This is a genomic window from Trinickia sp. LjRoot230 (assembly GCF_964253315.1).
Lineage (GTDB): Bacteria > Pseudomonadota > Gammaproteobacteria > Burkholderiales > Burkholderiaceae > Trinickia.
This window is the reverse complement of the sequence record NZ_CAXUQX020000002.1, coordinates 1-57,121: the sequence shown is the minus strand read 5'-3', so window position 1 is coordinate 57,121 and position 57,121 is coordinate 1. Positions and strand designations below refer to the sequence as shown.

Genomic DNA, 57,121 nt, shown 5'->3' with positions numbered 1-57,121 from the left:
TCGGCCAGGAAACGACTTAGGACTACTGAGTTATCCGTGCTATTCGCAGCCGACCTTGTGATTTTCCTGTCGGCGAAATTCGGCGGCACCGCGATGAACTCCGATACGCAATGCGATTCCACGGAGCCGTAGCAGCGCTCGATTCCGTCCGAGTCGAGGAACGTGCCGACCTGCCATTGGGTCACCGCGTCGAGATCGACTTCGACGATACGAGCCGCTTGGTTAGCCGTCATATTCGGGTCGTACAACGTCGCCACATATTCATGCTGTGGCTTGTTTTTTGGCGCAGCGTCGACAGCAAGTTCCACCGCCATCGGATGCCCACTCGTCAGCAGCAAAAACTGCTTATGATCGCCTGGCTGCATTGCCTCGAACTGGCTGCGCATGAACGCACCCCATTGCGAATGCCCCGTAAGGTAACGTTCGCTGCCATGAAGCCGCAACGCGGAGTAATCGCGTTCTGTCTTGAGGCCGGTTACCTCTTCAAGCTTGCCGGCGCTTGATAGCCGTTGCGCCCAAACTTTGGAGAATGGCTGCAGCGCGTTGGCAGCGCGATGTCGTTGAAGCGCTTGCAACCAACCCATGGCAAGGTTGGTACAGACGCGTTGCGCGCCGCGTCCGCGATCGAATACAGCGGAGTCGTTCAAATTGCGACGATCGATCGCACCATAAAGCGTCGATTCAAGATGCAGATGTCCGATCGCCGCGCCTTCGCTGACGACTTCCCGGGTACGAGGATCGCGATACCTGACGTGCATCATTCGCTCGCGGACACCCGCCGCATCGCGACAATAGGCTCGAGCCTCGACGGGGATGTCGATTGTCCGAAGGTTTGCACCGCGTACATGCACCTCTTTGAGCATCGGGTTGGCAAGACGCAATTCACTTCCCGCAAATTCACCGATCTCAATTCGCTCGAGCGCGCGCAATGACGAGATCCACGATGGAAGCAATTTCAATCCCGTGGGCAAACGCAACGTCGTAACGCAACTTGGCGGCTTATCGCGCAGCAGGCGCCTCAGGTCCTGAATGTCGCCAGCGCGCAAATGACTGAGATCCAGTTCACCCCCGTCTCGAAGCAGCGCCTGGCTACGGCCGCCAACGCGCATCGCGCCAAGCAAGCGCGAGAGTCCGGCGCGCGGGGCGCTGGCAATGCTGGTTTTGTTGGCGGCATGCCGAGCCTGATGCGGGGTTTGGGACGGGATATCGGCGAGCGCGGCCCCACCCGCTGCGCGCTCACTGTAACGCGATGACGCGGGTGCCGAGCCAGCCGAGGCGCCGCGCCTCGGCCACTGAAACCCAACTCCAGCTCGGGGTTCGAACAGTCCAGCAGTGGCATTGCGAGTGAAAAATGACATAGCGCGGCCCATCGTCGAATCTAAGTGCCATCAGAAATATCATTGAATTCCACTCGGACCCGAACCAAGCGCGAACCACGCGCCGTTGAAACGAAAGTTCGTGGCCGAAGATCTCGCAGCGACAGCATCGGGTGCGGTCTGCAGAAATCTGTCTGGGGCGCGAGCGGGACTACGATTTCCGCGCTTGGCGCATCGGGCTATTCCGAATTGATCTCTCGATATCAAAAATTAATTTGAGATGTCTTGTCGCATTTAGAACGGCTTCACGTTCGCGTGAAAAGCGTTTATGTTCGATCCCTCGCTGCGGCACTCATTCGCTTGACGATGCTTGTTGTCATAGTCGTCAACGCAACGTCGTCTCGCCGCCAAAAACAAGGGATAAACGCATGTCTACCTACTTCGACGGCATCGCCGCCTCGAGATGCATTCCGGGACAGCAGTCGTACTTTACGCTCGGAAGTAAGTGCGTAAGTGGCATGCTTGCCGAGATAGTCCTACCACGAAGGAAAAAAACGTGACCGAAACATTGACCACCCAGATGAGGGCCGTCTGCATCGGCAGATTCGTAATGACAGTCCCTAAGGACATGACGTTCGATGGACGCGTGACGCTCTACTACGATTTGGATGCCGGCTTCAAAACCGTCGATGTAAACATCAAATCGCTCGACGCCACGCCCAAGGCCATGCGAACGCAAACGGACGCAGAGGCCGAAGCAATCGACAAGGGCGATAAAAACTCGGAGACCCAGAAGTCGATGCTGCTGGATCACCGTGTGATTAGTGAGCATATGATCTACCTTCGCAAGCAAGCTGCAATTCTAATGGCGGGGGGAAGCGAGCACGAACTCCATCTTCTAAAGGGAAAGACGCAACTCCTATTAAAGGCAAGATCGTACGAAAACATCCCCGAAGCAGGACGCTATTTGCCCAACGGAAAGGTAGAAACCCCCGAGCAAGTGGCCGAACGTCTCTTCCAACTGGCCAAGCGCATTCACTCCTACGACGATCCCGAAACAGCCGGCCCGGGCTTTTGCCTTGGACCGGTGGTAATCGACAGCGACAATGATGAGGAAATCGCCTCGATGAGTTTCACGACCGACAAATATCCGGGCCTGGTCGTCAGCATCTATAGCAAAGCATTGATGCCAGACGATCCCTCGGAGTATTTGCTCAAACGAATAGCAGCCGCCGAGGCTCACCCCGACATACACGCGTTGCGCCGCGGCACGACCACATTGGGTGGCATGCAAGCGCAGGAGTGGCTTGTCAAAACGTCTGATGGGCACGGCAATGAAGCCCTCGCCTTCGTGGTGGAGTCGGTGCATCGCGAGCCCGCGCTAGAACGCCCCTTGATGTCGATCGAACTCGATACAGGTGGCCAACTTACCAATGGCCCCAACTCGGGGCAATACGTTGGTTCGTCCTTAACGCCGCACGAGGCCGTCGCCGTGTGGGACACCATCGTCTCTTCCGTTCGCATTCGACCGAACGCAATCAGACCTAAAACCAACACCGGTGCATAGCCACGTGCAGATGAACTCACGCGTCTGGCTAACCTATAAGCGCTAAACAACATTCATCATGCCCAGCGCCGCTTCCTGCAAATACGGCAGAACACGCTGCAGCGCCGCTTCGGTCGTCTCCTTGCCAATCGGCATGTTTGTGCTGAGAGCGGCAACTACCTCGCCCTGCCGATTCTTGAGCGGCAATGCAATGCCGCGCACGCCGATTTGCAGCTGTTGTTCGACCACGGCGAACCCATCTACCCGCGCTTGTCGAATCGTTTCGCGCAGACGCGTCTTGTCCGTCAACGTATAGGGCGTCAACGGCGCAAGCTCGACCTTGCCGAGCCATTCACGCACGTCATCCTGGTTCGGCTGATGCGCAAGCAGAACGACCCCGGGCGACGCAAGCGGCGCAGGCACGCGCGCACCCAGCACGAACCCGGTCGTCATGACGCGCGATGCGCCGTTTCGTGCGATGAACACGAGTTCCCATTCATCGAGCACGCTGACATACACCGACTCCTTGAGCACCGCACTCAATTGCTGCAAGTAAGGCTGCACGAGACGCGGCAACCGCGCGGAATCAAAGTACGACCAGCCCACGCGCAGTACCCGCGGCGTCAGGCCGTATAGCTTGCCATCCGTATAAACGTAGCCGAGATGCTCGAGCGTAAGCAAATAGCGGCGCGCCGCCGTGCGCGACAAGCCCGTGCGCACGCCGGCATCGGTCGCCGTCATACGCGCATGTTTGTCATCGAATGCCTCGAGAATCGCGAGCCCTTTTTCGAGCCCGGCGATCCAATCGCGCTTATCGAGCAAAGACGTTCGCTTCGTTGTCAAAGTCGGCCTCAGCGTATGCAGATGCTTCGCTCACCGTTTGCCCATGCGCCATGCAACGACGAATGAGATCAGACAGCCCGCCACGAGATATCCGGCCACCGGATGCCACGAGCCCCCGGCGAACGCAACGAGCGCAGCAGCGATGAAAGGCGTGAAGCCGCCGCCCACGACGCTCGCAACCTGGTAGCCAACGCCCGCGCCGCTATAGCGATACGACGCGCCGAAGAACTCGGTGAACATCGGCTGCTGTACGCTCACGACCATGTCATGCGACAGGTTCGCGAGCAGCACGGCGAACACGACAATCGGCAATGTGGCCCGTGCTTCGAGTGCCATGAAGAACGGCACGGCCGCGAGCGCACCGATCAATGCCCCCGTCAAATAGACGCGCTGCCGACCGAAACGATCCGCCAGCCAGGCAAAGCAGGGAATCGTGACGCAACTGATTGCACCGATCGCGAGACCGATATGCAAAAAGAGCTCGCGCGACAAACCGAGGTTAGCCGTCGAATAGCTGAGCGCGAACGTCGTCACGATATACATCGTGAAGAGCTCGGCAAGCCTCAATGCGATGATCAGCGCGAACGCACCGGGGTGAGTGCGCAATGCTTCGATCACAGGCAAACGCACTTTGCCGTGCCCACGCTCCACGACTTTGACGAACTCCTCCGACTCTTGCATGCTCGAACGAATCCAAAGCGCAATGCCCACCAGCACGATGCTGAAAAGAAACGGCAATCGCCAGCCCCACGACTTGAATGCCGCGTTGTCGATCGATTGACTAATGATGGAAACAATGCCCGTAGACAAGACCAGTCCGACGCCATAGCCCACCTGCACGCCGCTGCTGTAAAACGCCTTTTTCCCGCTGGGTGCGCTTTCAACGGCCATCAGTGCCGCCCCGCCCCATTCGCCGCCGACGGCGAAGCCTTGGATTGCCCGTAGCGTCACGAGCATCACGGGCGCCCACCAGCCGATACTCGCGAACGTCGGCAGCAAGCCGATCATTGCAGTCGACACGCCCATCAACATTACCGTCAACACGAGCATGCGCTTGCGGCCAAGGCGGTCGCCGAAGTGACCGAATACGACACCGCCCAGCGGCCGAAACAAAAAACCCACGCCAAACGTCGCAAACGCGGCGAGCACGCCCATCGCGGGACCGACACTTGGAAAGAACGCCGAATTGAATACAAGGGCCGCGACAATGCCGTAAAGCAAGAAGTCATACCAATCGACGACGGCGCCGACGAAGCTGCCGAGCGCCGCTTTGCGGGCTCGGCTGGCGGCCGGCGAGGACGCGGCGTTATCTACCGCGGGAGCTACTGGAATCATGAGGAATGTCTCCGAATATATTCGAATGCGCCGCCGCATGACGGTTGCTTGGAGCATAAGCGCGACGTCAGCGCGCGCACAATGAATTTGTGCGCCACCGCGTGCGCTAATCGCACTTTTTCGCGCGATAATCGCACGCTTCTCGGGTTAGCACCAACCAGCTCGTTCCCGAAACACGCGACATTTGCGCCACAATGGACCTCGCAATTTTTGCGGCGTATCGCATCCAGTCTCACAAGACGATGTACCGAGTGGTTAAAATTACGCGAGATATCACTGCAGGCAGCAGCTTTGCATGGGGCCCAAGTAAGTGCTAAAGCACTAACCTGGGCCGACAGGAGACTTCGATGAGCCCCGACCTTTCTGATCCGTCCTCATCCGCACATACGGCCAGCCCCGCCCTACCCAACCCGCTCGGCATTGCGGGGCTCGAATTCGTGGAATTCGCGGCACCGGCGCCCGAAGCGCTTGCGCAACGGTTCGCGCAACTCGGGTTCGCTGCCGCGGCGCGACATGTCAGCAAGGACGTCACGCTTTATCGCCAGGGCGAGATGAACTTCCTCATCAACGCGGAGCCCGATTCATTCGCTGCGCGCTATGCGCAGGAGTACGGCGCGGGAATCTGTGCGATCGGTGTTCGGGTCGATAACGCCCAACGTGCGTTCGAGCGCGCCACCGAACGTGGCGCCTGGGCATTTGACGGCGAGCGCGTGGGTCAATCGGAACTCGTTATTCCGGCGATCCAAGGCATCGGCAATTCTCATATCTATTTTGTGGATCGCTGGCGTGGGCGCGGTGGCGCAACCGGCGACGAAACCATCTTCGACATCGATTTTCGCCCGCTCGATACGGCTGTATCGGTCGGTCAGCCCCATGCCGGCACCCATCAAGAAGCAGGGTTGCGCGAAGTCGACCACTTCACGCAGATGGTAGGTGCGGGGCGCATTGCCGAATGGCTCGACTTTTATCGCGACATGCTCGATTTCCGCGAGATTCGCGAGTTGCACGCCGACTGGCATCTGTCAGCCGACTCCCGCGTGATGCAATCGCCCTGCGGCGGCATTACGATTCCGCTTTACGAGGAAGGCACGCAGCGCACGCGGCTCTTGCACGACTATCTGCCCGATCACCCGGGAGAAGGCGTGCAACATATCGCGCTTGCCACCGATAACATCCTCGAATGTATCGATCACCTTGCGGCGCGCGGTGTCGAGTTGCTGCAGCCGCCGCCGCGCTACTACGACGAACTCGACGCTCGCTTGACCGGTCACGGTCTCGACATCGATGCGCTGCGCCGCCGCAACATACTCGTTGATGGCGAAATCGATGCGAACGGCGCGCCGCGCCTGTTTCTGCAAACATTCATCAAACGGGCGCCTGACGAGATTTTCTTCGAGATCGTCGAGCGGCGCGGCCATCATGGCTTCGGGGAAGGCAATCTGCAGGCGCTGGAACGGGCGCGTGCGCCGCGCTAGCGGCACAAGGCCCTGACGGATGCATGCTAGAATCCGCCGCTCCAGCCGCGCATTTGCAAAATGAAACAGGCACCCAAGGTACCGAAGGCACGGAAAGCACCGCCGGCAGCCGTACCCGACGGCAACGATCTTCCGCCCGAAGCCCGGCGCAAGTACGACCCCGAACAAACCAAGCGCAACATTCTCGAAGTGGCGACCCAGGAATTTTCCGCGATGGGTCTCTCCGGTGCACGCGTCGACGCAATTGCGGAGCGCACCAATACAACCAAGCGGATGCTCTATTACTACTTCGAGAGCAAAGACGGCTTATATGAGGCCGTGCTCGAAAAGGTATACGGCGACATCCGCACGCTCGAACAAGCGCTGAACATCGAAGAGTTGAAGCCCGCGGACGGCATGCGCCGGTTGGTCGAATTTACATTCGACTATCACGACAAGCACCGCGACTTCGTGCGGCTCATTGCCATCGAGAACATCCACAGCGCGAAGTACATCACGCAGTTAAAGGCGTTCAAGAGCCGCAATGCAAGCATCATCAACACGATCGAAGATTTGCTCGCGCGCGGTGTCGCCGCCGGCGAATTCCGCGCCGACATCGACGCCATCGATTTACATTTGTTGATCAGTTCGTTTTGCTTTCATCGCGTATCCAACCGATACACATTTGGCACAGCGTTCGGCCGCGACCCGTCTCATCCGCGGTTACGCACACGACATCGCGACATGATCGTCGATGCCGTGCTGCGTTTCGTGCGCAAACCCTAGGTTCGGCTCTAGGCTTCGAGCGCGATCCGCTTGATGTCTCCGACAACGAAGACATAAGAAAGCGCACCGATTAGCGCAATGATCCCGATGAAGACGAGCGCACCGACGAACGAACCCGTGGCCGCCACGATGAATCCGATCACGAGCGGCGTAATGATGCCGGCGAGATTGGCCGCGAAGTTGAAGATGCCGCCCGTCAAGCCGAGCAACCCCTCGGGTGCGATATCCGACACGAGTGTCCAGCCGAGCGCCGCCATGCCTTGCGCGAAGAACGCTACCGACATGATTGCAATCACCACCGCATCGCTCTTGACATAGTTCGCGAGGACGATCGTCGAAGCGAGCAGCAAGCCGGTGATGATCGGCAGTTTGCGCGCGACGTTGGCCGATTTGCCGCGTCGCAACAGCGAATCGGAAAGCCAGCCGCCAAACAGCACGCCCACCGACGCGGCAATAAAAGGTAGGACTGCGAAGAATCCGATCTTGAGCCAGCCCATGTGGCGTTCGGTCGCAAGGTACGTTGGGAACCACGTCAAGAAGAACACGAGCGTCGAGTTGCCGGCGAACTGCCCCAGACAGATGCCCGCCAATTGACGATGCTTGAGTAGTTCTGCAATCGTGCCCCACGAGAATGGCCGTGTGCTGCCCGAATGTGTGCCGCTATGACCGGTCAAGCCGCCGCCCGCCTCGATATATTCGATTTCGGCCGCATTTGCCCCAGGATGCTCACGCGGCTCGCGATAGAACATCCACCAGATCACGCCAAAGACAATGCCCGCACCGCCCACCACGAGGAACAGCGTTCGCCACCCGTAGGCCCCCATCAGCGCGAACAGCAGCGGGCTGAAGAACGCGAGCCCGATGTATTCGCCGACTGTATAAGTGCCTGTCGCTAACGCGCGCTCGCGCTGCGGGAACCACGTTGCGACGACACGCGAGTTGGTCGGAAAACACGGTGACTCGGACACGCCCAAGCCAAGCCGGCAGGTCAGCAGCGCACCCACGCCATGCACGAGGCCTTGCGCCAGCGTACAAAGCGACCACAACGTCATCGCGAGGTAATAGGTCAGCTTGCTGCCAAAGCGATCGAGAAACATGCCGCCCGGAATTTGTGCGGCAACGTAGGTCCACGAAAACGCCGAAAACATGATGCCCATCAATGCTGCACCGATGCCGAGTTCCTTGGTCAGTTGCGGCGCGGCAATGCCGAGCACGGTGCGGTCGAGATAGTTGATCATCGTGCCCACTGCCAGCAACGCGAGGATCTGGTAGCGCGCCGATGAACGGCGCATCGCGCCCGAGGCGGCATTGTCGGTGGCCTGCTGCTCGGCCACCAGCCCGGAAGGAAGGTTCGGTCGCATCATCTGTCTCCTGTCAGTATTTGTCGTAAGCGTGTGCGATCGCCGGACCGCCGGACCGCCCGGCCGTAGATCGCGCTACCGCGTCTCGGTTGTCAGCAACGTCTGAAAATGCTTGAACATGCGCTCGGGATCGGGCGTGACGCCGGTGAAAATCTCGAACGCCTTCGCCGCCTGATAAACGGCCATGCCGCCACCCGTCAGCGTGCGGCAGCCGAGCTGTTCAGCGGCCCGCAGCAACTCGGTTTTGATCGGAAAATAAACGACATCGGCCACCCATAGCCGCGGGTGCAGAAACTCAGCAGATAACGGCAGACCCGGATGCTTCGTCATGCCGGTCGGGGTCGCATGGATCAGCCCGTCGGCCAACGCCAATGCGTCGCCGAGCGCGCCAGGTGTGCCGTCGCCGGCACGCACCTGCGTCTCGGGAAAGCGCGCCTGCAAATCGTCGGCAAGCGCACTGGCCCGCTCGAAATCGACATCGACGAGCGTCAACTCGCGCACTCCCATTGTCAGCGCGGCGTGTGCGACTGCAGCCCCTGCGCCACCGGCGCCCAGTTGAACGACGCGCTCGCGTGGCGCATCGGGCAAGCCGCGCTCGAAGGCGCGGCGAAACCCGGACCAGTCGGTGTTGTGTCCGATGCGCTGCCCATTCTTGAATAGCACCGTATTGACTGCGCCCAGTGCGCGGGCGTCGTCCGACAAATCGTCGAGCAGTTCGATCACCGCTTGCTTGCAGGGGTAAGTCACGTTCAAGCCGTCGAATCCCATCGATTCGGCCGCTGACAATAATTCGGGCAACGCCGCGGCGTTGCGGCGGAGCACCTCGAGATCGATGCGCCGGTACACATACATTAGCCCGAGGCGGCGCGCTTCCTCTTCATGCATTGCAGGCGATAGCGAACCGCCAATTCCCGTTCCGATCAGCCCGACCAGAAACGAACGCTCAACTTTCTCTGCCACATTGACTCCCGATTGCGATCGCGCGCCGCCTTCAAGATAGACGCACGGCGCCAATTCAGACGCAAGTGTCGCGCTTTTCCGTGTGATTGTCGGTTGGGGTTTGTGCTAATTTGTACCATCTAGTTAGTTTGTAGAATCACCACAAAATGCCGATACGGAACGTTATTTCCTGCCTTATCGTCAATTTTCTATGAATCAACTCGTACATTTTCCTGCTTTTGCGCCCCCGGAGTCTTTGCATGAAACGTTCCATTGCCACTGTTTCCGTCAGCGGAACGCTCATCGAAAAACTGCATGCGATCCGGCAAGCCGGCTTCGACGGCGTCGAAATCTTCGAAAACGATCTGCTCTATTTCGACGGCACGCCCGCCGATGTTCGCAAAGCCGCGGCCGACCTCGGCCTGGAAATTGTGCTGTTCCAGCCGTTTCGCGATTTCGAAGGGGTGAGCAAAGAGCGGTTCGCCCGCAACCTCGAGCGCGCGCGCCGCAAGTTCGACTTGATGCACGAGCTGGGTGCATCGCGTTTGCTTGTCTGCAGCAACGTTTCGCCCGATGCGCTTGGCGACGAACAACTGATCATCGATCAATTGGGCGCGCTGGCAACCGCCGCGCAGCAGGCGCACATCGTGGCGGGATATGAAGCGCTGGCCTGGGGGCGTCACGTCAAACGGTATAGCGAGGCGTGGCGTATCGTCGATGCGGTCGATCATCCGTTCCTGGGGCTCGTCCTCGATACGTTCCATACGATGTCGCTGAACGACTCAGTCGACGAAATCGCCGCCATTGCCGGCGATCGCATCGCTTTCGTCCAAATCGCAGATGCACCGAAGCTCGCGATGGATGTGCTCGAATGGAGCCGCCACTATCGATGCTTCCCCGGTCAGGGCGATTTCGATGTCGTGCGCTTTACGGCACGCGTTGTCGAATCCGGTTATGCGGGGCCGCTTTCGCTGGAAATATTCAACGACGGCTTTCGCGCCGCACCGCCTGTCAGCACCGCAAAAGATGGCTACCGCTCGCTGCTTTATCTCGAGGAGCGCGTGCGCGAGCAGCTTATTGAGGAGTCCTCACCAATCGCCGAACGCGCCGCGTTGTTCGCGCCGCCTGCGATGCCCGCACACGTGGGCTTTCAATTCATCGAATTCGCCGTCGACGACGCGGCCGGCACGCAGCTCGCAAGCTGGCTCGGCAAGCTCGGTTTCGCTCGCACCGGGCGGCATCGCTCAAAGGATGTCGCGCTATTTCAGCAGGGAGCGGCGGCCATCGTTCTGAATGCCGAGCGCGACTCGTTCGCCGGAGCGTTTCATCAAATGCATGGGCTATCGCTCTGTGCGTCGGCATTTCTCGTCGACGATGCCGCGGCCGCATTCGAACACGCAGCGAGCTTCGGCTATCCGCCGTTTTCGGGGAGAGTAGGCCCGAGCGAGCGCATCGTGCCAAGCGTGCTCGCGCCCGATGGCAGCCTGCAATACTTCGTCGACGAAAAACCCGGCGCGCCCACGCTCTTTGAATCCGACTTCGTGCTTGCGCCAACCACGCATGTCGATCACGGGCATATCGAGGGAATCGATCATGTGTCGTTGTCGCTGCCCGCGGATTCGCTTGACACGTGGGTGCTCTTTTTCAAGACTGCATTTGGCTTTCAAGCCGAATCGGCGTGGCTGGTACCCGACCCGTATGGCCTCGTGCGGAGCAAAGCCGTTCGCAGCCGCGACGGTTCGGTTCGCATCGCGCTGAACGCGTCGGTGGACCGCCATACGGCTGCCGCACGGGCACTCGAAACGTATCGCGGGTCTGGGCTCGATCACGTCGCATTCAGGACGCCTGACATTTTCAAAGCGATCATCGCATTTCATGCGAACGACGTGCCGACGTTGAGCATTCCCGGCAATTATTACGATGACCTGTCAGCCCGATATGCGCTAGACGAGGCAGTCGTAGCGGCGTTGCGCGAGCACCACGTGCTTTATGATCGCGACGGACATGGTGGCGAATTTCTCCATGCGTACACGGAGCCTATCAACGGGCGTTTTTCGATCGAAATCGTCGAACGACGCGGCGGCTATGACGGCTACGGGGCGGCCAATGCGGCCGTACGGTTGGCCGCCCAGGCGCGGCATCGCCGTCCGATGTCGTCGGCGCCCTTCCAATGAAAGCTCGGTTGTAACGCATTGTTTCAACAACTACCAGGCAATCTTAAGAGTCGCTTAAGCAACGTTGCGGACCATTTGGCAAGCAGAATTTTCGTATAAAGGCCCGCCCATGCAAGACGCAAAGCAAGACGCCATGTCGACGAGCACCCACCGCACGCCCCGCGCGATACTGCGGCGCATCCTCAGCCATCACGAGATCGCGACATTGCTGCTGCTTTTGCATGCGCCAATTGACGTGGGCGCCAAGCCCGAAATCCCGATGCTCGCCGAAGCCGGCCTGGTTGAACCGGTCGACTCGGTGGACGGCCATACACGTTTTCAATTGAGTGCTGACGGCAACGCCATCTTACGGGGTCTCGGCATTTCCTGAGATCCGCCCCTCCCCCTCGCTTGCCTTCCGATTCGATGGCAAACGCGCTCACGAAGATTGAGCGCATTGAGCATCGAAAGCATTCCTCCGCCTCCCTACACTTCGACGCATCGGTCCCGCCCCTCGCTGCAATGCAGTAACGGAAAAAGCGGGCTGCAGCTATAACTAAGAAGCGCGCAACGCGCCATCAATTACAAACGACCCTCAGAGACACGCCATGAGTGCATCGGAACGCTTTCTCGCCGCGCGCGATTTTCTGCTGCGCCATCGAACCGATTACGAGCGCGCTTACCAGGAATTCGTCTGGCCAGCGCTCGACGAATTCAATTGGGCGCTCGACTATTTCGATCCAATGGCCGCGGGCAACGACGAGCCGGCGCTGTGGATAGTCGATAGCGCCGGGGCAGATCAAAGGTTCTCGTTTGCGCAGATGTCGGAGCGATCGGCCCGAATTGCCAACTTCCTGCGCGCGTCAGGTGTCGCGCGCGGCGACCGCATCATGCTCATGCTGTCCAACCGCGTGGAACTGTGGGACGCGATGCTGGCCGCCATCAAGCTCGGCGCAGTCCTGTTGCCGGCCGCCACACAGCTTGCGGCGGCAGACGTCCGCGAACGCGTGCTGACGTCGAGGCCGACATTTGCGATCGTCGAAGCGGCCGAGCATGCGAAGTTCGACGAACTCGCCAACGATGCGCAAGCCTCACAGCTTGCCCTCGTCAAGATCGCCGTTACGCAGCGCCCGGGCGACGCCGCGCCCGACGGCTGGCTTGATTTTTCCGCAGGCTACGCGGCGCAACCGCAGTTCGCCCCCGACGGCGTCACGCACGCGAACGACCCACTGCTGCTCTACTTCACATCGGGTACGACGTCAAAGCCGAAACTCGTCGAGCACACGCATCAGAGCTACCCTGTCGGCAGCCTTTCGACGATGTACTGGATCGGCCTGCTGCCCGGCGATGTGCATTGGAACATCAGTTCGGCGGGTTGGGCCAAACATGCGTGGAGTTGCTTTTTCGCGCCATGGAACGCGCGCGCTTGCGTATTCGTCCTTCAATACGCGCGCTTCGATCCGAAGCTGGCGCTGGAAACCATCGTTCGCCATCGCGTGACGACAATGTGCGCGCCGCCGACCGTTTGGCGCATGCTCGTGCAAGAACCGCTTGCTTTGTACGATGTCAAGCTGCGCGAAATCGTCGGCGCCGGCGAGCCGCTCAACCCGGAGATCATCGAGCGAGTCAAAACAGCCTGGGGCGTGACGATACGCGATGGCTACGGTCAAACCGAGACCACCTGCACGGTGGCGAATTCGCCTGGGCAGGTGGTCGTTCCCGGTTCGATGGGCCGGCCGATGCCCGGCTACCGCGTCACCCTTCTCGACCCCGACGGCACCGCGGCTAACGAGGGCGAGCTTGCGCTGGTGCTTGACGGTCCCCTCTCGCCCGCACTTTCGGGCAAAGCGCCGCTCGGGCTGATGGCCGGCTACGCGAACAATGCCGAGGCGACGCACCATGTGGTGCGCGCGGGATGCTACCGCACGTCCGACATCGCGCTGCGTCGCACCGACGGCTACTACGTCTACATCGGACGTGCCGACGACGTCTTCAAATGTTCCGACTATCGCTTAAGCCCATTCGAACTCGAGAGCGTATTGATCGAACATGAAGCCATCGCCGAGGCGGCCGTTGTGCCCAGCCCCGACCCGCTGCGTCTTTCGGTGCCGAAAGCCTATGTGATGCTGCGTCACGGTTTCACCTACGGGCCGGACCTGGCGGAAAGCGTATTCCGGTTTTCGCGCCAACAACTCTCGCCTTACAAACGTATTCGTCGCCTGGAACTGTTCGAATTGCCGAAGACCATCTCCGGCAAGATTCGGCGTGTGGAATTGCGCCGCAGAGAAATGGAACGCGGCGATGCACTCGTGCGCTTGCCCGGCGAATTCTGGGAAGAGGATTTCCCAGATGATAAGCACTCCTGAATTTAAGTACTCCTGAATATCTCGATTGAAACCGAAACACTCTTTCTTGGGAGGCACACGATGAGCGCACAAGGTCAGACCGTCAAGCTGCTGATCAACGGCGAGTTTGTCGAGTCCGCTTCGGCGCAGTGGCAAGATATCGTCAATCCGGCCACGCAGGAAGTACTTGCGCGCGTGCCGTTCGCGACACCGGGCGAAGTCGATGCCGCCATTCACGCAGCGCACGCGGCGTTCGAGCACTGGAAGACAACGCCGATCAGCACGCGCGTTCGCATCATGCTCAAGTACCAGGCGCTCATCCGCGAACACATGTCGAGCATCGCGGCAACGCTGAGCGCCGAGCAAGGCAAAACGCTGCCCGATGCCGAAGGCGATATCTTCCGTGGTCTGGAAGTCGTCGAACATGCTGCCTCGATCGGCACGCTCCAGCTCGGCGAGTTCGCGGAGAATGTCGCCACGGGCGTCGACACTTATACGTTGCGGCAGCCGATCGGCGTCTGCGCGGGCATCACGCCTTTCAATTTTCCCGCGATGATTCCGCTGTGGATGTTCCCGATGGCCATCGTCTGCGGCAACACATTCGTTCTCAAGCCATCGGAACAGGACCCGCTGTCGACCATGGCGCTCGTCGAACTGGCCATCGAAGCTGGCGTGCCCCGCGGGGTCCTCAATGTCGTGCACGGCGGTAAAGACGTCGTCGACACGCTTTGCACGCACGAGCTCGTCAAAGCCGTCTCGTTCGTCGGCTCGACTGCTGTCGGCACGCATGTCTATACGCTTGCCAGCCAGCACGGCAAGCGCGTGCAATCGATGATGGGAGCGAAAAACCACGCGGTGGTTCTGCCCGACGCAAGCCGCGAGCAAACGCTCAACGCGCTCGTCGGCGCGGGGTTCGGTGCGGCCGGTCAGCGCTGTATGGCGACCTCGGCGGTCGTGTTCGTCGGCGGCGCGTCCCGGTGGCTGCCCGATCTGGTCGCGCGCGCGAAGGCGCTCAAGGTCAATGCTGGCATCGAGCCGAACACCGATATCGGCCCTGTCATTTCGAAAGCGGCAAGGCAGCGCATCGTTTCGCTGATAGACACGGGGGTAACCGAGGGCGCAACACTCGAACTCGACGGTCGCCGTATCGAAGTGCCGGGCTACCCGCAAGGCAACTTTATCGGCCCGACGATCTTTTCCGACGTGACGACGGACATGACCGTCTATCGCACCGAGATTTTCGGCCCCGTGCTCGTGACGCTGAACGTTGCCACGCTTGATGAAGCGATTGCACTCGTCAATCGCAATCCGTTCGGCAATGGCGTGGGTCTGTTCACGTCAAGTGGCGCAGCGGCACGTAAATTCCAGAGCGAAATCGACGTTGGCCAAGTGGGCATCAACATTCCGATCCCTGTGCCGGTGCCGTTTTTCAGCTTCACGGGCTCACGCGGCTCGAAGCTCGGCGATCTCGGCCCGTATGGCAAACAGGTAGTGCAGTTCTATACGCAAACGAAAACGATAACCGCACGCTGGTTCGACGACGCGACGACCCACGATGGCGTGAACACCACGATCAGCATGCGCTGAACACGTGCAGCGCTACGTACGGAGGCAACATCAATGAAAATCGCTTTTATCGGCCTGGGTAACATGGGCGCGCCGATGGCGCTCAATTTGCTCAAAAACGGCCATACCCTCAACGTGTTCGATTTGAGCGCACAAGCGGTGAACACGCTCGTCGATGCGGGAGCGCTTGCCGCGCCATCGCCGAAAGCAGCGGCCAGCGATGTCGAATGCGTGATCACGATGCTGCCCGCCGCAGCGCATGTTCGCAGCGTGTTGAGCGATACCGACGGCGTGCTGGCCGGCATCGCTGACGGGGTCCCGATCGTCGACTCGAGCACGATCGACCCGGCGAGTGCGCAAGCCTTTGCCGAACTCGCCCGTGCAAACGGCAACGCGTTTGCAGATGCGCCGGTGTCGGGCGGTACGGCCGGCGCGACGGCAGGCACACTCACGTTCATGGTGGGCGCGAGCGTGCCGCTTTACGAAAGCCTGCGGCCGATTCTCGCGGCGATGGGTAAAAACATCGTTCATTGCGGTCCCACCGGCATGGGCCAAGTCGCGAAGATCTGTAATAACTTGCTGCTCGGCATCACGATGACCGGCGTCGCGGAAGCGATGTCGCTTGGCGTGGCGCTCGGCATCGATCCGAAGACCCTGGCCGGCATCATCAACACATCGACGGGGCGCTGTTGGAGCGCCGATACATATAACCCCTACCCTGGCGTCGTACCTGGTGCGCCTGCCTCGCGCGGCTATTCGGGTGGTTTCGGCACCGATCTGATGCTGAAAGACCTGGGCCTGGCAACCAGCGCGGCTCACGGGGTGCGGCAGCCGGTGTTCCTCGGCGCACTGGCCCAGGAGCTATATCAAGCCATGAGCACGAGCGGCCATGGACGCCTCGATTTCTCGGCCATCATCAAGCTCTATGAGCGCGAACTGGAGCCACAACACAAGGGCGATCAATGAATCTACGCGCAACAACAGATTCGCTGAGCGAGCGCGCCACCGGCACACCCCTTAACGTGGCCAACGAGCCGCATGCCGATGGATGCATAGTCGTTCGTGTCGTCAATAGCGTTGCGATTGTGACGCTCGATCGCCCGCATGCGTTGAACGCGTTGTCGCACCGAATGGTGCGTGAGCTGGCCGCCGTGGTCGAACGCTGTCGCGAAGACGACGCAGTCGTTGCTCTCGTGCTGCGCGGCAGCGGCGATAAGGGCTTCTGTGCGGGCGGCGACGTGCGCGCACTCTATCGCGCGGCGCAGGCCGGGCTCGCGGACGGGCCACACGGATGGCGTCAGTTTTTCATCGATGAATATCGGCTCGACTTCGCGCTACATGCGTTTCCGAAGCCGATTGTTGCCCTGGCCGATGGCATTGCAATGGGCGGAGGCATGGGGCTAGCACAAGCGGCTACGCTGCGCGTAAGCACTGAACGCAGCAAGATAGCCATGCCCGAAACGCGTATCGGCTTCCTGCCCGACGTCGGTGCAACGCGATTTTTGAGCGTCATGCCCGGGGCGCTCGAACTCTATGTCGGCTTGACCGGTGCAGTATTGAGCGGCGCTGATGCGGTGCGCTGCGGGCTCGCCGACGTATGCGTGCCGCACACCTGGCTCGCCGGCTTCGAGCAACGGCTGGCACAGTTGCCGCCGGAATGCGTCGAAGCCCAACTACGCGAGGTATTCGTGCCGCAGACCAACGTCAACGCACAGGCGTCGCTCGATAGGTACCTGCCGGAAATCGCGCAGCACTTCGATACACGGTTGTCGATCGAAGACATCGCACAATCGCTCGAATCCGCACTTCGGCCAAACACCGCGCACGATGTCCACGGTACGCAGGCTTGGCTTCGGGCAACGCTCGATGCACTTCGCGCGCATTCACCGACGATGCTGCATGTCACCCACGCGGCGTTGCTGCGCGGGCGGACGATGACACTCGGCGACGCCTTTCGAGCCGAACTCGACATCGTTTCGCATGCCATCGATGAGGGGGATTTTCGCGAGGGCGTACGCGCGCATTTGATCGATAAGGACGGCCGCCCGCAGTGGCGCCCCGCCACACTCGCCGATGTCAGTCCCGAGCGTGTGCGCCACTTCCTCGCTTCGCCTTGGACCAAGCAAACGCATCCGCTAGCCGATCTCGGCGCATTGGCACCGCGCCATGCGAGTGGTGAATGCGAAGGCGAAGGCGTGCTGAAATAACACGCACGTCGGCTCAACCTGCCGAAATCAATCCCATTGCCATGGCCTTGACGACCGCCTGAACCTTGTTCGTCGCATTGAGCTTCAGCAATACGTTATTGACGTGGAAATTGACCGTGCGCTCGGAGATATTGAGGATCTGTCCGATCTCGTTCGCGGTCTTGCCCTCGCCTGTCCAGCACAGCACCTCGCACTCGCGCGGCGTGAGCTCGACATCCGCCTCGGGTGCAAGCTTCGAGACCAGAAACTCGCTCATCAATGCGTGCGAAAGATTGGCGAGCCAACTCGCTTGCAGCGTGAGCGTATCGATCTCGGGGCTAGACAGCGCATCGGAGGGCCGCGCCATCGTCAGCAAACCATAGACGCCATGTGCCGCCCAACTCGAATGCGCGACGCCCACCTTCATGCCGAAATCGTGCGCATCGGTCCACAGACGTGAAGCACTTGTTGTGGCCTCGGGCCATACGATGAGGCCCGTGCTTGTCATGCCTTCGCGTACCGTTGGATCGACCTCGATGAAGCGGCTTTCTTGATAGTGCTCCATCCATCCAGCCGGATAGGTGTCGAAGATGGCAACGCCCGGATTCGACACCGGCAACGGAACGCGAATCCCATAGCAGCAGTAATCGAACCCCAGTTGCCTCGCAAAACCGGCAATTTTCTCGAAGAGCTGACGCTCGTCCTTCGCGCCCCTCAATTGCTCGTAGCTATCGTGCCAGCTCAACGACTCCATCTGCACTCCGCGCGTCACAGTACACAAACACAAGGCTGTCATAGTTAGCAGGTCTCACGACCGAAACGGGCTGCTACAGTCCCCGCATGAGACACACTTCAGCACTGCTCGACAGCCCTTCTCGAGACGGCTACGTTCGCCTTCCCGAACAGGCACTCGCCGACCTGCAGCTCGTTCACGTCGACTCAGGCCTCGATGACGCCCTGATCGAAGAATTACGCGCCGAGGACATTGACGCCGCTACCGCCGGTTACACCGAATGGCAACGCCCGCCTGCTCCGGGAAGCGCGCACGTCTCGGTCGGCTGGGATTGGTATCTCGATCGCACAACCGGCGCATTAATCATTGCCTGGGGCGATGTTCGCAGCAACGTCATGTGCATCGATCAACACGGCCTCGACGTCGGCATGGCGCGCACCGCGCAATTATTCATCCGCAGGCTCGCCCGACTCAATTGGCCAAACGCCGTAGCGCACGCTCCCCTTGTACAACTGCACGGGCCGGATGTGCCGGGACACGCACTCCAATAACGAGATAAAACGAAAGCAGGGGCAGACATTCGAACATCTGCTCCGCAGTTATCCAATCATTCCTCTACAAGGCTCATTTATAAGCAAGTTAGCGATTATTTTCAATCTCAATATGACATCCTCCCGGATTGCGTAGGGGCATTCGTCCGCCTCTTGCGCGGAATCCGTACTGCCCGAAAACCCTGTCAACGTTGACAGTTACCGCTCCCGAGGGTGCGCGCTGTAATGCCTCCGTAGAAAAACCATACGAGAGGATTCCATGCGGACATCTGTACACGGCGACGGGCGCCTCCCCGAAGATCTCGATGTCGCGTTAGCACATTATCGGCACCGGGTTTTCGTCGAGCAGCTCGGCTGGAAACTGCCGTGTGCCGACAGCCAATTCGAACGCGATCAATACGATCGGCACGATACGGTGTATGTCATTGCGCGCGACGAATCCAATGCGATTTGCGGATGCGCGAGGCTCCTGCCTACGACGCGCCCCTATCTGTTGGGTGAACTGTTCCCATTTCTTCTGGCGGCGGATATGCCGGCGCCGCAATCCGAGGACGTCTGGGAGCTTTCGCGTTTCGCCGCAAGCGCGGGCAATCCGGCGGGCGAGGCGCCCGTTGACGAAGGCAACGCCTGGGCAGTACGGCCGATGCTTGCGTCGGTCGTCGAGTGTGCCGCGAAATTAGGGGCCCGACAATTGATTGGCGTCACCTTCCTGAGTATGGAGCGCCTGTTTCGGCGCATCGGCGTTCATGCCCACCGGGCCGGGCCCGCGCAGCGCATCGATGGCCGTATGGTCGTTGCATGTTGGATCGATATCGACGCGCAAACCCTTCATGCACTGGGGCTCGACCCGGCCCTCGCCGAGGCACTGACCTGAGTGCCCAAACCGATCAGCCTGTTTAGCCAAGGCGCCGCAAGGCGTCCCGCGAAGGAGAAATCATCTTGCACGCCTTCTTGGCCAACCGTCCCTACGGGGCCGGCGACAATCTCGTGAGCCGGTTTCGGATCGCAATCCAGTACGCGAACAGCGAGCAACGGATGCTCCTTTCGCGGCTCGACCGTCAAGGGTTCGTGGTCCGCTTGACCGATGACGCCAGCCTGCCGCCGTTGGGCCTGCCGCGGTCCGGACAGATTCTATGTGGCGACGAACTGTTGTGCGAGTGCCGCCTCGTTGCGCGGTCAATCGCGCGCGTCGGCGGCGGAGCACTGGAGTTGGTCATGCAGCCCTCGCGGGAGGACGATGACACCTCGGTCTGGCAAGCGCTTCGCGACTACACTCTCAGTCATCGCGCAGCATCGGGCGAGTCTTGGGGTATGACTGCCACGACGCACTCATCGCGCACGCGCGCGCCAGGCACGAAATCCGGCGATACCGCCGCGCGCTCTCCCGCGAGCGCCGCTTATATCACTTGCGAGGCAAGCTTCGTACTGCCAGAAGCCGGCGACGCTCGATTCTTCTCCGCATGGTTCGACTGCCACTTCGCCGAGATTGCGGCCCGCGCACGCGCTACTTCGTCGCCCGCGGACCTGCGCGATCTCACGGTGCACACCGAGGGCGTCGAGGTAGAAGTGTCGTTCGACTATCGATGGAACGGAAATGCCGTCGCAACGTGCACGCGCGAGACATGCAGCTGGGCTGTGGCGGAAGTTGAGCGTCTGTTTGGATTGCACCCGCGTTATGAAGCGTCCTCCGAAACCGGCGAGCGCGCGGAGCGCTTAAGCGGCGGTCGGCGGCCGACACCGTTCACGTCGTAGGCCGGCGTCCCCGCGAGCGTTGCAACCGAAGGCAGCTTGCGCAGCCCACGCGGCCCTAGGCCGTCGCCTGCCGCGAAACTGTGGCCGTGCCTGTCACACGGCTCACGTACGCCAACGCCGACAAACTGATCATCGCAGTCACAATCAGCCAGAAGCTAGGCGCGTTCTTGTCGCCGGTGGCGCTCAGCATCCATGTGACGATGGCCGGCGTGAAGCCGCCAAACACGGTCACCCCGATGTTGTATCCGATCGACATGCCCGTCGCGCGCGTCGCGGCCGGAAAAATCTCGGCCATGAGCGCGGGCAGCGCACCGAAATAGATCGACTTCAGAAGCGCGAGCCACGCAATAAGCACGAAGAGCGGCAGCGCACTCGAGCGGCTCGTCGCCCAGGCGAAGCCGGGATACGCGCTGGCTAGGAACAGCAGCGCCACGCAGGTCATTTGCGTGCGCCGGCCGATGCGGTCGGACAAGTGCCCCGCGAACGGCGTGACGGCCGTGAGAATCACACCGCCCACCATCGTTGCCGCAAAGCCCGTTGCAGCGGGCAGATGGAGCTGGCGGATCGCGAACGTCGGAATGTACTGGAGCAGATAGTTGACCGCCGTTGAGACCGTCAGCAGCCCAATGGCCGTAAACACGAGCCGCTTTTGTTGGCCCAGCACGTCGCGCACGGGTGTCTCGGTGCGCACAGCGCGCCTGAAGTCTTCGGCGTCTTCGATGAAGCGGCGCAGATAAAGACCCACCGGACCGATCAGCAATCCGAAGTAAAAAGGCAGGCGCCATCCCCACGCCGCGAGATCGGCAGGCGCCATCAGGCGAGCGAGGCCGAAGCCGAACGAGGCTGCAAGCAGCGTCGCGAGGCCTTGCGTCGCGAACTGCCAGCTCGCGAGAAAGCCGCGCCGGTGCGGCGCGTGCTCGATCAGCATTGCCGTAGACGCGCCGAACTCGCCGCCCGCCGAAAAGCCCTGAATGAGCCGCGCGACGAATACCCCAAGCGGCGCAGCCACGCCGATGGCCGCGTAGTCGGGAATCACCGCGATGATCGCCGTACCGACCATCATGAGCCCCACCGAAACCAGTAGTGCGGCTTTGCGTCCTCGCCGGTCGGCATAGGCGCCGAGTATCGCGCCGCCGAGCGGCCGCACGAGATACGACGCGCCGAAAGTGCCGAATGTGAGCAGCATCGAAGCGGTCTCGTTGGCGGACGGAAAGAAATGCTTGCCGATGTACACCGCGAAGAATCCGTAAATGGCGATATCGAACCATTCGAGGGCGTTGCCGGCGGAAGTGGCGATGACGAGCCTCACAAGGCTCACGGGTTGCTTGGCGGACATGTCAGAGCCTTGTTTAAAGAACGGCGTCGGAGGAATGCGAAGCGTGCGCTCGGCCCGGTAAGCCCGCTGAGCCCATCGAGGCCAGCCGCGCCGCGTCGTCGCCAAGGTCCCACCAAAGCCCCGCCATCACGGCGAGCGCTTCGCGCGCGACGGAGCCGAGCAGATGCTCGTTCGGCGCGTGCTGCGCGCATGCGGGATACGAGTGCGGAATCCAGAGCGTCGGCAGACCGAGGGTGTACGCGAATACGTCGTTGGGCACCGTGCCGCCCAGGTTCGGCAACAACGCCGGCTTCTTGCCCGTGGATGCGCGCAGCGAATCGAGCGCCCAATGCACCCAGGCGTTGTCGGGGTCGAGGCGCGTGGCAGCAGAGATCTGCGTGACGCGCACCTTCACATCGTCGAAGCCGAGTCGCGCGAAATGCGCTTCGAGATGCTCGCCCACGCGCGCGGCGTCCGTACCCACCACGAAGCGCAGTTGGCAGGTGGCCTTGGCAGCGGGCGGGATCGCGTTCACTGGCGCATCGGGGTTGCCGGCCTTGAACGCAAGCACTTCGAGCACGTTCCAGGCAATCACGCGCTCCGTAGGCGTGAGGTCGGGCTCGCCCCAGTCTGGATCGATCGCAGGCGCGTCAGCGTCGCCGCCGAGCACGATGTCGGCGAGCGCCTCCCGCACGCTCATCGAGATGGACGGCGGGCGCAGGCCGTCCACGACGATTGCGCCGCGCCGGTCGACCAAGCTCGCAATCGCGTGCGACAGCACGACGGCAGGATTGCGCAGCGCGCCGCCCCAATTGCCCGAGTGATGGGCCCCCTTGCGCAGGTCGACGAGCAACTCAAACGCCACGCCGCCGCGCGAACCGAGGAACAGCGTGGGTCGCTCGGCTAGCACGCGCGGGCCGTCCGATGCGATGAACACGTCCGCCGCGAGCGCTTCGCGGTGCGCTGCGCAGACGTCGTCGAGGCCCGGCGAGCCGATTTCCTCGCCGGTTTCGAAGATCAGCTTCACGTTGTAGCCCAGCTTGCCGCCGCGCGCGTCCAGCACCGCGGCGAGCGCCGCGAAGTTCACGGAATGCTGCCCCTTGTTGTCGGCAGTGCCGCGGCCATACCAGCGGTCGCCTTCGACGGTGATAGTCCAGGGCGCAAGACCGTCGCGCCACTGCTCGTCGTAGCCTCGCACGACGTCGCCGTGACCGTAGGTGAGCACGGTCGGCAGCGAGGCGTCCTCGATGCGCTCGGCGATCAAAAACGGCGCGCGCCCGATTGCGGGATTTTCGACAATACGGCTCGCGAAACCGAGCGGAGCGAGCGAATGCGCGACCTCGTCGGTGAGATAGGCGCGCAGCGCGTCGCCTTGCGCCGGATTCTGGCTTTCCGTGCGAAAGCCCACGCGGCGCTGGAGATCGGCGAGAAACTCGCCGGAGTCATAAACGCGCAGCGCGCGGTCGATGGCGGCCTGTCGGGATTCGTTCAAGGGCAGCTCCTCTCTTCTCTTGTCTGGCTTTTCGTCCAGAAAATGAAGCCAGTCTAGGAACGTCAAAAATTCGCAACAATTTCAAAATTTGCGGATAGCATTGCCAAAATGGCAACGCAGCGCGCGTATTGGATGCGCCCGAATGGATAAGCCGATGCTTCATGGAATTGCGTTGCGCTACTTCGTCGAGGTTGCGCGCACGGGGTCGCTGTCGGCGGCTTCGGAGAACCTGCATGTCGCCGTCTCGGCGATCAGCCGGCAGATCAGCAAACTCGAGGAGGACGTGGGCACGCCGCTCTTCGAGCGGATGCCGCGCGGCATGGCGCTGACCGAATCGGGCGAGCGGCTCGCTGAGCACGCGCGGCGCGCGTTGCTAGAAGGCGATGCCGTGCTCGCCGAAATTGCGACCGCCCACGCGCTCGGGCGCGGCATCGTGCGCATCGGCTGCACCGATGGCTTCACGCGCTCGTTCTTGCCATACGTGCTCGCGAAGCATCATGTCGAGGAGCCGCAAGTGCATTTCAATCTTCGCTCGGGCACGCCTTCGCAGGTCGAGCAGTGGGTGGCCGCCGGTGAGGTGGATGTCGGGCTGGCATTTTCGAGTGGGGACCCCGCCAAGGTCCAGGTGGAGTACAGCGCCGAAGCGCCGGTCTGCGCGCTGCTTGCGCCCAAGCATCCGCTGGCGCGTCGCGCGTCGCTCACGCTTGCGGATCTGCGCGATTACCCTGTCGCGCTGCTCGCACGCGGCAATACCGCTCGCCAGCTATTCGACGAATGCTGCGCACGAAACGGCATCAAGCTGGAGCCTATCCTGACAAGCAACAATTCGAGCGCTTTGCACGCGTTCGCGGCGCTAGTCGGCGCAATCACGGTTGGCAGTAAGCTCTCGCTGTTCGGCCTCGCGAACGAGCTTTCGCTGATCGCGAAGCGCTTTGATGAGCCCGTGCTCAACCAGCGCATTGTCTGTGTGATGACGATGCGCGAACGGCGGCTTTCGCGCCCGATCGGGCGCGTGCTGCAATCCTTAATCACGGAGATCAAACGCGGGTCGTGAGACCGCAGTAGCGATCGCACCGCTTTCACGAAGCGGGCATTATCTTGGTCATGATTGTAGTAATGGGAAACACCGGCGCCCCTAGATTGCCCCGCGTCCAACAAAATCCTTCTATATCAAACGACTACGGCGCGACACCAAGGCCCAGATGGACTCTCTCCGTCCAACCAAGCTATTCGTTTTCTTCGAAGTAATGCCCAAACTTCAATTGCTTGGTCCGGATGTAACGCTCGTTCTCATTGCGCACCGGGATGGCCAGCGCGACGCGCTCACAAACCGGGATACCGTGCTTGACAAGCGTATCGAACTTCTTCGGGTTGTTGCTCATGAGCCGGACTGACGTGACTTTTAACATCCGCAAAATTGCCGCAGCCGAATCGTATTCGCGCGCATCGTCGGGCAAGCCGAGTTCGAGATTCGCCTCGACCGTATCGAGCCCCTGTTCCTGCAGCGCATAGGCGCGGATTTTATTGGACAAACCGATGCCCCGCCCTTCGTGCCCGCGCAAATAGAGCAATGCACCGCGGCCTTCCGCCGCAATATACCGAAGCGCGAGATCGAGTTGCTCGCCGCAATCGCAACGGTAAGAGCCAAGCACATCACCCGTAACGCATTCGGAATGCAGCCGCGTCAACACCGAACGCTGATCGCCGACATCTCCCATTACAAGCGCAAGATGCTCTGCATCGCCCGTGGCGACACGAAAAGCATATGACTTGAAAACCCCGTAGCGGGTGGGAAGCGACGCGGTGGCTGCAAGCGTGACACACTGCTGGTCGCTATCGCCGCCGTCGGGCGACGAGTGGGAACGCGTGGGCATGACTGTGAAGTGAGGTGGAAGCGGGATTCTTCACGCGCCGTCGCGCGACGCGCAAAGCGCGAGTATACCGCTATTCAGCGACTACCTCATCAACCCTCGTCGCTTGCGCCTATACTGAAAAACGACCGGCTGCTGGCATGCGCGACGCCACGCAAGTGCCGGGCCACCCTCGAACGAGACGGAGACAAGCCCATGCCGAGCGTTGCGCAAATGCTGAAGTCGAAAACCGACCCGCGCCTCGATCACGATCAGCCGGTCATCACCATCGATGCCGATGCCTCCGTCTTCGAGGCAGTCAAATTAATGGCGCAGCACCAAATCGGCGCGCTGGTGGTAACGGGCGAAGCAGACAGAAAGATCGTTGGAATCGTTACAGAGCGCGATTACGCCCGCAAAATCGTGCTGTTGGATCGCTCGTCGAAAAGCACGCCGGTGCGCGACATCATGACCCCCCAGGTCCGCTACGTGCGGCCGACCGATACGGTCGAAGAATGCATGGCGCTAATGACGGCTCACCGGATGCGCCACTTGCCCGTGATCGATAACGATCGATTGGTCGGGATGATCTCCATTGGCGACCTCGTGAAGACGATCATCTCCGAGCAACAGTTCACGATTCAACAACTGGAGCATTACATCACTGGGGCGCGCACCTGAGCCGGCCGGATGCGCACCGCTTAGCCCACACCGATCAAGCCTTGGGATCCGGCCAGCTTCTGCAAGACGGCGAGGTCTTGGCGATGGGTAATGTCGAGTTCCTCGGCTGCCTTCTCGGGAGAGATACCTTTTTCGCGAATCCGTTTCTGCGCCTCAATCAGCAGCGCTACGCCGGCACGCGAGCCCCAGCGCGCAGCCTCATCTGCCACTGGCTGCAACAGCGCCAGGTCCCGTCGATCGGTAATGTCGAATATTTTGACCAGGTTTGCGAGCGGAACGCCATCGGCTATCGCGCACATCGCCTCGTAAATCACAGAGTCGCTCAGGCGGTGATCGGTACCTTTCTCGACCGGGGGCGCCGCGGAGCGGAGTTCGCTCGCCTGCGTCATACCGTCGAGATGTTGGTTCATTGTCCTAACAATCACCTCTTCCAGGCACAACTGCCTGCGCTCTCTCGGATTCCTGATTGCAAACAGCTCGATAACAAACTGCGCCGCAGCGCCACCCTCTCTGAGCGTGGTCCTTGCCCCTTCAAAGTCCGCGTTCAGATGATTGCTGCGGTTGGCATCCTCGGCAAGCGCACTCAGCAGCTCGAGGTCTTCTCGATTTTTAATGCCATGCAGTTTGGCGGCTTCATCGGCAGGACGGTCTTTCAACACAAAGTGGTAGGCGGCGTTCATGTCGACAATCTTGGCGCGCGGCAGCTCACGCGTGGGATAGGCATTTTCCGCCGACGTAGCTGCACGCGCAGCAGGAGTAGGCCTCGCACCGAGCCCCCGCAGCAGGTCATTCCGGGGGGGTTCAACGCCGCTACGCGGCGGCATCGCGTTATCTGACGCCCCGGCAGCCGCCGATGGGATGTCATGGCCGGCACGTTCCGGGCCCTCACTGCTCGGTGATACTCGCATACGGATCGACGCCAATTTTAGCCTGAATGCTTAAAGCGTAAAGCAGGCGGGACACCACGACCACGGCGCGAGCGAAGGATCAACCGAATGAACGAATACGTGGTTCAGCAAACATTCCCACGACAGAATCATTATGTAGTCACTGCCAAGTAGTAAGAATTGGCTTTCCAATTGCCTTCAATTAAATGTGGAATCGGTTCGATTTACAAATATCATTGATTCAGTTAATTCCTACGGAAAATCGGATCACCATTATCGATTTTTGTAATCGATGCCATCCGCCCCTGCGTCGAACCACTATTCGAAAATGGTTTTTTTGCGATACCCTTACCAGTCTCATAAAGAAGCGGATGATTCCATCCGCCAGTGTGCCCGATATCATCCACCGAACGATTTTTATCAAACGAAGTCGCGCAAGATATCGATTCGGCCGCGTTTCAGGCAAGCAATATTTTTGACCCAGAGGACCTATGCCGCGTCAATTTATCGAGCCCATGTCGCCGTTATGGCGCGCAAAAGATGAGGAATCCTGGTTCCGGGCCCTGTCTCTGTTGGGCAGCAAATGCGGCTTCGACCAGACGCTGTTTGCTGTCCTGCCGCGGCCTGGCATGCGCATGACCGACGTGTATTTGCGCAGCGACTACGCGTCGTCGTGGCGGCAAACGTACGATGAACGCGCTTTCGCGCGTATCGATCCAACCGTCTCGCACTGCCTGAGTCAAGCGGCGCCGCTCATCTGGTCCGCCTCGCTTTTTACCGACCGCTCGCAAAAGGAAATGTACGAAGAGGCCCGGCGCCACGGCTTGTGTACCGGCATTTCATTGCCGATTCACGGCCCGAAGCAGGAAGTCGGCATGCTCTGCTTCGTATGCGGAGATCAATCGCAGCGCGAACTGAGCGCACAAGTGCAGTATCACCTGCCGATGCTCGCGTTGCTGCGCGACGTGGCGTTCGATACCGCGCAACCCTTCATTGCCGGGCATACGGAGTCGCGGATACCGAAACTGACACCACGCGAGCACGAATGCCTCAAATGGACCGCGCAAGGCAAGTCGACCTGGGAAATCGCGAAGATATTCGGTTGCTCGGAAGCCACAGTCAACTTCCATATGACGAACATCCGCACGAAGTTCGGGGTCAGCTCGCGAAGCGCAGCGGCTGTCAAAGCGACCCGAATGGGCTTGATCGATCCTGATTGAGCGGGGCCGGCCGATGCGCCGGCACACGCTTCTGATTGACCATCGCGATATCGTCGTCTGTAATGCGTGCTTCAAAATAAAGTCTCAGCAAAATCATGACGGGTTTCGGGATATTCGCACCCAGCTCGAAACGGCTCCCGCGCGATTGCGTTACACCAAACCGAGCCCAAAACACTTTTTGGCTCTCGCGAACTCTGCGCCGGTATGCCTGAATAAAGTTGTTGTCGATTTCCGTTCGAACGGGCCGCATGAATTCATCGGATTCCATCGGATAAACGTTGGTCAGAGACATCTGGTTTCACCTCGGGTTATGAACTCGGTACGCGAATCATCCCAAGTGTCGGCGTTCATTTGTACCTATCTTGCTTGACAGTTACGCGCAGCACGCAAAGTGCATATCGTCTATGCGAATTAGGTAGGCCCAACCACCCAGGAGGACGAGATGAACGCAAAAATCACGATTGGCGCGCAGAAGAGCTTCGATCTCGACACATTGGCTGAGATGTACCGGCTCCGCGCCAAAGTATTTGGCGAGCGCATGGGATGGGAAGTCGCCATCCTGTCAGGCATGGAAATCGATGGCTACGATGCCCTGTCGCCGCATTACATGCTGGTTCACGACGAGCGCGATGCCTTATGCGGTTGCTGGCGAATCATGCCGACCGTGGGGCCGTACATGCTTCGCGATACATTCGGACAATTGCTGCACGGGCAGTCGGCGCCCGTGTCGCCCAGCGTGTGGGAACTCAGCCGCTTTGCCATCGTGACGCACGAGAAAAGCGGTTTCGGTTTTGCCAATCTTGCGCTTGACGCGATGCGCGAAGTCGTGAAATTTGCGGATCAAATGAACATCACCCGTTATGTCACGGTCACCACGACGGCAATCGAGCGCCTGTTGCGCAAGACCGGTGTCGAGACGCGTCGGTTCGGCCCGCCGATGCGCATCGGTGTCGAAAATGCGGTCGGCCTGACGATCGAGCTGGGCGAAAAGACCCATCAGGCGCTCTTCGAGCAACTCGTCGAGACCGCCTGAGGCTCCAAGCAAGCGCCAGCCGTAAGCAATCGTTTCGGACCACTAACGAATGCGCTACCGGGCTCGTAAAAGCGCAGCAGCGCATGCATTTCCCGGGAAAGTCCGATGCGCTTGGTTGCGGCAATACGTAGCGCCGTCCCGGTGACGGCGTTCGCCGTGCGGCCAATCCACAGCGACGCAGCGGCCCCACACAGGTCGGCCCCATCCCATTCGGGGCCGATGCCAAATGCTGCGCACAAGCGCCCGGGCCCGCGCGCAAGATCGACCCAGGCCGAACGCGGTCGACGCAAACGCATGAGCGCGGTGCCTTCGAGTGGTTCGACGGCACGCAACAGCACCGCCGCCCCGATGCCCTCTGCCTCGCTCGAAATATTGATCATGTACGAAGCGCCATAGACGAGCCGCACATAGGCATGACCGGGCGCACTGAACAGTGCACCGTTATACGGCCGCAACCCGCGGTATGCATGGCTCGTGGAGTCACCCACGGGATAAGCTTCGGTCTCGACGATCTTGCCGCTAATGTGCCCTTGCGGCGAATCATGCACGAGATACTTGCCCACCATGAAGCGGGCCAGCTCGACCGTGTCGACCGGTAATTCGTCACGAGAAAGCCGTACGATCGGCGCCGGCAAATCAACGACGGGGAAATCGTTAGTCTGCATATTTGCTTTATTGCCCGGATAATGCGGCATCTTACGTCAGGTATGAACCGACGATAGAGCGACCGAACGACCGTACAGCCCCTTACGAACAAGGATCACAACGATGCATCGACAGCCCAATCCGCTGCCTTCTTGGACATTGTTGACGCCCCCCGCGGCATGGCTCGTCCTCGCCGCCGCGCTCTATTTCGGCGAGCGTCCGCTGTTGCTCGCGCTCGTCGGCATTGCACTCGCAGCGGCCGTCTTTGCTGCTGTCCATCATGCGGAAGTCGTCGCGCATCGAGTGGGTGAGCCGCTTGGCACGCTCGTGCTCGCCGTGGCCGTCACGGTCATCGAAGTGGCGTTGATCGTCTCGGTCATGCTGTCGTCAGGCCCCGAGAAATCGGGACTCGCGCGCGACACGGTGTTTGCCGCGGTGATGATCGTCTGCAACGGCATCGTCGGACTTTGCCTGTTGGTGGGCGGACTGCGTCACGGCGAGCAGGACTTTCGCATAAGCGGCGCTAATGCGGCGCTGTCCGTTCTGGCCGCGCTGTCCGTCCTCACGCTCGTCATGCCCAACTATTTGAGCGCCGTGCCGGGCCCCGTGCTCTCCACCTCGCAGCTTGCTTTCGCCGGCGTGTCGTCGCTCGTGCTTTACGCGGTGTTCGTTTTTATACAGACCATCCGGCATCGCGACTACTTCCTTGCGAGTACGAACGAAGCAGGTGCCGACGAGTCTGTGCATGCGCTCGCGCCAAGCACGCGCGTCGCGCTCGTCAGCGGTATTGCATTGCTGGCATGCCTCGTCGCCGTCGTGTTGCTCGCGAAGCTGCTCTCGCCTGCCGTCGAGCGCGCGGTCGAGACTGCCGGTGCGCCGCAGGCCGTCGTCGGCATCATCATTGCCGCGCTCGTATTGCTGCCAGAAGGCATGGCTGCGGCGCGCGCAGCCCATGCGAACCGGTTGCAAACGAGTCTCAATCTGGCACTCGGCTCGGCACTCGCGAGCATCGGCCTGACGATTCCAACGGTTGCAGCAGTCTTCGTTTGGAGCGGCCGCCCGCTGGCGCTTGGCATCGGCGGTATGGAGACGGTTCTGCTCGCCCTGACGCTGATCGTCAGCACGCTGACGCTTGCCACCGGCCGCACCACCATCTTGCAAGGCGCGGTTCACTTGTCGGTGTTCGCGGCCTATCTCTTCCTCTCGGTAACGCATTGACGACGATTTGGCGCGGGCTTGCCGAGCGGGAACGCCGCAGCACAAAGTCACGCTGCAATGCGCAAGAAAGCCGATCCAAATGTATCGAATTGCAGCAGCGCGGGCGAATCGTCGCGCCTGATTTGGCTTCGGATCAGCGGCGCACAGGCGACTAATAAGCGACTGGACCAAAAGTGTCCGGATTACTAGGACAATTTGCTTGCAGCCGATAGTTGCAGACGTAACCTGTGGAAACACATTTCCCCGAAAAACGGGGTGTGTTGGCCGTTAAAATACGGCCGCTTCTCTGATATTTCTGCTGTTTCACCGCCAGGGGCTGCCCGGCCACCTGGCGCCACTTGTTCTGTTTCCGCCATCGGACGATGAAGCGTTCCTAGCAGCATGACGAACGACGCAACCTCAATGGACTCGCTAGCCGTCGCCGAGCGCGTACGCGCGTTGATGAGCCGGCATGGCATCGCGAAGCGGCAGCAGACAACCGAGCTGTGCCGCATTCTTGCGCTCAGCTTTTCGCAAGGCCATCGCAAACTGCGCGGCAGCAGCCCATGGACGCTAGCCCAAATCAGAAAGGTCGCCGAGGCGTTCGACGAACCGGCGGCGCAGCTCGTGGGCTTGCCATCGGCTGAGAACGGCTTGGCCGATGCGAGCGCCTGCGATGCGATCTTATGCGTCGGTGCATTCGAATGGCCCTGCATTGCATGGATCGGCAGCCCGCTCAACGCGCATCGGCGCAGCGAATTCGTCGCCTATGCACGCGGCAGCCGCTGGCGTGTCGTGCGCTGCGACGGCGCGCCGCCCGAGCCCGACGCCTGCGAAGTCGTCAAAATCGAAATTCATCCGCAGCGTGCCGAGCTTACGCGCCCGGTGGTCGCCGTCGTCGACAGCGATGTTGCCGCGGCCGAAGCGCTAGGCGATTACCTCGAACAAAACGGATTCACGGCAGTGGTGCTCGCCAGTCCGCAAGCCCTCGATATCGCGATGCGCGTGCAAACGGTCGACGCTATCGTGACCGACTGGCTGTTCGGAGAAGACACCGCCGCCGCCGCGATCCAAGCCATTCGCCGCTCGGCAAAGCCCGACACGCCGGTGTTATTGCTTACCGGCGAATTACTGACGGGCAAAGCCAGCGAAACGGAGATCAGCGAAGTCATTCGCCGCTTCAACGTGGCCTGCTACGAAAAGCCTGCGCGGCTCGCCATTCTCGTCGCCGATTTATCCAAGCGCTTGGGACGCGCTTGATTCACGTGCCGGCCTGATCGACTATCCAGCTCTTGAACGCCTGCATCGCAGGCGTCATCCGCTTGGATTTCAGCCATGTGAGCCAATAGCTACCGGTATCGACCTCGATATCGAACGCGCGCGCGAGGCGTCCCGCGTGCAGCTCACGCTCGAACATGCACACGGGCGCAAGCGCGACGCCCGCGCCTTGCATCGCAGCCTCCACCATCAAGCGCGACGAATCGAACACAGGCCCGCGAATCGCCCTTGCCTCAATGCCGGCCGCAGTGAACCAGCGAGTCCATTCGTCCACGCGATACGAGCGTAACAACGTTTCGTTGCCGAGATCGCGCGGCGTGCGCAGCCGTGCGGCCACCTCAGGTGCGCAAAGCACGCCGAGCGGCGCGGCAACGAGCGCGGCCGCTTGCATGCCGGGCCACGTGCCATCGCCAAAACGAATCGCGCAATCGAACCCTTCGGCTGCCACGTCGACAAGATTGTTGTGCGTCAGCAGCCGTAGTTCGACAAACGGATGCGCCGCGCGAAATCGATTGAGACGCGGCATCAGCCAGCCGACCGCGAATGTGCCCACCACGCCAACAGTCAGCACTTCGTGAAAGTGGCCCCCTTCGAACTGTCTGAGCACGGCATCGATGCGGCCGAACGCATCGCTGAGCACGGGCATTAACGCCAAGCCTTCATCCGTCATACCAAGCCCGCGCGGCAGACGCTTGAAAAGCGCGGTGCCGAGGCGCTCCTCAAGCACGCGGACTTGCTGGCTGACGGCTGCTTGTGTCACGTTCAACTCGCGCGCCGCGCGCGTAAAGCTCAAATGCCGCGCCGCTGATTCAAATGCGCGCAACGCGTTAAGCGGTAGATAACGTCCCATGTCGATCGATCCATAAGATTTTCTTTTGCGTCCGGAAAAATATCATCGATTGTCGGCGACCGGGTTGCCGAGCGATATTCGCGTCTCTTTCAACCGGAGAAATGATGATGCAAAGAAGACGGTTCATCGGCACGGTCATGGGCGGTTTGGTCGCGGGGCTTTCAAGTGCGTCGCTGATTGGACACGCGGCCCGCCATGCGGCAAAAGGGTCATCGGCCCGGCCGGCCGGATATCAAACATCGCAATTGAAGCGCACCATCGAGGCGCAACTCGGCGAGATCGAAGCGCGTGTCGGCGGTCGGCTCGGCGTTGTGATTTTCGATCCGGCCACGGGCTTCATCGCAAGCCGGCGCGCGTCCGAACGGTTCCCGCTTTGCAGCACCTTCAAGCTGCTGGCCGCGGCTGCGGTGCTCGAGCGCACTGACCGGCACGTCGAAAATCTCGAGCGCCGCATTGTCTTTAGCAAGGCAGAACTCGAGACATACTCGCCCGTTACGAGCCACCGTACCGGCGGCAACGGCATGACGGTTGGTGAACTGTGCGACGCGGCGGTTACCTTGAGCGACAACACCGCAGCGAACTTGCTGCTCGCGAGCCTCGGTGGCCCTGCTGGCATCACTGCATTCGCGCGCAGCTTGGGCGATACTGTCACGCGTCTCGATCGTAACGAGCCGACGCTCAACGAATCGCTGCCGGACGACCCGCGTGATACCACGACGCCTACCGCCATGGTTTCGGATTTGCGCGAGTTGCTGCTGGGCGATCGTCTTTCGTCGGGCTCACGCGCGCAGCTCCTTGCATGGCTGGCCGCGAACCGCACCGGCGGCGCGCGCCTGCGTGCGGGCCTGCCGCCCGGCTGGCGCGTCGGCGATAAAACCGGCACAGGCGAGCGCGGTAGCACAAATGACGTCGGCATTATGTGGCCGCCGACGGATAAGCCGCTGCTCGTGGCAGCCTATCTGACAGCGACGACCGCGCCGGAAGCACAGCGCAACGCAGCACTTGCGAGCGTCGGCCGCCTCGCCGCGTCGATCGTCGCGTAACCAATTGAAGCGTTCCGAATAGGAGACTGAAGATGGAATATCGGCAGTTGGGAAAATCCGGACTCAAAGTACCGGCGCTGAGCTTTGGCGCCGGTACCTTCGGCGGCAGCGGGCCGCTTTTCTCGAACTGGGGCACAACCGAGGTGCATGAAGCGCGGCGCCTCGTTGACCTTTGCCTGGAGGCTGGCGTGACGATGTTCGATACGGCCGATGTGTATTCGGACGGCGCATCCGAACGCGTGCTTGGCGAAGCCATCAAGGGCCGCCGCAACGACGTGCTGATTTCGACGAAAGCGTCGCTGCCGCTCAGCGACGCACCAAACGATGGCGGTTCCTCGCGGTTGCGCCTCGTGCGTGCAGTCGATGCGGCACTCGAGCGGCTCGGTATCGATCACATCGACGTTTTTCAGCTTCATGCGTTCGATGCGGCCACACCCGTCGAGGAAGTGCTCGCAACGCTCGACAGCCTCGTGCGGGCGGGCAAAATCCGCTACGTGGGTGTATCCAACTTTTCGGGTTGGCAGATCATGAAGTCGCTCGCGGTCGCGGAGAAGTACGGCTATCCGCGTTATGTCGCGAATCAGGCGTACTACTCGCTCGTCGGGCGCGATTACGAATGGGATCTGATGCCGCTAGGTCTCGATCAGGGGCTCGGTGCACTGGTATGGAGCCCGCTCGGATGGGGCCGCCTGACCGGCAAAGTCCGTCGCGGTCAACCGCTGCCCAAACAAAGCCGCCTGCATGAGACCGCGAGTTTCGGGCCACCCGTCGACGATGCATTGCTTTATCGCGTCATCGATGCGCTCGATGCAATAGCCGAGCAAACGGGCAAGTCGGTGCCGCAGATTGCGATCAATTGGTTGTTGCAGCGTCCTACCGTTTCGTCGGTCATTATCGGCGCGCGCAACGAGGCGCAACTGCGCGATAACCTCGGTGCGATCGGTTGGTCGCTCACGCAAGAGCAGATGGCACTGCTCAATGGCGCGAGCGCGGTGACGGCGCCCTATCCGCATGCGCCTTATCATCGGCAAGAAGGCTTCGCCCGCCTCAATCCGCCGATCGTCTGAGCGACTGACAATCCGATGCACGCCCCAGCGCGCAGCTACTACGAAGCAACTGTTGTGCGCCCTTCGCTGCCAAGCCTTGACACGCAAACCGGCGAAGCCGAGGTTTGCATCGTCGGCGGCGGGTTCGCCGGGCTCTCCACGGCACTCGGGCTCGTCGAACGTTCGCAACGCGACGTCGTAGTGCTCGAGGGCGAACGTGTCGGGTTCGGCGCATCGGGGCGCAATGGCGGCTTCGTTTTTGGCGGATTCAGTCTCGATAACATCGAACTGCTGCGGCGCGTCGGAGCGCATGGCGCACGCGCACTCTATGCGCTAACTACAGGCGCCGTCGAAACGATACGCTCGCGCATCGCACGTTACGAGATCGATTGCGATGCCGTCTATGCCGGCATCATCCTCGCGGATTGGTTCAACAATACCGCCGCGCTCGATGCTCAGCGCGCATTGATGCGCGCTTCATTCGGCATTGATTGGCAGCCGATTGCGAAGCCAGATCTACGCCGCCGTCTCCTATCCGATCGCTACCATGATGGATTGTTCGAGCCGCACGGCTTTCATTTTCATCCGCTCAAATACGTGCTCGGCATGACGCGTGCGCTGACAGGAGCCGGCGTTCGCGTCTACGAACATAGTCCGGTCGTCTCCATCGAGCGTGTACACAATCGCTTTTTGATAAGGACTCCTAACGGTACGGTCAGCGCTCGACAGGTGATTATGGCAACCGGTGCCTATTCGCGTGGTGTCTATCGGCGTGTCGAACGTGCAGTGCTGCCAATTGCCACCTATGTGATTGCGACGGAACCATTGGGCAGGCGTTTGCAAGAGGCGATTGCATGTCGCTCTGCCGTCTACGACACGCGTTTCGCGTTCGACTATTACCGCCCGCTGCCCGATACACGGCTGCTCTGGGGCGGGCGCATTTCGATATTCGAACGCAAGCCGGAACAAATTTCCCGCTTGCTTGCCCGTGACATGCTGCGCGTCTATCCGCAGTTACGCGGCACGCGAATCGACTATGCATGGAGCGGTTTGATGAGTTACGCGCGGCACAAGATGCCACAAATCGGCCGGAGCACCGATGGCATCTGGCACGCAGTCGGCTTCGGCGGGCACGGCGTTGCGCCCACCACCGCCGCGGGCGAGTTGCTTGCCGCCGCGATCGCCGAAGACATACCGCTACCGCAGGCACTGCAGCAGTTCGGCCTGCATCCCACCTATGGGCGGCTGGGCCTCGCCGCCGCTGAATTGACCTATCTGATGCGAATCGGCAGGGATACGCTTTTCGAACGCCTCGTGCGAAGACGCTGAGTGCGAGCCGGTCCAGGGCCGAGGCGTTATCTAGCTATTGAGCTGTTGCGCTATTGCGCGAGCAACGGCACATCGGGACCGTCGGGCCCAGGGCCGGCCGGCCGCGTCGCGGCCCCTGATTCAACGATCGAGCGCTGCACGAGCGCCTTCGCTTCCACGCTGCCCGCATCCGCCGCAAGCGCCGCGCCCGCTTGATGCCACGCGCAACTCCATTGCTGCTGCACGGCGCAGATGCGCGCCGCGCTCAACGCGGAATCACGTGCCCGTTCGCGTGACACCAGATCCTGCTGCAACATGAACGCTTCGCTGTTCCCCGGTTGCGCCGACTGCGCCTCACTCAATGCCCGGCGCGCAGCCGATAAGTTGTTCTTTTCGAGACTTGCCTGCGCGATGGCGATCGAGCGCGCGACCGAGGCGCTGCGACGCTGCTCCAACGCTTTTTGCGCGCTTGTACTCGTGCTCGTGCTTGCGAGGCTCGCAACAGCAGACGTGTTCGCGACATTGGGATGACGCGTCGGCTTCGAAGTAATTGCTTTTTCAGATTCTCTCGCTGCGGTTTTCGAGCTCGATGTGCCAGACGATGTCGACCGTCCCGCGATGGACGGCACCGTCACGGGGGCGACGGCCTGGCTCGATGGGGCCCGCGCGTGCTGCTCGGGAGTGACATTCGAGTCGGGCGACGCGTACGTGGTAGTCGAACCGACCGAGTCCGCCGTTGGCGTTGACGCTGGCGCCGAAGTCGACGCCCTCTGTGTCGGCGCGGGCGCAGATGCCGGCGCAGGCGTCACCGACGAAACCGTCGCCGGCGGCGAGGTAGATGGCGCTTTGGCCGCATTGCGCTTATTGATCGGCTGACCGGCCGCTGATGTCGCGTTGGCTTGAACGGTGCCTTCTACCGTACGCAACGTACTTTGTTGTATACGAGACGATGCATCGTTATATCGATGCACCAACACAATGGAGCCATACAGCGCGACGAACACCGCCAGCGTCAGCGCCGTGCCCGCCTTGATGCCCCAATGCCGGCCGCCTTCGGCAATCTCGGGCGGAGGCGGTAAGTTCGCATACGCGTTGCCCCCTGCGGCCGACGCAAACAACGGCCTCGGCGGCGACGACCATCGCGGCTCGCCGCGTGGGTCGTCACGCGTCTTCGAAGCGGCACTGGTGCGCGGCGGGCTGTTATCGCTAGCGAAGGCGAGCCGGGCGTGCGTGCCGCAATGCGGGCAGAAGGCAACCTGCTCTGCAACGTGCCCGCCGCAGCGTGCACAGGTTGCCGGAAAGCGAATGTTGGCACTGGCACTTTCGCGAAGCATCGTCAGCCTCCCGATACGAGATTGTGCACGCTGCGCGCATGGCCATACCTGTTGATTCGTCGCCCGGAGAAACAGCGCTTGGCCGGCGTCAGCATTGCCGGGAAAGTGTGGATATCAGTCATCAGCCCACTATCGGTCAGCCGTCGGGGCAGCGTCAAGAGACCGTGCCGATTCGCGTCAGCGCTGATCCGTCAGAAGCTAGCGGTCAGCCGCAAAACGATTCGGACTCCTATTTTTCTGCATCGAGTTGGTGCGCGGCGAGCACATTACATGCCGCTATGTGCAGGCTACAAGTCTGCCGCTGCCTACGAGGGTTGATGGGAGGCCAGAAATTGCCGCAGCGCCGAGGCTATACCAGCGCGCGGAACGGCAAACATCCGCCCGACGACGGCCCCATCGGTCCTGACTGTTCGCGATGCGATGCCCCTCCACCGAGCTTCATCAAGGAGCTTATCGTCGATGTAAGCGAAGCCGGTCTGCCCGATGCCGGTCTGTACCATGCTTCTGACGCAATATACCTGCCGCCTATCGTCCCAGCCAATCAACACATCGGATATGTCATCCGCGGGCTCGGACTCGAACAGTTCGGGCTCCCCTTCCACTTGCACGTACGTCATTTCCGTAGATGCTTTTATGTCGTAGACGTGCAGCCTGACAGCTTGCCCTTCGAATTGGACGACGAACGTCCTGCTGTCGCCCGGCGGGCTGACGAGCGTCGCGCCGGGGCCGAGGGCCGATAAAAGCGTTTCACGCGCATTACGCGGGAAGGCGTTCGGCGGGGGCCGATGGATCCGGCTTAAGCCGCCCAGCGAGCCTGCAACGTTCTGCTGAGGCGTCGCCGATAGACGCTGTGGCTGAGCGGGATCACGTTTGTCGTCAGGCGGGCCCAGACCGGGCGCACCGCCGCCAATGTTTGATGCACGCATTGTCGCTCCTTGGGCACGATTCCAATGAAGACCGAATGCTAACGAGCCCGATTAGCGCGGGCTGACCAGGAGCGAAGAAGACGCAGTCGCCGCGAAAATGACATCCAAGGTAAGAGCGCTCTACCGCGCACTCGGGCCGAGCAACAGCGCACGGTATTCGCTGGGTGTGACACCGACGGTCGCCTTGAATTGCCGCGTAAATGCACTGTGGTCGGTGTAGCCGCATAGCGCGGCGACGTCCGTTACCTTGTCGTCCGATACCAGCAGCGCCGTTGCGGCATCAAGCCTCGTCTTCAACAGCACTTGCCGAGGCGTCAGATGAAACACCTTATGGAAGTAGCGCTCGAGTTGCGCCACCGACATGCCGGCCATCTTTGCAAGCTGCGTCAAGTTGAGCGGCTGTACGTAGTTGTCCTGAATATGTTGAACGACCGTCGCGAGACGCGTATAGGCAGGATGGGTCTTTTCGTTCGCACGCAAATCGCGGGAGATACCGGCAACGCCTACGATCGTGCCATCGGCGCCGCGCAGCGGCACCTTCGAACTGAGGCACCAGCCCGGCTGACGGCCGGGGTAGAGATGCAATTCAAGTTGATCGATCATCGACGGCCCACCTTCGAGAATCGATCTGTCCTGTGCCATGTACGCGCTCGCGAAACGGCTCGGAAATACCTCCTCCGTGGTTTTGCCGAGCAACGCGCGTTTTTCTTTGCAGCCGCACCGGAAAGCCAGCGTTCGATTCACGAGCACATAACGTGTTTCGGAGTCCTTAACAAAAAACACCACTTCGGGAAGTGCGTCGAAAACCGGCTCCAGTTGCGCAAAAAACGGCAGCATCTCGGCGAGCGTCGCGGCGGCAGGAGCGTGTGGCAAAGAATGCATCGGCGTCATCATCCATGCGGCGCGCTTTCACCTACGCGTCGCGCTCGAGAGTCGAATATGGCTCGATTATAGAGTGCGCGTGGCCGCCGGTTGCCGCTGCCAATAACGTCGCAATCCTGGCGGGGCGAAGCGGCGGCCGCGGTGCCGCGCACGCCCAGCCGAAATAAAATTGTGCGGCCATCCCGCAAATCTGCCCTTGACACGGCCCCATGCCGCAACGCGTATGCAGCTTCGCGTCGCGCCAACTCGTATGCTCAGCCACCTCGCCGAACGTCACATCCTCGCAGCGGCACAGCAGCGTGTCGTCGCTCGGGACTTCGCCCACCAACGTACCGAGCGTGAACGCATGCGCAACACGCGCAGCGAAACGCTGCCATCGCCGCCGCCGAAGCATCAGTTCGTGCGGCACGGGCACGCCACTGGCTGCAAGACCGGCGATCTCGCCCTCAACCGAGGCGAGTTCCATTCCGCCGATACCGGTGCATTCGCCGGCCGCCCAGATGCCTCCGAGCGACGTGCGCTGTGTTTGGTCGACTGCGATCGCACCTCCTTTCGCGTCCACCTCGCAGCCGAGCGCCAGCGCAAGCATCGCATTCGGCACGAGCCCGTAGCCGTAGGCAAGCCGATCGCATTCAAGCACGACGTCCCGGCTCCCGCGACGAACGACCACGCTCTGAACTCGGCCGTGTCCGCGGACTTCGCGCACGATGCTGCCGCTCCAGTAGCGCAACCCAAAGAAGCCGCGCGTCAAACAGGCCGCTTGCCAGAGTTTGGATGGCGTGGCGAGAAGCGATGCGCCAAACCGCGCTACCGATGGCAACGAAGCCTGCTCGACGACCGCAATCACTTCGGCACCGGCTCGACGCGCGGTGGCCAGCGCTGCCATCAGCAGCGGGCCGGTTCCAGCGATGACGAGGCGTTCGCCGCGCACGGGCATACCGCCTTTGATGAGCGCCTGCAACGCGCCGGCCCCAGTGACGCCCGGCAGCGTCCAACCGGCTACCGGCAAGATTCGTTCGCGCGCACCGGTCGCCAAAATTAGTTCGGAGTACGAAATAGTTTCGGCGCGACCGTCTGCGGATTCGAAAAGCAGCGCGTTCGGCGGCAACGGCGCGACCACACGCGTCGCCACGAAGATCGCCACGCCGTCGTTTTCGTGCAGCGTGGCAAGCGCGCGTCGCAACGGTGCAGCGGCCGGTTGTTGCGGCGTCTGGCGCCATACCTGCCCGCCCGCGCGCGGATTGTCGTCGATCAGCGCCACGCGCTTGCCATGCCGCGCCGCCGCACATGCCGCGGCGAGCCCGGCAGGCCCGGCGCCGATCACCGCGATATCGAATTCATGCGTCACCATCGGCACGCTCCGTGAATATCGACATGCCTTCGCCGCACACTATCTGGCACGCCAGTACATGAGCGCGATCGTTCACGGTTACTCTGCACTCCTGACAAACGCCCATTCCGCAAAGTGGGGCACGCGGCATTCCGCTTTCCGATACCCGTGTACCGCGAATCCCATATGCGAGCGTCATTGCCGCCGCCACACTCGTGCCGGCAGGAACGACGAGTGCTTTTCCATCGATGGTTACGGTGATACGGTCGATAGTGCATCGTTTAAGCATTGCTTAGCCCCGCTTCGAAACGATCGACGCGATACGGTAGCGCGTCGATCTCGGCATCGCTGCCGAGAATCTGCGCCGCGAGCAGCTTCGCCGTGGCAAGCGAGGTGGTCACGCCGAGACCCTCGTGGCCCGTTGCGACCCATACGCTCGCCGCATCGGGCGCATCTGACAAGCCTTTCCGCCCCACCCGGCCGATCAGCGGCAGGCCGTCCGGCGTCGCCCCTCGAAAGCCCGTCCACGCACGCACGCCGTTGAGTTGCGATAGCGCCGGCAGATAGCGCGCACAGCGTGCGAGCATTTGCGCGAGCACCGGCAAGTCGACCGCCGCATCGGTCGTCTCGAACTGGCGCGACGAGCCCAACAGCAATTGCCCTGTCGGGCGCGGCTGTGCGTTGAACGCAACCGAAGTGCCCTGCGTCTGATGCGCGCTCTTGATATAGCCGAGCTCCAGCAATTGATGCGAAATAAACCGGGGATAGCGATCGGTGATAAGCAAATGCCCCTTCTTCGGCTCGAGTGGCAGTGACGGCACCAGGCGCTTCGCATCGAGGCCATTGGCGACGATGACGCAATCGGCCGCGATGCAACTTCCGTCAGCAAGCGTCACCGTCCGCGCGTAGGCGGCCACCACCTCGGCGTCGGTCCGCACACGAATATTTCGTGCTCCTAACGATTGAGTAAGCAACCACTGCGCCGCGCGCGGTGCGTAGACGATGCTGTCGTCTTCGACGAGCAAGCCCCCGCTCATCGATGATGCCAACGCGGGCTCGCATTCGCGCAACGCTTGTTGGTCGAGTAATTGCGAGCTCACCTGATGCGTTGCGAAGGTGTGATGAAGTGCGCACGCGGCTTGCCATTCTTCGTCGTCGGCCGCGACCCACAGCGTGCCGCAACGGCTGAATGCATCGGCGTTGCGCAACTGCGGCGCGAGTGCCAGCCATAGTTCGCGCGAATAACGGGCGAGCGCGAACTCGGCCGGCGTCTCGTTCATCACGACGATGTGGCCCATGCCCGCCGCGGTCGTGCCACCGCCGATGCCATGCGCATCGAGCACTTCCACCATCATGCCGCGAGCCGCCAACTCCGCCGCAACGGCAGCGCCAACGATGCCCGCGCCGACGACTATTGCGTCGGCCGTCATACACTGCGTGCGAGAGGGATGCCCGCGGCAAACGGATCGTCTTGTTCGAAATGAAGTGTGCCTTCAGCCATGATGTGCGCGCGCCCCGTGATTGTCGGCACGATGAATGAATTTGCGTTGGCCGTGGGGGCTCCTTCATCATGCGCGTCATCGCGCGCATCGAGCCATGCGTAACGCCCTTCAAACAAGCTGCCGATGATGCTCTGCTGCCACCAGCGTTGGCCCGGCGCAAGCGTGCCGTCCGCCGCCAGACAGGCCAGCTTTGCACTGGTGCCGGTGCCACATGGTGAGCGATCGTAAGCATCGCCGGGGCACAGTACGAAATTGCGGCTATCGATTTCGTCGTTCGAGCCAGGCGCGAAGAGTTCGATGTGATCGATATAAGCGCCGTTTGCGCCCGTGATGCCGGCGGCAGCCAGCGCATCGCGAATCTGGCGCGTGAATGCCGTCAGCTCGGCAATGCGCGCTGGTTCGATCTCCCGCCCGTGATTGGAGACTAAAAAGAACCAATTGCCGCCCCAGGCGATATCGCCCGCCAGCACACCATGCCCCGGCACGTCGACTGCAACTGCATGCCGATAGCGATAAGCCGGCACGTTGCGCACCGATACGCTCGAATCGGCATTCAGCGTTGCCTCTACCACGCCTACGGGCGTTTCGATTCGATGCACGCCTGGTGCGATCCGCCCCAAATAGGCAAGCGATGCAACGAGGCCGATCGTGCCGTGACCGCACATGCCGAGATAACCGACGTTATTGAAGAAGATCACGCCCGCCGCGCAACTCGCATCATGCGGCTGGCACAGCAACGCGCCGACCATGACGTCCGAGCCGCGTGGCTCCGTCACCACACCGGCGCGCCAGTCATCGTGGCGCGTTCGCAGCAATTCGAGCCGTTCGGCGAGCGGTCCGTGCCCGAGCGCGGGGCCACCCGCTACGATGAGACGGGTCGGTTCGCCGCCGGTATGAGAATCGATGAAGGATGTAGGGTTCATGCGGCAATAGTAGGAAGGCACGCTGCATACCGTCTTGGCGTCGATGCGCGCGTGGCATGCCGATTTCGGCATATCCGAAGCCCGCCGAGCGCTATGCCGAAATCGGCATCGCGAATGCGCGAACCGCGCAAGACGATGCGGCGCCCTCTGCTTACACTGCGCTGGAGATTTACAGTTATCGATTTCGCTCAGGAGAGAAAAGATGGCACAAGGCTGGAAGGGCGTACTGCCCGCGGTAACAACGAAATTTCACGGAGATTTCAGCATAGACCGCGCGTGGACGAAGAAGAATATCGAGGCGCAAATCGATGCGGGCGTCGACGGCATCATCGTGTGCGGCTCCCTCGGCGAAGCGTCGACGCTCTCGCTCGACGAAAAGCTCGAAGTGCTCGATATTGCTGTCGAGGCCGCAGGTGCGCGGGTGCCGGTCTTGCTCACCATCGCCGAGAACAGCACGCTCGATGGCTGCCGCCAAGTCGAGCGCGCGGCGTCGCGCGGGGCCGCCGGCTATATGGTGCTGCCCGGCCTGCGCTATCTCTCCGATCGGCGCGAAACGCTGCAGCACTTCCGCGCAATCGCTAACGCAAGCCCGTTGCCGCTGATGGTTTATAACAACCCGCTCGCTTATGGTGTCGATATGACGCCTGAGATGTTCGCGGAGATCGCCGACGAACCCAAATTCGTCGCCATCAAGGAATCGTGCGGCGACGTGCGGCGCGTGACCGATCTGATCAACGCGGTCGGCCAGCGCTATTCGATTCTATGCGGTGTCGATAACCTCGCCATGGAGGCTATTCTGATGGGCGCTCATGGCTGGGTCGCCGGCCTCGTCTGTGCGTTCCCGCACGAAACGGTTGCGATTTATCGGCTGCTGCAGCTCGGGCGCATTGAAGAGGCCCGCGCAATCTATCGCTGGTTCGCACCGTTGCTCGCGCTCGATGTTTCGTCGAAGCTCGTGCAGAACATCAAGCTCGCCGAAGCGATCGTCGGGCTCGGCACCGAACCCGTGCGTCCGCCGCGGCTGCCTCTCGTCGGTCAGGAGCGCCAGGAAGTCGAGGCCCTCATTCGCCGATCGATCGAAACGCGGCCCGCGCTACCTTCGCTCTGAACTCCGATCCCTGACTGTCATTTCCCGCCGCCATGCCTCGGCGAAGCATCGCCGAGGCACCTCGTTCCAAGAAAATTGGTTGCCTGCACATCGGCACGATGTGGTTGATCGAGATCAATGCCGTTCATTAGGAAACCTAACTAATCATCCATGCTTCAACTCTTTACTCACAATGTGATGTATTCGATCAAACGTTTGCGGTAAGTTATCGTCGGATAATTGGCCGCCATCCTCCTGTAACATCGCGCTTTTTCAACGCAACGGAGGAACAAAGACGTGGCTATTGGACTGATCAAATCACTCTCGAGAGCCGCCGCCGCGGCATTTCTCACCGCTTCGGCATTGATGTCGACGCCCGCTACCGCGCAAGTGGAGCCCCTGAAAAACCCAGTCTACGGCGTGACGCTCGACGACCTCACGAAGATCGACGCCATCGTTAATTCGCTCTCGAACCTACCGTATCGGCCAACGGTTCGCGTCGTGTTCGATGTCGGCACGCCCGCGAGCGACTATTACGCGCCACTGTTACGCCTGCATGCTGTCGCCAATGTGATGGGTGAGGTCATGGATTCGTATTACTTCCCAACCACATTGACCGGCTACAAAGCGCGAACGCAAGAACTCGTCTCGACGCTCAAGAACACGGTCGACGTCTGGGAAATCGCCAATGAGATCAACGGCGAATGGCTGCGTAACCATCCGAGCGGATCGACCTCCGTCGTCAATTCCGAAGAGACGCAAATCGGGCAGATGGTCGAAGCAGCCAATACGATCGTCAAATCGGCGGGCGGAAAAACGGCGATCACGCTCTACTACAACGACGACAGCAAGGGCACCAACTGCTGGGAAAGGCCACAGGATTACTGGAAGACTTGGCCGACGAGCTTCCTGTCGAGCACGGTCCGCCAAGGCGCCGACTATGCACTTTTCAGCTATTACCCCTACCAGGACTGCCCGGGATTGTCGCCTTCATGGAAGAACGACTTCGCGGCACTCGAGACGATCTTCCCGAACGCAAAGGTCGGCTTCGGCGAGATTGGCACGTCGGATATGGCGGCGCCGTCTTCCGTTCAGAAGAGTCTGATCACCACGTACTACCCGATGGTCAACAGCATGGCCGACCCCCGGTTCATTGGCGGGTTCTTCTGGTGGTATTACGCGGAGGAAATGATTCCGTACACGACGAGCAGCTACTGGCAACTGCTTCGTCAAACGATCCTCAACCTCAAGGCGCCGGCTTGACACTGCCTGGGGGCTTGCTCTTTTCGGGCAGGCCCTTCGCGGCGTCAGGCGCGAGCGCACGAACAAGGTCGTCGGAAACGTAATGCGGCCCGTCGAAGAGAAAGACGGTATAGCCGCTGTACTGCGACAGCTGCGAGCGCAATTCATCAGCGGTAGCGCTTCGAAAGCCGCCTTTCACGGCGGGACGGAACGCCTCGGCAATGACACGCACGCGTGCCTTGCCGAGCCGGTTCGATAACGCATCGAGGTATTCGCGCGCGACAGACGGCTCACGCGCATGGACGCCGCAACCGTCCTGAAAAAAAATGCCGACGTCCGCGGGCAACCATGCTGCGAGCCAGCTCGCGAGCGTCGTGCCGCCGACATTCGCGCTGTCGTACACCGTCACCCATAGCGGACGCGGCAGTTTATCGAGCAGCTTGGCGAGTCGCGGCGCGTCGGTCCAAGTCGGGTCAATTTCCACCGGAAAGTAGTAACCGGTAACGTGCAGCGGCAATGGCAGGCGTGCAAGCGCCGCGGACCGCTGCGCCAGTTGCGCGACATTGGCACGCGCACGCTTTTCGTCACCGTAGCCGGCGAGCCCAAGAATGACATTGCGTGCCCATGGCTCGCGGCCAATGCGTTCGAAGTCGGGCAAGCGTCGTGCGGTCGGAAGACCAGCGCCGCTGACAAATGCGATATCGTCGACGACAATCCATTGAATCAGCAGTTCGCGCACGCCGAGCATTTGCCAGTTGCCGGCAGTACGGGCCGTCGCCTCGTCAGGCTGCCAAACGATTCCGTCCACGTGGGCATCTTTGGGCATATCACTGCACCCCGACATGGCCGACATGCCCAGCGCGATGACGCCAAGCATCACACCGATAGCGATCGAACGAAAGGAGCCGAGCAATAACGCCATCGTGTCTCGTCCAGTTCTAGAACCAGAGTGTGGCCTGCACGACGACACCACGCGCGCGCGCTGCCGAAGTAAGGGGGAAACGATATTGAACGGTCACGTCGGCCCAACTGGCCGGGGCACTGTATCGGTTCTCGCGGAACCAGAACCGAAATTGCACCCCGGGGCCGACACCGAGCGCTGTCTTTTGCGTCTCGCGGTTATCGTGATCGAACACGAGCGCGACGTGCGGGTAGATCGTCAAGTGATCGCTGATGCTGGGCAGCGCCCACGTGTGTCCGTAGCGCAACTCCGAATAGAGCACATAGCGGCCTTGATGCATGAAGTAGTCGGCCTCCCCATAGACCTGCCAACTGCGCCAGCTCGGCTCGGTGATACGCAAATCGCTGCCGGCCTCCGATGAGTAGCCCAGGCGCGCCAACCAGTCGTTGGTCGAAAACCTGCCGATGCGCACGAGCCGCTCCGCTGCCACGACGAGGTTCTGATCGATGATGGGTTTGTAACGCACGCCCACCGAACCTTGCACGGTCGGCATGCCTGTGACGTTACCGGAACCATCATACGCCGTGCCGTAGCCGCGCACGAAAAACTGCAGGACGCGCCCGTTTTGATAGCCAATTTTCGGCGGTTGCCAATACGCCTCGATGCCGGGTTGCAGCACGTTGACCGTACCTTGCGGCGAAAACGCTGACCCCTGATAGGGCAAGCTGACTACAAAGCCCCAGGTGCGCTCGAGCTGTTGAACTTCGCGTCGATAACCAAACCTGCGCTGAACGTCGAAAGCGTGCTCGCTATCGTCGGTATCGAGGCTGTGCTTGAAAAGTTCAACGGCGTCGTCGTTCTCGCCGAGACGCTTGGCCGCGTACGCTGCGTCCGCGTAATTTCCCGCGCCGCCCGCACCACCCGCAAATCCTTGCCGAAAAGCTGCGAGCGCATCCGCATCGTGTCCCTCCCGCAACAAGTCGTACGCGGTTTGCAGCGTCTTCATCGCCGTATCGTCCTTCGGCTCGGGCGCATTCGCAAATTCGATCAGCGTTGCCGCGCTTTGGCGGTCTTCGTCCGTTGTGGCATTGCGTTGCGCAATCTCGGCAGCACGCAACGCACCCTGACGGTCGCCGTTGCGCAACCGCAGTTGCGCGATGCGTAGTTGCACGGCTGTGTCGGGCGCGCTCTCGAGCGGCGCCAAAGCCCGACTCGCCGTTTCGGGATCGTGCGCGCCGAGTGCGCTGTCGGCAAGCGCAAGCCGCAGGTTGCGCTCCTCCGTTGCGTTCCATTTGCCCTTTTCCAACGCGGCGGAAAAGTCGTGCTTCGCCGTTTCGTATTGATGCTGTGCCTGTTGCAAAAAGCCGTGTCGCGCCAACACCAGCGGATCGTCCGGATGCCTGCGCAGTAAAGCTTCCGATTGTGCGTCGGCTTCGGCCACTTTGCCCTCGCGTACGAAGACATCGATCATTAGGAGTGCTAACTGAAGGCTGGCCGGTTGAGCTTTGAGCGCGCGCGACGCATAGCTTTCCGCACCCGGTAGATCACCTGCTGCGATGGCCTTATAAGCGGCGTCAGCCAGCCGATAAGCCTTCGGTGTCAGCGCCTCGGCGCCGCTCGTATTCCATGCGAAGGTCGCGAGCGCGGCAATCCCCCCTGCGCGGACCAGCACGCCAAAGCGCACCGCCCGCGATATCGTCGATCGTTTCATACCCGTTCCCCCGGGCGCCCCGAAGGCGCCGCACGGCGGACGGACACTTCCCGGTCCGTTCTTCGCTCGTGCTCGAAAAAGTGCGCGTGCCTCGCCAGTTCTGCCGCGATTTCTACGTCGCTAGCGATGAAGTAGGCGACATTCACCGCGGCACCGCGTCTCACGATGTCGCGCTCGTCGTCCGTGAGCGGGCTGCCGACCGCCACGTTGAGCGTGCCGTCTTCGGCCGTCGAAAACGGTACGACACCGTACGCTTGCTGCAACTCGAATGCGAGCGACTTGCTGAAATGACCGATCGCCACGTTGCTCAAACTTACCCGCGGCAGATCGGCCTGCTCGGCCAGCGCATCTGCAATCGCTTCGACACTCGCTTCGTTGTTTTCGATCAGCAATTCCCCGAGGCGCCGGCCACAGGCAGCCTGCTGTGCGAGACAGGCGTCGAGTTGCGCCTGCGTCAAGACGCCCCAATCGAGCAAAATTTCGCCGAGCTTGCGACGCGCTTTGCCGAGCGCTTCGTTGGACAGATAGGTATGGCTCGTTTTGTCCCAAGCGATTGGCTTGCCCGTCGCCAGATGACGAATGAAAATGCGCCACGCGCGGCAAACGGCAAGAAAGTTGATCAGGTTGTTCACGAAGATCCGGGGCAGCGACAGCCATCCTTGCAGCGGTCCGTTTAGCCGAGTGACGAAATACCAGCGCTGAGCAAGACGCAGAGACAGCGTCGCCGTATTGACCATCAACAACGGCATCAGCCACGCACTCAGCACGGTGCCGCCCTTTTCCATCGCAGGCGCATAGCCGGCGGCCTGCAGCGCAGCAATTGCAAGAAAGTTGGCCAGCAGCAAGTACGCAATGACCGATACGATCGATGTCAGCATGCTCTTGCGATCGCGCAAAAGCATGTAGCGCTGCATGAGGCTGCCTTGCCATCCGATCTGCTGCCAGCCTTGAAACGCAATGCCTAATATCCAACGGGCACGCTGCCGGTACGCTGTGCGCAGCGTGTCGGGAAAAAATTCGCGTGTGGCCAGCAGATCGCGTGCCGCGGCGAAACGATGGGGCCTGCTCCCGTCATCGGCCATCGGGAAGTGCGCGAACGTTTGCGTCATTCCGAGCGCCTTGAGCCTGAAGCTGAAGTCGTAATCCTCGGTCAGCGAATCGGTGTTGAACGGCTTTCCCTCCGAGTCAGCCATCGCCGCCTCGATGGCGCGGCGGCTATAGCATGACGCCACACCCGCGCCGGGCACGATGCCCGTCAAACGCGCCCGCGTCGGCAGGTCTTTTTGATGCGTTTCACTGAAATCGTCGAGATAGGTTCCGGCAACGAACGCATTCCATTTACGCGGAAGCGATAACACCGGCAATTGCACGAGATCGTGCCGGGAGACAGCGTAATTGAAATATTTGAGTTCGATCGGGTGAATGACATCTTCGCAATCGTGCATGACGACTGCCTCGAACTTGACATGGTGCGTCATCTCGTGACGGAGGATGTTCGCGACGATCCAGTTCAAGCAGTCGGCTTTGCAGGTGGGCCCATCGTTGAGCACGGTTGCCCGTATCACGCGCCCGGGATGCCGTCTGACCATCCGCTCGACTTCGGCCGTCGTCTCGGGATCGTTGCGATAGGTGCCGGCGAAAATGACATAGCGCTGGTATTCGAGCGTCGCCAGTGTGTTCTCGATCATCTTGGCGATGACATCGTATTCCTTCCACGCGGGTACCATGATGGCCAAGTAACGCTCGTCCATCGCACGCAGTGCTGCCGCATCGACGGCGACACTGCGCTCGCCGCGCAGCCGGCGCGCTATTTCGGATACCCAATAACATCCATCGAGAAAGAGATCGTCGAGCGTACTGACGAGAATGATAATGGCCGTCGACCACGCGATGATATTCAACGCGCCCCAGTAGAACTGCCAAATCGACGTAGCCTGCATTTTGTTGTCTGCCGATGAGATCCGACATCCAATGGGCACACGTAATCATCCGATGCGCGTCGGCGCTTCGATATCTGATTCACGGTATCCATTCCCCGTTGAGACGTCTGCTGCATTTCTTGTTTTGTCTTTGTTTGTCTTATCTTGCGGCTTGGTCATCCTTCTGACTGTTCGACGCCACACAGTATGTAAGCCCCCTTCGCCTTTATCTTCACGCCGTGCGCAACGCGAACAAGCCCGATGCCACCGCGTTATGCAGCATGGCGGGCTGAACATCGGTCGGTCCGCTCGTCCGGAATGTGGCAGGAATGCTATCGAGCGCATCCGCGATCCGCTCAGCAGCGTTGCCATCGCCATAGGGGTTGCTCGCGTGGGCCATCGCGTCGTATTGCGCGTGGTTTGTAAGCAGCGTGCTGACCTCCGAAACAATCCGCTCCGCGCGCGTGCCGACAAGCCGTGCCGTTCCTGCACGAATGGCCTCGGGCCTTTCGGTCGTATCGCGTGTCACGAGCACGGGCTTGCCCAACGCCGGCCCCTCTTCCTGGATTCCGCCCGAGTCGGTGATGATCAGATACGCCTTCGACATCAGGAACACGAACGGCAGGTAATCTTGCGGATCGATCAAATGAATATTTGGCTCATTGCCGAGAATCGCATGCACCGGCTCGCGCACATTCGGATTCAAGTGCACCGGGTACACGAGCTGCACGTCGTCATGCATCTCGGCAATCATGCGCAACGCTTCGCAGACATGTTTGAACGGTTCGCCAAAACTCTCACGGCGGTGCCCCGTCACGAGAATCAATCGCTTCGACGAATCGAGAAACGGATAGCGCGCGGCAATGCGTCTGGTCAACGCGGTATCGCCTGCCAGCTTGCGCTCCACCTGATGCAGCGCATCGATCACCGTGTTGCCGGTGAGTACGACCTGCGACGCCGGCGCCCCTTCGCTGAGCAGGTTGTGCATCGCTTGCTCGGTCGGTGCGAAAAGCCATGAGGCCACCGCGTCGGTCACGCGCCGGTTGAGTTCCTCGGGCCATGGTGACCAGACATTGCCCGTACGCAGCCCTGCCTCAACATGGCCGACGGGAATGTAACGATAAAACGCGGCTAGACTGGCGGCCAACGTTGTTGTCGTATCGCCATGGACCAGCACGACGTCGGGTTGCCAACGATCGTAGACGTCGCCGATCGATTGCAGGATGCCCGATGTCAGATCGCCTAGCGTTTGCCCTTCGCGCATCATGTTGAGATCGAAGTCGGGCACGATATCGAATAAGTCGAGCACCTGATCTAGCATTTGGCGATGCTGTGCGGTGACGCACACTTTTGCGTCAAGCCCCTGTCGTGCCGCGAGCACATGAACGAGCGGTGCCATCTTGATTGCTTCTGGCCGCGTTCCAAACACCGTCAACACCTTCTTCATTGCTTATCCCCTGTCACGCACCGGCATTGGCCAATGGTGCATTTTGAGTTTGCTCATTACCCCGAGCAGACGTCGTTACAGTACAGCCGGCGTTCGATGCGGTCTGTTGGATGACGCTCAAATATCGCCTGCGCCGGCTGCCCGATCTAAAATCACTTCGCCGTCGTGCCATCGACCCACTTATATCCAAGATTCGTCACGCCTGTCACGAGGCTCTTGAAGTCCGACAACGCAGGCAAGCGGAGACTAGGCTCGAGCCAGTACGGATGGAAAAAGAACGAGGCGAAGCCGTCTCGCACCAAGAGCGCGTATTGCGCGTTGGCGAGAACCTGTTGCCAGGTGTAGGCGATGCAGGAGAACTGATCGACGTTGCAGATGTTGTACTGAATGCTCCCGAGATTCTCGGGAATGATTCGTTGTCCGTAGTAGTCCTTATTAATGATGTACGGGAAGAACTGGCCAGCGGAGAAGTCCTGATTGGCCGCGCCCGTGCCCAAATGCGGGTTCGTAGCCGTGTAATAAACCGCGCGTTGGAATGTGGTCGGGAACTGCGCCGCGACCGCTGCGGCCGCGAGTGGCGACTCCTGATACTGCGGCGCGCCCCAACCCAGTACCTTGAAGCCGTTGTTCGCAAACTCGGCCAAGCCATTCGTCAACCGTTGTGCCGCCCATTGTTGCGAGTCCTCATCAACCGGGCGGTTCTGCACGGCGTACCAGAACTCGAAGTCGCTGCCGCTCACCGCGTTTTGCAAGTTGGGAGTGGCATCGTACTGGTGGGTATAGCCATGCATCACAATCGATCCGCCGCGCGCCAACGCATACGTCAATGAGGACTTCAGACCGGCTGCCTGCGCAAGATGGATCGTTTCGGGAACGCCTCCGTTGTAATACCCATTCGGGTCCGTATAAAGCGGAATGGTAGCCATCGTGAACGGGATGCGCTTCGAGAACAGATAGTCGCTGAGCTGCTTCATCGAACTCGTCGTCGTGAACGCATCGAGATCTTCGAGCCTCACGAGCGCGCGATGCGAGACCGGTGCGCCGGTATTCAAAATGTCGTGCAACACATCGCACATCACCAGATACCGGTCCATCGGGCCGATGTACGAAAACGGCATGTCGGCGAAATACCAGAAGTTTCCGGAGCGCATGATGTAAGGCGCGGTTGCGCCGTTCGCGCTGTTCGTGATGGTGACGAGCGCATGCGCCTTTGTTGCATCGGTTACCTGCGTAAGCCCAACGTCGGGGTCCCCTTCGACGACACCCGTTGACGCGTCATACGCGTAGAACTTCGTCAGCGACATATTTTTGTAGGTAACCGTATTGTAGAAACCAGGGTTTGGGTTGCTCGATGACGGCGGCGCGTTCAAGCCGGCCAGCCCCACAAAGTTGAACCCGAAGGTCTGGTTGAACGGGTACGCGGTATTCCAGGCGATCTGCCACAGGTTGTACTTGAACCACACCACCGTCTTGGTGGCGGACATAACGTCGTTCATGAATACAGCCGGCAGCGGATTGTTGTAATAGTCACCAACGTAGAAGGTAGCGTCGTGGCTGCCAATTTGGCCGGCGACATAATTTTGCACCGGGACAATTTCAACGGTTGCATTGAAATGCCCAAGCAAATTTCTCAGCATGATGCTGTATATCAAGCCGAGCTTCGAATATGGGTCATTAGGTGGGTTGTCATACAGAATCAGCGTTTTCGCGGTCGTGGTTTGCGCATGCGCGATAGACGGCAACGAAATCTGAATAAATGCAAAAACGAGCATCGTCGCAACGATGATTTTTTTCATAGCCGTTCTCCTCACTCGCGCTCGACTGCGTCGCCTACGTGCTTTATCTTCGCCCGGTCGAATGGAGGCCGGCCCGATTCCTTGTACGCCTTTTCCGATTCCTCATGCGAAAGGCCAGGCTTGACGGCAGCCTGTGTCGAACCAATCGGACGTGGCGGCACCCTGTAGCTGTTGGTCGGGTCCTTGCCGCCTACCGCGGCATAAGCCGTAGCCGCACAACTGCTAATAAGGGCAAGCAAAATCAATCGGCGCGCACGCGTCGATACGCTGGCTGACCGCATGGTCTCCTCCTTTCACTGGTTTTGATCAGTTAATCGCTTTCCGAACACAGCAACGCTGCAACGAAATTAATGCATCGACAATCATCGCTTCGCACGCCTCGTTATGTTCCGGTTATCACTCACTCGCAATCATGATCTTAGTCAAATTGATGCGGCCATTTTTACCGAGACGTGTAGGGTTACGCACATTAAACCCAGATAAATGGATTTCTAATTTGATAATTTAATATTTTGATAATTTAATCTGGTGAACTGATGCCGCAGGCGAATTGGTGCCTTTTGGCACGGTAATGGCGTCCGCGTCGAACAATCGCCGGCTCGCCGCTTCCACGTATGTATCGGGATGACGGCCGTTATGCCTGGATTCGGGATCCACCTGCTGCGTATTGATACAGGTTGCTCGCACCTGCGAGCCCCGATAGGATCCTGACTAATAAATCGCACGATGTCGGGATCCTAAAACCGGAAGGTGACAGTGGATCGAGCACGCCGGCTAATCAACCCGGCCAGCGCGTCAAGATCGCTGTCGAACACGGCAAGATCACCATCACCGTCGCTTGAATGAATAAGGGCCGCTCAGTGGCCCTTGTTGCCAGGAATGGAGCGTTAGTTAAATGCCTCGTCCTCGGACACGAGCGAGGATACGAATTGCTCAAATGAGCCTGTCAGGCGCCGATCCGCCTTCTTGCGATTTTCCGCATCAGTCAGCGTTTCATCATAGGTGTCGGTTAACCAGTAATGGACAGCACCGTTGTCCGTGTCAACACTGAAGATGTTCCCGCCAGGATCAACAGCAAAGGGAATCAGCGAGCGAGGATATCCGGCCCTGCCAGCAACTTGAGCATATATGCTCTGAATGGCCGGCTCTTGTCCTGCTCGCGTCCCAACCGGAAGGAATTCGTGCACCCATATCGCGTCCCAATCATCGGTCATTGGGAACCAGTCGAGCGTCGGCATGCCGCCATTGAACCTCAAATAGTGATCCCGCATCGCCTCCGGCAGCCGGGTGCCTAGATCGCTCTCGAGCTTCTCTATATCAGTCTGGGTAAGCGCTTGTCCACACTTCGAGAACTCGTTCATGCTCCCTCCGTTAGCATCCGCCCTTCGGGGTTCGCCCTTTTAGCCATCGTCGCCTTTCTGCTGCTCGAATGGCTTCCGGGTGACCTGCCTCCACGATTCCCGGAGCGGTTCAGAACCGGATTGAGACTGCGGTCCTAGTTTATTTCTAGAGCGCATGCCGGCGCTCCCACCTTCCACTACTACCCCGCCAAATGTATACGTCATCGATCTTCGGTAGATCGTGTTCGATAATCACTGTGTAGCGGTAACGTTGCTTAAGTCCCTTCTGCCTGACCGCCTCGATATTTGTGGCGCTCCCTGAACGCGATTCGGTGTCAGCTAGCACCGCTTGACCATACTCAGGAGGAACTCCTGTTCCAAGGGTGTCGAGCCGCGCTGTACCAAGGTCATTGAAAGCCTTCATGCTGAGGTTTTCGGAGAATATCGTCTTCAACTTGAATTTGGCGTTTCGATCAGCCTGATCTCTGTAATTCGGATCTTGCTTGTACGCATCGCTGCTCTTTTCGGCATGGAAGTTCACCTCCCACTCCCACATCTGAAGGAGAAAAGTTTGTATTCTGTCCATCGGTGACATCGTTTGCTCCTGCGTCAACGCTTACACGGGCGCGGATTGCTGAAGATCCGCGATTCGGTCTGCCCGTCAACTCTGGCTTGGTAAAGAATGGAATGAGGCCGTGTTGAACCTTCATCGTACAACGGCGCAACTCGAACGATAACGTTGCTGCCACTCTTCACCGCTTCGGCAATGTTGCCTTCGAAGTCACGGAATTCGCCGCGGTTGATGCTCACTGCTTGAGGGAATACGTTGCCCTTTCCACCGCTTCCACCAAGTCGGTTACCAATAGCGTGACCGGCATCATCTCCGTTGAGACCCAATGCCCGAGCAAAAAGACGAGAACTGGCATTTGTCGGCGTCCCGGTGCCCAAATCTTCGGGGCGAATCCTCGCAGTCGCACTTTTGAGCGAGCCGTCGCCGTTATAGCGATACTTTGTGCGTGGGCCGGATCCCCAAAGGCCTAGCGGATCGATCCACTGAAGCGGATTGGGCGCGTATTGATAGAGATTGTCCCCACCTGCCAGCCCGATCGGGTCGTGACTGATAAACCGCCCGATGTCAGGATCATAAAACCGGAAGGTGTTGTAATGCAGCCCCGTCTCGCGATCGAGGTACTGCCCTTGGAATCGCAAATTCTGCGGCAGTGGCGTGCGTCGTTGCGGTGCCGGCACAACACGCACCGTTCCGGGTGAGGTCCATACCACTGTCGCTTGCTCACTCTCCGCAACGGTCCACTCCTCGCGCACCGTACTGCCCCACACGCGATACTGCGCTTGCCACACGACGTGCCCTTCGACGTCGGTCAACTCCTCCGGCAAGCCCGATACATCGTTATGGAAGTAATAGATGCCTTCCGTTTTCGTTGTATCGATTGCATCGTCATTGGCCGCCTGCACCGCTTGACTATCGATCCGCGCAAGCGGCACATAACTATCGGGCTCATACAGATACGTCGCCTCATCGTCGCCCCGACTCTCCTGCAGCAACCGCATCCCATCCCACAGGAAATCCGTACCCACATACCCGTTCGTCTTGCGAATGCGTCGCCCCAGCGCGTCGTATTCGAACCGAATCGTTGCGATCGTGTTGCGCTCCAGCGTCGTCACCTTCGTCAGCCGATGCGCCGCGTCGTACTCGAATTTCTGCTCCTTGTACGGCCCGCGCCCGGTCAGCTTGCGCGTCAGGCGCCCATAAACATCGTACTCGAAGCGCTTGTCCTCGAACATCTTGAGCCGGTTGTGCTCGACATATCCACCCGGATGCGAACCCGACACCAGATTCGCCGCCTCATCCCAGCGGAACATCTGCGCTGGCAACCCCGCGCCGAACGCGTGCTCGATGCGGCCCGTCGGGTCATAGCCGTAGCGCGTCTCGCCATACCGGTTGTGCGTTTTGTTCACCACCTCGCCCACCGGATCGTATTGCCAGCGCTTATGCAGCACCTGCGGCTCGATCTCGATGCTCGCTTGCGCCGCGTGCATATGGCCCGCCTG

At 60.5% G+C, this 57,121-nt stretch carries 52 protein-coding genes (1 of these 52 cut by a window edge); 23 read left to right on the top strand and 29 right to left on the bottom strand.

Features of this window, described 5'->3' with window-relative positions:
- Positions 1-1,358 carry the 5' portion of a ShET2/EspL2 family type III secretion system effector toxin gene (locus tag ACSQ20_RS19580; RefSeq protein WP_436023352.1) on the bottom strand. Its footprint begins 943 nt before the window's first position, so only the first 1,358 of its 2,301 coding nucleotides appear in the window; the start codon lies at positions 1,356-1,358; its stop codon lies beyond the left edge, outside the window.
- 514 nt (positions 1,359-1,872) lie between these two features.
- Here ACSQ20_RS19580 and ACSQ20_RS19575 point away from each other — a divergent pair.
- Complete coding sequence (locus ACSQ20_RS19575) at positions 1,873-2,883, top strand: T6SS immunity protein Tli4 family protein (protein ID WP_436023350.1); 1,011 nt, start codon at positions 1,873-1,875, stop codon at positions 2,881-2,883.
- A 42-nt stretch (positions 2,884-2,925) separates the two neighbouring features.
- Here ACSQ20_RS19575 and ACSQ20_RS19570 read toward each other — a convergent pair whose 3' ends face one another.
- Positions 2,926-3,705, bottom strand: coding sequence for an IclR family transcriptional regulator domain-containing protein (locus ACSQ20_RS19570; RefSeq protein ID WP_436023348.1), 780 nt, complete (start codon positions 3,703-3,705; stop codon positions 2,926-2,928).
- Positions 3,706-3,735: 30 nt separating this feature from the next.
- Positions 3,736-5,040: a shikimate transporter gene (gene shiA / locus ACSQ20_RS19565; RefSeq protein WP_436023346.1), complete on the bottom strand. Its 1,305-nt coding sequence runs from the start codon at positions 5,038-5,040 to the stop codon at positions 3,736-3,738.
- Between the two features lie 347 nt (positions 5,041-5,387).
- Here shiA and ACSQ20_RS19560 point away from each other — a divergent pair, with 347 nt between their 5' ends.
- Entirely contained in the window at positions 5,388-6,515 is a 1,128-nt protein-coding gene (locus ACSQ20_RS19560) for a 4-hydroxyphenylpyruvate dioxygenase family protein (RefSeq protein WP_436023344.1), read from the top strand.
- A gap of 60 nt (positions 6,516-6,575) precedes the next feature.
- The gene (locus ACSQ20_RS19555) at positions 6,576-7,280 is read left to right on the top strand and encodes a TetR/AcrR family transcriptional regulator (protein WP_436023342.1); all 705 of its coding nucleotides are present in this window, start codon (positions 6,576-6,578) and stop codon (positions 7,278-7,280) included.
- 8 nt (positions 7,281-7,288) lie between these two features.
- Here the strand turns inward: ACSQ20_RS19555 and ACSQ20_RS19550 are convergent, their stop codons facing one another.
- Positions 7,289-8,572, bottom strand: coding sequence for an MFS transporter (locus tag ACSQ20_RS19550; RefSeq protein ID WP_436025751.1), 1,284 nt, complete (start codon positions 8,570-8,572; stop codon positions 7,289-7,291).
- Between the two features lie 144 nt (positions 8,573-8,716).
- A complete protein-coding gene (locus tag ACSQ20_RS19545) occupies positions 8,717-9,601 on the bottom strand; it encodes a shikimate dehydrogenase (protein ID WP_436023340.1) in 885 nt (294 codons plus the stop codon).
- A 239-nt stretch (positions 9,602-9,840) separates the two neighbouring features.
- Between ACSQ20_RS19545 and ACSQ20_RS19540 the strand changes: the two genes are divergently transcribed.
- The 6 genes from ACSQ20_RS19540 (at position 9,841) to ACSQ20_RS19515 (ending at position 17,851) form a co-directional block, all read left to right on the top strand.
- Positions 9,841-11,754 carry a bifunctional sugar phosphate isomerase/epimerase/4-hydroxyphenylpyruvate dioxygenase family protein gene (locus ACSQ20_RS19540; RefSeq protein WP_436023338.1) on the top strand — a complete coding sequence of 638 codons (1,914 nt, stop codon included), beginning with the start codon at positions 9,841-9,843 and terminating at the stop codon, positions 11,752-11,754.
- A 133-nt stretch (positions 11,755-11,887) separates the two neighbouring features.
- Entirely contained in the window at positions 11,888-12,124 is a 237-nt protein-coding gene (locus ACSQ20_RS19535) for a hypothetical protein (protein WP_436023336.1), read from the top strand.
- Between the two features lie 217 nt (positions 12,125-12,341).
- A complete protein-coding gene (locus ACSQ20_RS19530; RefSeq protein ID WP_436023334.1) occupies positions 12,342-14,099 on the top strand; it encodes an AMP-binding protein in 1,758 nt (585 codons plus the stop codon).
- Positions 14,100-14,159: 60 nt separating this feature from the next.
- Positions 14,160-15,665 (top strand): CoA-acylating methylmalonate-semialdehyde dehydrogenase, encoded by a 1,506-nt coding sequence (locus tag ACSQ20_RS19525; RefSeq protein ID WP_436023332.1) that lies wholly within the window; start codon positions 14,160-14,162, stop codon positions 15,663-15,665.
- Between the two features lie 33 nt (positions 15,666-15,698).
- Complete coding sequence (gene mmsB, locus ACSQ20_RS19520; RefSeq protein WP_436023330.1) at positions 15,699-16,610, top strand: 3-hydroxyisobutyrate dehydrogenase; 912 nt, start codon at positions 15,699-15,701, stop codon at positions 16,608-16,610.
- Positions 16,607-17,851 (top strand): enoyl-CoA hydratase/isomerase family protein, encoded by a 1,245-nt coding sequence (locus tag ACSQ20_RS19515; RefSeq protein ID WP_436023328.1) that lies wholly within the window; start codon positions 16,607-16,609, stop codon positions 17,849-17,851. Before mmsB ends, ACSQ20_RS19515 begins: the two co-directional genes overlap by 4 nt.
- Before the next feature lie 13 nt (positions 17,852-17,864).
- On the opposite strand, the gene ACSQ20_RS19510 is transcribed toward ACSQ20_RS19515, so the two are convergent.
- On the bottom strand, positions 17,865-18,584 hold the full coding sequence (locus ACSQ20_RS19510) for a LuxR family transcriptional regulator (protein ID WP_436023326.1): 720 nt from the start codon (positions 18,582-18,584) through the stop codon (positions 17,865-17,867).
- An 86-nt stretch (positions 18,585-18,670) separates the two neighbouring features.
- On the opposite strand from ACSQ20_RS19510, the gene ACSQ20_RS19505 reads away from it, so the two are divergent.
- The 3 genes from ACSQ20_RS19505 to ACSQ20_RS19495 all read left to right on the top strand — a co-directional run bounded on the left by ACSQ20_RS19505 (position 18,671) and on the right by ACSQ20_RS19495 (position 20,866).
- Positions 18,671-19,114 (top strand): DUF4902 domain-containing protein, encoded by a 444-nt coding sequence (locus ACSQ20_RS19505; protein ID WP_436023324.1) that lies wholly within the window; start codon positions 18,671-18,673, stop codon positions 19,112-19,114.
- 259 nt (positions 19,115-19,373) lie between these two features.
- Positions 19,374-19,988 (top strand): acyl-homoserine-lactone synthase, encoded by a 615-nt coding sequence (locus ACSQ20_RS19500; RefSeq protein WP_436023322.1) that lies wholly within the window; start codon positions 19,374-19,376, stop codon positions 19,986-19,988.
- 65 nt (positions 19,989-20,053) lie between these two features.
- Complete coding sequence (locus ACSQ20_RS19495; protein WP_436023320.1) at positions 20,054-20,866, top strand: hypothetical protein; 813 nt, start codon at positions 20,054-20,056, stop codon at positions 20,864-20,866.
- 55 nt (positions 20,867-20,921) lie between these two features.
- Here the strand turns inward: ACSQ20_RS19495 and ACSQ20_RS19490 are convergent, their stop codons facing one another.
- Together ACSQ20_RS19490 and ACSQ20_RS19485 are read right to left on the bottom strand one after the other, a co-directional pair.
- Positions 20,922-22,202, bottom strand: a complete 1,281-nt coding sequence (locus ACSQ20_RS19490; RefSeq protein ID WP_436023318.1) for an MFS transporter — start codon at positions 22,200-22,202, stop codon at positions 20,922-20,924.
- A gap of 13 nt (positions 22,203-22,215) precedes the next feature.
- Positions 22,216-23,679 (bottom strand): M20 family metallopeptidase, encoded by a 1,464-nt coding sequence (locus tag ACSQ20_RS19485; protein WP_436025749.1) that lies wholly within the window; start codon positions 23,677-23,679, stop codon positions 22,216-22,218.
- A 148-nt stretch (positions 23,680-23,827) separates the two neighbouring features.
- Between ACSQ20_RS19485 and ACSQ20_RS19480 the strand changes: the two genes are divergently transcribed.
- Complete coding sequence (locus ACSQ20_RS19480; RefSeq protein WP_436023316.1) at positions 23,828-24,727, top strand: LysR family transcriptional regulator; 900 nt, start codon at positions 23,828-23,830, stop codon at positions 24,725-24,727.
- Positions 24,728-24,899: 172 nt separating this feature from the next.
- On the opposite strand, the gene ribA is transcribed toward ACSQ20_RS19480, so the two are convergent.
- Positions 24,900-25,547, bottom strand: a complete 648-nt coding sequence (gene ribA / locus ACSQ20_RS19475) for a GTP cyclohydrolase II (RefSeq protein WP_436023314.1) — start codon at positions 25,545-25,547, stop codon at positions 24,900-24,902.
- Positions 25,548-25,739: 192 nt separating this feature from the next.
- Here ribA and ACSQ20_RS19470 point away from each other — a divergent pair, with 192 nt between their 5' ends.
- Positions 25,740-26,204, top strand: a complete 465-nt coding sequence (locus ACSQ20_RS19470; protein WP_436023312.1) for a CBS domain-containing protein — start codon at positions 25,740-25,742, stop codon at positions 26,202-26,204.
- 20 nt (positions 26,205-26,224) lie between these two features.
- Here ACSQ20_RS19470 and ACSQ20_RS19465 read toward each other — a convergent pair whose 3' ends face one another.
- Positions 26,225-26,884, bottom strand: a complete 660-nt coding sequence (locus ACSQ20_RS19465; RefSeq protein WP_436023310.1) for a hypothetical protein — start codon at positions 26,882-26,884, stop codon at positions 26,225-26,227.
- A 722-nt stretch (positions 26,885-27,606) separates the two neighbouring features.
- Here ACSQ20_RS19465 and ACSQ20_RS19460 point away from each other — a divergent pair.
- Positions 27,607-28,311 (top strand): autoinducer binding domain-containing protein, encoded by a 705-nt coding sequence (locus ACSQ20_RS19460; RefSeq protein WP_436025747.1) that lies wholly within the window; start codon positions 27,607-27,609, stop codon positions 28,309-28,311.
- Here the strand turns inward: ACSQ20_RS19460 and ACSQ20_RS19455 are convergent.
- Positions 28,274-28,561, bottom strand: a complete 288-nt coding sequence (locus ACSQ20_RS19455) for an XRE family transcriptional regulator (RefSeq protein ID WP_436025745.1) — start codon at positions 28,559-28,561, stop codon at positions 28,274-28,276. The genes ACSQ20_RS19460 and ACSQ20_RS19455 overlap by 38 nt on opposite strands.
- A gap of 192 nt (positions 28,562-28,753) precedes the next feature.
- Here ACSQ20_RS19455 and ACSQ20_RS19450 point away from each other — a divergent pair, with 192 nt between their 5' ends.
- A complete protein-coding gene (locus ACSQ20_RS19450; protein WP_436023308.1) occupies positions 28,754-29,344 on the top strand; it encodes an acyl-homoserine-lactone synthase in 591 nt (196 codons plus the stop codon).
- On the opposite strand, the gene ACSQ20_RS19445 is transcribed toward ACSQ20_RS19450, so the two are convergent.
- Positions 29,308-30,009 carry a DNA-3-methyladenine glycosylase gene (locus tag ACSQ20_RS19445; RefSeq protein WP_436023306.1) on the bottom strand — a complete coding sequence of 234 codons (702 nt, stop codon included), beginning with the start codon at positions 30,007-30,009 and terminating at the stop codon, positions 29,308-29,310. The genes ACSQ20_RS19450 and ACSQ20_RS19445 overlap by 37 nt on opposite strands.
- A gap of 103 nt (positions 30,010-30,112) precedes the next feature.
- Here ACSQ20_RS19445 and ACSQ20_RS19440 point away from each other — a divergent pair, with 103 nt between their 5' ends.
- Together ACSQ20_RS19440 and ACSQ20_RS19435 are read left to right on the top strand one after the other, a co-directional pair.
- A complete protein-coding gene (locus ACSQ20_RS19440; RefSeq protein ID WP_436023304.1) occupies positions 30,113-31,207 on the top strand; it encodes a calcium:proton antiporter in 1,095 nt (364 codons plus the stop codon).
- Positions 31,208-31,588: 381 nt separating this feature from the next.
- The gene (locus ACSQ20_RS19435; RefSeq protein WP_436023302.1) at positions 31,589-32,446 is read left to right on the top strand and encodes a helix-turn-helix domain-containing protein; all 858 of its coding nucleotides are present in this window, start codon (positions 31,589-31,591) and stop codon (positions 32,444-32,446) included.
- A 1-nt stretch (position 32,447) separates the two neighbouring features.
- Here the strand turns inward: ACSQ20_RS19435 and ACSQ20_RS19430 are convergent, their stop codons facing one another.
- Complete coding sequence (locus tag ACSQ20_RS19430; protein WP_436023300.1) at positions 32,448-33,314, bottom strand: LysR family transcriptional regulator; 867 nt, start codon at positions 33,312-33,314, stop codon at positions 32,448-32,450.
- Between the two features lie 104 nt (positions 33,315-33,418).
- Between ACSQ20_RS19430 and bla the strand changes: the two genes are divergently transcribed.
- From bla to ACSQ20_RS19415, 3 genes are read left to right on the top strand one after another with little or no spacing between them, the layout of a single operon-like run.
- Positions 33,419-34,357, top strand: a complete 939-nt coding sequence (gene bla, locus ACSQ20_RS19425; protein WP_436025743.1) for a class A beta-lactamase — start codon at positions 33,419-33,421, stop codon at positions 34,355-34,357.
- 32 nt (positions 34,358-34,389) lie between these two features.
- A complete protein-coding gene (locus ACSQ20_RS19420) occupies positions 34,390-35,424 on the top strand; it encodes an aldo/keto reductase (protein WP_436023298.1) in 1,035 nt (344 codons plus the stop codon).
- A gap of 15 nt (positions 35,425-35,439) precedes the next feature.
- A complete protein-coding gene (locus ACSQ20_RS19415) occupies positions 35,440-36,732 on the top strand; it encodes an NAD(P)/FAD-dependent oxidoreductase (protein WP_436023296.1) in 1,293 nt (430 codons plus the stop codon).
- A 50-nt stretch (positions 36,733-36,782) separates the two neighbouring features.
- Here the strand turns inward: ACSQ20_RS19415 and ACSQ20_RS19410 are convergent, their stop codons facing one another.
- From ACSQ20_RS19410 to ACSQ20_RS19380, 7 genes are all read right to left on the bottom strand, one after another.
- Positions 36,783-38,045 carry a hypothetical protein gene (locus ACSQ20_RS19410; RefSeq protein ID WP_436023294.1) on the bottom strand — a complete coding sequence of 421 codons (1,263 nt, stop codon included), beginning with the start codon at positions 38,043-38,045 and terminating at the stop codon, positions 36,783-36,785.
- A gap of 305 nt (positions 38,046-38,350) precedes the next feature.
- The gene (locus ACSQ20_RS19405; protein ID WP_436023292.1) at positions 38,351-38,971 is read right to left on the bottom strand and encodes a hypothetical protein; all 621 of its coding nucleotides are present in this window, start codon (positions 38,969-38,971) and stop codon (positions 38,351-38,353) included.
- 120 nt (positions 38,972-39,091) lie between these two features.
- A complete protein-coding gene (locus tag ACSQ20_RS19400) occupies positions 39,092-39,862 on the bottom strand; it encodes a helix-turn-helix domain-containing protein (protein WP_436025741.1) in 771 nt (256 codons plus the stop codon).
- A 22-nt stretch (positions 39,863-39,884) separates the two neighbouring features.
- Positions 39,885-41,201: an FAD-dependent oxidoreductase gene (locus tag ACSQ20_RS19395; protein WP_436025739.1), complete on the bottom strand. Its 1,317-nt coding sequence runs from the start codon at positions 41,199-41,201 to the stop codon at positions 39,885-39,887.
- Positions 41,191-41,472: a (2Fe-2S)-binding protein gene (locus ACSQ20_RS19390; RefSeq protein ID WP_436023290.1), complete on the bottom strand. Its 282-nt coding sequence runs from the start codon at positions 41,470-41,472 to the stop codon at positions 41,191-41,193. The genes ACSQ20_RS19395 and ACSQ20_RS19390 overlap by 11 nt, the downstream gene beginning before the upstream one ends.
- Positions 41,465-42,613 carry an NAD(P)/FAD-dependent oxidoreductase gene (locus ACSQ20_RS19385; RefSeq protein ID WP_436023288.1) on the bottom strand — a complete coding sequence of 383 codons (1,149 nt, stop codon included), beginning with the start codon at positions 42,611-42,613 and terminating at the stop codon, positions 41,465-41,467. The genes ACSQ20_RS19390 and ACSQ20_RS19385 overlap by 8 nt, the downstream gene beginning before the upstream one ends.
- On the bottom strand, positions 42,610-43,608 hold the full coding sequence (locus tag ACSQ20_RS19380) for a 4-hydroxyproline epimerase (protein WP_436023287.1): 999 nt from the start codon (positions 43,606-43,608) through the stop codon (positions 42,610-42,612). The genes ACSQ20_RS19385 and ACSQ20_RS19380 overlap by 4 nt, the downstream gene beginning before the upstream one ends.
- A 202-nt stretch (positions 43,609-43,810) precedes the next feature.
- On the opposite strand from ACSQ20_RS19380, the gene ACSQ20_RS19375 reads away from it, so the two are divergent.
- Positions 43,811-44,716, top strand: coding sequence for a dihydrodipicolinate synthase family protein (locus ACSQ20_RS19375; protein ID WP_436023285.1), 906 nt, complete (start codon positions 43,811-43,813; stop codon positions 44,714-44,716).
- A gap of 345 nt (positions 44,717-45,061) precedes the next feature.
- Positions 45,062-45,958: a hypothetical protein gene (locus ACSQ20_RS19370; protein ID WP_436025737.1), complete on the top strand. Its 897-nt coding sequence runs from the start codon at positions 45,062-45,064 to the stop codon at positions 45,956-45,958.
- On the opposite strand, the gene ACSQ20_RS19365 is transcribed toward ACSQ20_RS19370, so the two are convergent.
- The 9 genes from ACSQ20_RS19365 to ACSQ20_RS19325 form a co-directional block, all read right to left on the bottom strand.
- On the bottom strand, positions 45,942-46,859 hold the full coding sequence (locus ACSQ20_RS19365) for a hypothetical protein (RefSeq protein WP_436023283.1): 918 nt from the start codon (positions 46,857-46,859) through the stop codon (positions 45,942-45,944). The genes ACSQ20_RS19370 and ACSQ20_RS19365 overlap by 17 nt on opposite strands.
- Before the next feature lie 16 nt (positions 46,860-46,875).
- Positions 46,876-48,549 carry an NfrA family protein gene (locus tag ACSQ20_RS19360; RefSeq protein ID WP_436023281.1) on the bottom strand — a complete coding sequence of 558 codons (1,674 nt, stop codon included), beginning with the start codon at positions 48,547-48,549 and terminating at the stop codon, positions 46,876-46,878.
- On the bottom strand, positions 48,546-50,489 hold the full coding sequence (locus ACSQ20_RS19355) for a glycosyl transferase family protein (RefSeq protein WP_436023279.1): 1,944 nt from the start codon (positions 50,487-50,489) through the stop codon (positions 48,546-48,548). The genes ACSQ20_RS19360 and ACSQ20_RS19355 overlap by 4 nt, the downstream gene beginning before the upstream one ends.
- Positions 50,490-50,700: 211 nt before the next feature.
- The gene (gene wecB, locus ACSQ20_RS19350) at positions 50,701-51,915 is read right to left on the bottom strand and encodes a non-hydrolyzing UDP-N-acetylglucosamine 2-epimerase (protein ID WP_436023277.1); all 1,215 of its coding nucleotides are present in this window, start codon (positions 51,913-51,915) and stop codon (positions 50,701-50,703) included.
- Positions 51,916-52,067: 152 nt separating this feature from the next.
- Entirely contained in the window at positions 52,068-53,711 is a 1,644-nt protein-coding gene (locus ACSQ20_RS19345) for a DUF2334 domain-containing protein (RefSeq protein ID WP_436023275.1), read from the bottom strand.
- 11 nt (positions 53,712-53,722) lie between these two features.
- On the bottom strand, positions 53,723-53,992 hold the full coding sequence (locus ACSQ20_RS19340) for a hypothetical protein (RefSeq protein WP_436023274.1): 270 nt from the start codon (positions 53,990-53,992) through the stop codon (positions 53,723-53,725).
- Positions 53,993-54,598: 606 nt separating this feature from the next.
- Positions 54,599-55,072 (bottom strand): SMI1/KNR4 family protein, encoded by a 474-nt coding sequence (locus ACSQ20_RS19335; RefSeq protein WP_436023273.1) that lies wholly within the window; start codon positions 55,070-55,072, stop codon positions 54,599-54,601.
- Between the two features lie 145 nt (positions 55,073-55,217).
- Positions 55,218-55,646 (bottom strand): NTF2 fold immunity protein, encoded by a 429-nt coding sequence (locus ACSQ20_RS19330; RefSeq protein ID WP_436023271.1) that lies wholly within the window; start codon positions 55,644-55,646, stop codon positions 55,218-55,220.
- Between the two features lie 14 nt (positions 55,647-55,660).
- Positions 55,661-57,121 (bottom strand): RHS repeat-associated core domain-containing protein (locus tag ACSQ20_RS19325; RefSeq protein WP_436023270.1); only part of this gene is annotated, 1,461 nt, incomplete at its 5' end.

Coding starts and splice junctions, on each gene's coding strand:
- ACSQ20_RS19420 (WP_436023298.1), top strand. CDS start 34,390: ATGGAATATCGGCAGTTGGGAAAATCCGGACTCAAAGTACCGGCGCTG.
- ACSQ20_RS19560 (WP_436023344.1), top strand. CDS start 5,388: ATGAGCCCCGACCTTTCTGATCCGTCCTCATCCGCACATACGGCCAGC.
- wecB (WP_436023277.1), bottom strand. CDS start 51,915: ATGAAGAAGGTGTTGACGGTGTTTGGAACGCGGCCAGAAGCAATCAAG.
- ACSQ20_RS19340 (WP_436023274.1), bottom strand. CDS start 53,992: ATGCGGTCAGCCAGCGTATCGACGCGTGCGCGCCGATTGATTTTGCTT.
- ACSQ20_RS19530 (WP_436023334.1), top strand. CDS start 12,342: ATGAGTGCATCGGAACGCTTTCTCGCCGCGCGCGATTTTCTGCTGCGC.
- ACSQ20_RS19380 (WP_436023287.1), bottom strand. CDS start 43,608: ATGAACCCTACATCCTTCATCGATTCTCATACCGGCGGCGAACCGACC.
- ACSQ20_RS19365 (WP_436023283.1), bottom strand. CDS start 46,859: ATGGCGTTATTGCTCGGCTCCTTTCGTTCGATCGCTATCGGTGTGATG.
- ACSQ20_RS19550 (WP_436025751.1), bottom strand. CDS start 8,572: ATGCGCCGTTCATCGGCGCGCTACCAGATCCTCGCGTTGCTGGCAGTG.
- ACSQ20_RS19470 (WP_436023312.1), top strand. CDS start 25,740: ATGCCGAGCGTTGCGCAAATGCTGAAGTCGAAAACCGACCCGCGCCTC.
- ACSQ20_RS19510 (WP_436023326.1), bottom strand. CDS start 18,584: ATGGAGTCGTTGAGCTGGCACGATAGCTACGAGCAATTGAGGGGCGCG.
- ACSQ20_RS19330 (WP_436023271.1), bottom strand. CDS start 55,646: ATGTCACCGATGGACAGAATACAAACTTTTCTCCTTCAGATGTGGGAG.
- ACSQ20_RS19345 (WP_436023275.1), bottom strand. CDS start 53,711: ATGAAAAAAATCATCGTTGCGACGATGCTCGTTTTTGCATTTATTCAG.
- ACSQ20_RS19505 (WP_436023324.1), top strand. CDS start 18,671: ATGAGACACACTTCAGCACTGCTCGACAGCCCTTCTCGAGACGGCTAC.
- ACSQ20_RS19515 (WP_436023328.1), top strand. CDS start 16,607: ATGAATCTACGCGCAACAACAGATTCGCTGAGCGAGCGCGCCACCGGC.
- ACSQ20_RS19435 (WP_436023302.1), top strand. CDS start 31,589: ATGACGAACGACGCAACCTCAATGGACTCGCTAGCCGTCGCCGAGCGC.
- shiA (WP_436023346.1), bottom strand. CDS start 5,040: ATGATTCCAGTAGCTCCCGCGGTAGATAACGCCGCGTCCTCGCCGGCC.
- ACSQ20_RS19370 (WP_436025737.1), top strand. CDS start 45,062: ATGTCGACGCCCGCTACCGCGCAAGTGGAGCCCCTGAAAAACCCAGTC.
- ACSQ20_RS19445 (WP_436023306.1), bottom strand. CDS start 30,009: ATGCAGACTAACGATTTCCCCGTCGTTGATTTGCCGGCGCCGATCGTA.
- mmsB (WP_436023330.1), top strand. CDS start 15,699: ATGAAAATCGCTTTTATCGGCCTGGGTAACATGGGCGCGCCGATGGCG.
- ACSQ20_RS19385 (WP_436023288.1), bottom strand. CDS start 42,613: ATGACGGCCGACGCAATAGTCGTCGGCGCGGGCATCGTTGGCGCTGCC.
- ACSQ20_RS19480 (WP_436023316.1), top strand. CDS start 23,828: ATGCTTCATGGAATTGCGTTGCGCTACTTCGTCGAGGTTGCGCGCACG.
- ribA (WP_436023314.1), bottom strand. CDS start 25,547: ATGCCCACGCGTTCCCACTCGTCGCCCGACGGCGGCGATAGCGACCAG.
- ACSQ20_RS19540 (WP_436023338.1), top strand. CDS start 9,841: ATGAAACGTTCCATTGCCACTGTTTCCGTCAGCGGAACGCTCATCGAA.
- ACSQ20_RS19460 (WP_436025747.1), top strand. CDS start 27,607: ATGTCGCCGTTATGGCGCGCAAAAGATGAGGAATCCTGGTTCCGGGCC.
- ACSQ20_RS19490 (WP_436023318.1), bottom strand. CDS start 22,202: ATGTCCGCCAAGCAACCCGTGAGCCTTGTGAGGCTCGTCATCGCCACT.
- ACSQ20_RS19430 (WP_436023300.1), bottom strand. CDS start 33,314: ATGGGACGTTATCTACCGCTTAACGCGTTGCGCGCATTTGAATCAGCG.
- ACSQ20_RS19390 (WP_436023290.1), bottom strand. CDS start 41,472: ATGCTTAAACGATGCACTATCGACCGTATCACCGTAACCATCGATGGA.
- ACSQ20_RS19415 (WP_436023296.1), top strand. CDS start 35,440: ATGCACGCCCCAGCGCGCAGCTACTACGAAGCAACTGTTGTGCGCCCT.
- ACSQ20_RS19410 (WP_436023294.1), bottom strand. CDS start 38,045: ATGCTTCGCGAAAGTGCCAGTGCCAACATTCGCTTTCCGGCAACCTGT.
- ACSQ20_RS19525 (WP_436023332.1), top strand. CDS start 14,160: ATGAGCGCACAAGGTCAGACCGTCAAGCTGCTGATCAACGGCGAGTTT.
- ACSQ20_RS19375 (WP_436023285.1), top strand. CDS start 43,811: ATGGCACAAGGCTGGAAGGGCGTACTGCCCGCGGTAACAACGAAATTT.
- ACSQ20_RS19500 (WP_436023322.1), top strand. CDS start 19,374: ATGCGGACATCTGTACACGGCGACGGGCGCCTCCCCGAAGATCTCGAT.
- ACSQ20_RS19335 (WP_436023273.1), bottom strand. CDS start 55,072: ATGAACGAGTTCTCGAAGTGTGGACAAGCGCTTACCCAGACTGATATA.
- ACSQ20_RS19535 (WP_436023336.1), top strand. CDS start 11,888: ATGTCGACGAGCACCCACCGCACGCCCCGCGCGATACTGCGGCGCATC.
- ACSQ20_RS19405 (WP_436023292.1), bottom strand. CDS start 38,971: ATGCGTGCATCAAACATTGGCGGCGGTGCGCCCGGTCTGGGCCCGCCT.
- ACSQ20_RS19455 (WP_436025745.1), bottom strand. CDS start 28,561: ATGCGGCCCGTTCGAACGGAAATCGACAACAACTTTATTCAGGCATAC.
- ACSQ20_RS19355 (WP_436023279.1), bottom strand. CDS start 50,489: ATGCAGGCTACGTCGATTTGGCAGTTCTACTGGGGCGCGTTGAATATC.
- bla (WP_436025743.1), top strand. CDS start 33,419: ATGATGCAAAGAAGACGGTTCATCGGCACGGTCATGGGCGGTTTGGTC.
- ACSQ20_RS19465 (WP_436023310.1), bottom strand. CDS start 26,884: ATGAACGCCGCCTACCACTTTGTGTTGAAAGACCGTCCTGCCGATGAA.
- ACSQ20_RS19360 (WP_436023281.1), bottom strand. CDS start 48,549: ATGAAACGATCGACGATATCGCGGGCGGTGCGCTTTGGCGTGCTGGTC.
- ACSQ20_RS19400 (WP_436025741.1), bottom strand. CDS start 39,862: ATGACGCCGATGCATTCTTTGCCACACGCTCCTGCCGCCGCGACGCTC.
- ACSQ20_RS19555 (WP_436023342.1), top strand. CDS start 6,576: ATGAAACAGGCACCCAAGGTACCGAAGGCACGGAAAGCACCGCCGGCA.
- ACSQ20_RS19450 (WP_436023308.1), top strand. CDS start 28,754: ATGAACGCAAAAATCACGATTGGCGCGCAGAAGAGCTTCGATCTCGAC.
- ACSQ20_RS19440 (WP_436023304.1), top strand. CDS start 30,113: ATGCATCGACAGCCCAATCCGCTGCCTTCTTGGACATTGTTGACGCCC.